The organism is Streptomyces poriferorum (genome assembly GCF_019399235.1).
In the GTDB taxonomy this organism is placed as follows: Bacteria; Actinomycetota; Actinomycetes; order Streptomycetales; family Streptomycetaceae; genus Streptomyces; species Streptomyces poriferorum.
The window spans coordinates 1-55,682 of the sequence record NZ_JAELVH010000003.1 but is presented as its reverse complement, the minus strand read 5'-3'; the positions used below and the strand labels follow the sequence as shown (position 1 = coordinate 55,682).

The 55,682-nt window shown below is 71.3% G+C and carries 56 protein-coding genes (1 of these 56 running past the window's edge); 22 read left to right on the top strand and 34 right to left on the bottom strand.

Annotation, left to right across the window (positions count from 1 at the left end; all coding sequences use genetic code 11):
* Positions 1-417: the 3' portion of a 3'-5' exonuclease gene (locus tag JGS39_RS01105; protein WP_219566643.1), read on the top strand. 318 nt of this gene lie to the left of the window's left edge; the window shows 417 of its 735 coding nt (coding positions 319-735); its start codon lies beyond the left edge, outside the window; the stop codon is at positions 415-417.
* Here the strand turns inward: JGS39_RS01105 and JGS39_RS01100 are convergent.
* Positions 414-1,280 carry a phosphotransferase enzyme family protein gene (locus JGS39_RS01100; RefSeq protein WP_219566642.1) on the bottom strand — a complete coding sequence of 289 codons (867 nt, stop codon included), beginning with the start codon at positions 1,278-1,280 and terminating at the stop codon, positions 414-416. The two genes, JGS39_RS01105 and JGS39_RS01100, sit on opposite strands and share 4 nt — an antisense overlap.
* Positions 1,281-1,404: 124 nt before the next feature.
* On the opposite strand from JGS39_RS01100, the gene JGS39_RS01095 reads away from it, so the two are divergent.
* The 7 genes from JGS39_RS01095 to JGS39_RS01065 all read left to right on the top strand — a co-directional run bounded on the left by JGS39_RS01095 (position 1,405) and on the right by JGS39_RS01065 (position 8,316).
* Positions 1,405-2,355 (top strand): carbohydrate ABC transporter permease, encoded by a 951-nt coding sequence (locus JGS39_RS01095; RefSeq protein WP_219566641.1) that lies wholly within the window; start codon positions 1,405-1,407, stop codon positions 2,353-2,355.
* Complete coding sequence (locus JGS39_RS01090) at positions 2,352-3,191, top strand: carbohydrate ABC transporter permease (protein ID WP_219566640.1); 840 nt, start codon at positions 2,352-2,354, stop codon at positions 3,189-3,191. Before JGS39_RS01095 ends, JGS39_RS01090 begins: the two co-directional genes overlap by 4 nt.
* The gene (locus JGS39_RS01085; RefSeq protein WP_219566639.1) at positions 3,191-4,483 is read left to right on the top strand and encodes an ABC transporter substrate-binding protein; all 1,293 of its coding nucleotides are present in this window, start codon (positions 3,191-3,193) and stop codon (positions 4,481-4,483) included. Before JGS39_RS01090 ends, JGS39_RS01085 begins: the two co-directional genes overlap by 1 nt.
* Positions 4,484-4,861: 378 nt before the next feature.
* Entirely contained in the window at positions 4,862-4,999 is a 138-nt protein-coding gene (locus JGS39_RS41800) for a tryptorubin family RiPP precursor (protein WP_372456123.1), read from the top strand.
* Between the two features lie 114 nt (positions 5,000-5,113).
* On the top strand, positions 5,114-6,160 hold the full coding sequence (locus JGS39_RS01075; protein WP_219566637.1) for a cytochrome P450: 1,047 nt from the start codon (positions 5,114-5,116) through the stop codon (positions 6,158-6,160).
* A 284-nt stretch (positions 6,161-6,444) separates the two neighbouring features.
* Positions 6,445-7,647 carry a S8 family peptidase gene (locus JGS39_RS01070; RefSeq protein WP_219566636.1) on the top strand — a complete coding sequence of 401 codons (1,203 nt, stop codon included), beginning with the start codon at positions 6,445-6,447 and terminating at the stop codon, positions 7,645-7,647.
* A 285-nt stretch (positions 7,648-7,932) separates the two neighbouring features.
* Complete coding sequence (locus JGS39_RS01065; protein WP_219566635.1) at positions 7,933-8,316, top strand: nuclear transport factor 2 family protein; 384 nt, start codon at positions 7,933-7,935, stop codon at positions 8,314-8,316.
* 30 nt (positions 8,317-8,346) lie between these two features.
* Here the strand turns inward: JGS39_RS01065 and JGS39_RS01060 are convergent, their stop codons facing one another.
* Both JGS39_RS01060 and JGS39_RS01055 read right to left on the bottom strand, forming a co-directional pair.
* Positions 8,347-9,177 carry an ABC transporter ATP-binding protein gene (locus tag JGS39_RS01060; RefSeq protein WP_219566663.1) on the bottom strand — a complete coding sequence of 277 codons (831 nt, stop codon included), beginning with the start codon at positions 9,175-9,177 and terminating at the stop codon, positions 8,347-8,349.
* 20 nt (positions 9,178-9,197) lie between these two features.
* Complete coding sequence (locus JGS39_RS01055) at positions 9,198-10,067, bottom strand: aldo/keto reductase (RefSeq protein WP_219566634.1); 870 nt, start codon at positions 10,065-10,067, stop codon at positions 9,198-9,200.
* Positions 10,068-10,163: 96 nt separating this feature from the next.
* Here JGS39_RS01055 and JGS39_RS01050 point away from each other — a divergent pair, with 96 nt between their 5' ends.
* The gene (locus tag JGS39_RS01050; protein ID WP_219566633.1) at positions 10,164-10,754 is read left to right on the top strand and encodes a TIGR03086 family metal-binding protein; all 591 of its coding nucleotides are present in this window, start codon (positions 10,164-10,166) and stop codon (positions 10,752-10,754) included.
* A 79-nt stretch (positions 10,755-10,833) separates the two neighbouring features.
* The gene (locus JGS39_RS01045) at positions 10,834-11,466 is read left to right on the top strand and encodes a mycothiol-dependent nitroreductase Rv2466c family protein (protein ID WP_219566632.1); all 633 of its coding nucleotides are present in this window, start codon (positions 10,834-10,836) and stop codon (positions 11,464-11,466) included.
* Positions 11,467-11,490: 24 nt separating this feature from the next.
* Here the strand turns inward: JGS39_RS01045 and JGS39_RS01040 are convergent, their stop codons facing one another.
* The 14 genes from JGS39_RS01040 to JGS39_RS00980 all read right to left on the bottom strand — a co-directional run bounded on the left by JGS39_RS01040 (position 11,491) and on the right by JGS39_RS00980 (position 25,055).
* Positions 11,491-12,249, bottom strand: coding sequence for a sirohydrochlorin chelatase (locus tag JGS39_RS01040; RefSeq protein ID WP_219566631.1), 759 nt, complete (start codon positions 12,247-12,249; stop codon positions 11,491-11,493).
* Positions 12,250-12,256: 7 nt separating this feature from the next.
* The gene (locus JGS39_RS01035) at positions 12,257-13,180 is read right to left on the bottom strand and encodes an ABC transporter permease (protein WP_219566630.1); all 924 of its coding nucleotides are present in this window, start codon (positions 13,178-13,180) and stop codon (positions 12,257-12,259) included.
* Positions 13,167-13,955 (bottom strand): ABC transporter ATP-binding protein, encoded by a 789-nt coding sequence (locus tag JGS39_RS01030; RefSeq protein WP_219566629.1) that lies wholly within the window; start codon positions 13,953-13,955, stop codon positions 13,167-13,169. The genes JGS39_RS01035 and JGS39_RS01030 overlap by 14 nt, the downstream gene beginning before the upstream one ends.
* Before the next feature lie 33 nt (positions 13,956-13,988).
* Complete coding sequence (locus tag JGS39_RS01025) at positions 13,989-15,104, bottom strand: aliphatic sulfonate ABC transporter substrate-binding protein (RefSeq protein ID WP_219566628.1); 1,116 nt, start codon at positions 15,102-15,104, stop codon at positions 13,989-13,991.
* A 243-nt stretch (positions 15,105-15,347) separates the two neighbouring features.
* On the bottom strand, positions 15,348-16,691 hold the full coding sequence (locus JGS39_RS01020; protein WP_219566627.1) for a sulfate adenylyltransferase subunit 1: 1,344 nt from the start codon (positions 16,689-16,691) through the stop codon (positions 15,348-15,350).
* A 1-nt stretch (position 16,692) separates the two neighbouring features.
* Positions 16,693-17,628 carry a sulfate adenylyltransferase subunit CysD gene (gene cysD / locus JGS39_RS01015; protein ID WP_219566626.1) on the bottom strand — a complete coding sequence of 312 codons (936 nt, stop codon included), beginning with the start codon at positions 17,626-17,628 and terminating at the stop codon, positions 16,693-16,695.
* Entirely contained in the window at positions 17,625-18,194 is a 570-nt protein-coding gene (gene cysC / locus JGS39_RS01010; RefSeq protein WP_219566625.1) for an adenylyl-sulfate kinase, read from the bottom strand. Before cysC ends, cysD begins: the two co-directional genes overlap by 4 nt.
* Positions 18,194-18,910: a phosphoadenylyl-sulfate reductase gene (locus JGS39_RS01005; RefSeq protein ID WP_219566624.1), complete on the bottom strand. Its 717-nt coding sequence runs from the start codon at positions 18,908-18,910 to the stop codon at positions 18,194-18,196. Before JGS39_RS01005 ends, cysC begins: the two co-directional genes overlap by 1 nt.
* A complete protein-coding gene (locus JGS39_RS01000) occupies positions 18,907-19,086 on the bottom strand; it encodes a hypothetical protein (RefSeq protein WP_219566623.1) in 180 nt (59 codons plus the stop codon). Before JGS39_RS01000 ends, JGS39_RS01005 begins: the two co-directional genes overlap by 4 nt.
* Positions 19,083-20,780, bottom strand: a complete 1,698-nt coding sequence (locus JGS39_RS00995; protein ID WP_219566622.1) for a nitrite/sulfite reductase — start codon at positions 20,778-20,780, stop codon at positions 19,083-19,085. Before JGS39_RS00995 ends, JGS39_RS01000 begins: the two co-directional genes overlap by 4 nt.
* A gap of 114 nt (positions 20,781-20,894) precedes the next feature.
* The gene (locus JGS39_RS41795; RefSeq protein WP_310739661.1) at positions 20,895-20,978 is read right to left on the bottom strand and encodes a putative leader peptide; all 84 of its coding nucleotides are present in this window, start codon (positions 20,976-20,978) and stop codon (positions 20,895-20,897) included.
* 197 nt (positions 20,979-21,175) lie between these two features.
* A complete protein-coding gene (locus tag JGS39_RS00990) occupies positions 21,176-21,784 on the bottom strand; it encodes a GNAT family N-acetyltransferase (RefSeq protein ID WP_219566621.1) in 609 nt (202 codons plus the stop codon).
* An 82-nt stretch (positions 21,785-21,866) separates the two neighbouring features.
* On the bottom strand, positions 21,867-23,147 hold the full coding sequence (locus tag JGS39_RS00985; RefSeq protein WP_219566620.1) for a GAF domain-containing protein: 1,281 nt from the start codon (positions 23,145-23,147) through the stop codon (positions 21,867-21,869).
* Positions 23,148-23,417: 270 nt separating this feature from the next.
* Entirely contained in the window at positions 23,418-25,055 is a 1,638-nt protein-coding gene (locus JGS39_RS00980; RefSeq protein ID WP_219566619.1) for an acyl-CoA dehydrogenase family protein, read from the bottom strand.
* Between the two features lie 74 nt (positions 25,056-25,129).
* Here JGS39_RS00980 and JGS39_RS00975 point away from each other — a divergent pair, with 74 nt between their 5' ends.
* Positions 25,130-26,272, top strand: coding sequence for a YihY/virulence factor BrkB family protein (locus JGS39_RS00975; protein WP_219566662.1), 1,143 nt, complete (start codon positions 25,130-25,132; stop codon positions 26,270-26,272).
* A gap of 18 nt (positions 26,273-26,290) precedes the next feature.
* Here JGS39_RS00975 and JGS39_RS00970 read toward each other — a convergent pair whose 3' ends face one another.
* Positions 26,291-26,656, bottom strand: coding sequence for a CU044_2847 family protein (locus tag JGS39_RS00970; protein ID WP_219566618.1), 366 nt, complete (start codon positions 26,654-26,656; stop codon positions 26,291-26,293).
* 57 nt (positions 26,657-26,713) lie between these two features.
* Here JGS39_RS00970 and JGS39_RS00965 point away from each other — a divergent pair, with 57 nt between their 5' ends.
* Positions 26,714-27,412 carry a helix-turn-helix domain-containing protein gene (locus JGS39_RS00965; RefSeq protein WP_219566617.1) on the top strand — a complete coding sequence of 233 codons (699 nt, stop codon included), beginning with the start codon at positions 26,714-26,716 and terminating at the stop codon, positions 27,410-27,412.
* A gap of 95 nt (positions 27,413-27,507) precedes the next feature.
* On the opposite strand, the gene JGS39_RS00960 is transcribed toward JGS39_RS00965, so the two are convergent.
* The 4 genes from JGS39_RS00960 to JGS39_RS00945 are packed head-to-tail and all read right to left on the bottom strand — an operon-like array spanning position 27,508 to position 31,343.
* On the bottom strand, positions 27,508-27,954 hold the full coding sequence (locus JGS39_RS00960; RefSeq protein WP_219566616.1) for a VOC family protein: 447 nt from the start codon (positions 27,952-27,954) through the stop codon (positions 27,508-27,510).
* A 19-nt stretch (positions 27,955-27,973) separates the two neighbouring features.
* Positions 27,974-29,551: a 3-hydroxyacyl-CoA dehydrogenase gene (locus JGS39_RS00955; RefSeq protein ID WP_219566661.1), complete on the bottom strand. Its 1,578-nt coding sequence runs from the start codon at positions 29,549-29,551 to the stop codon at positions 27,974-27,976.
* Between the two features lie 50 nt (positions 29,552-29,601).
* Positions 29,602-30,378 carry a CoA-transferase subunit beta gene (locus JGS39_RS00950; RefSeq protein ID WP_219566615.1) on the bottom strand — a complete coding sequence of 259 codons (777 nt, stop codon included), beginning with the start codon at positions 30,376-30,378 and terminating at the stop codon, positions 29,602-29,604.
* A 47-nt stretch (positions 30,379-30,425) separates the two neighbouring features.
* Positions 30,426-31,343: a CoA transferase subunit A gene (locus tag JGS39_RS00945; protein ID WP_219566660.1), complete on the bottom strand. Its 918-nt coding sequence runs from the start codon at positions 31,341-31,343 to the stop codon at positions 30,426-30,428.
* Between the two features lie 160 nt (positions 31,344-31,503).
* Here JGS39_RS00945 and JGS39_RS00940 point away from each other — a divergent pair, with 160 nt between their 5' ends.
* A complete protein-coding gene (locus JGS39_RS00940) occupies positions 31,504-32,406 on the top strand; it encodes a LysR family transcriptional regulator (RefSeq protein ID WP_219566614.1) in 903 nt (300 codons plus the stop codon).
* A 113-nt stretch (positions 32,407-32,519) separates the two neighbouring features.
* Positions 32,520-33,746, top strand: a complete 1,227-nt coding sequence (locus JGS39_RS00935) for an acetyl-CoA C-acetyltransferase (RefSeq protein ID WP_219566613.1) — start codon at positions 32,520-32,522, stop codon at positions 33,744-33,746.
* Between the two features lie 31 nt (positions 33,747-33,777).
* On the opposite strand, the gene JGS39_RS00930 is transcribed toward JGS39_RS00935, so the two are convergent.
* Entirely contained in the window at positions 33,778-34,299 is a 522-nt protein-coding gene (locus JGS39_RS00930; RefSeq protein WP_219566612.1) for a cupin domain-containing protein, read from the bottom strand.
* A gap of 421 nt (positions 34,300-34,720) precedes the next feature.
* On the opposite strand from JGS39_RS00930, the gene JGS39_RS00925 reads away from it, so the two are divergent.
* Complete coding sequence (locus JGS39_RS00925) at positions 34,721-35,674, top strand: nitroreductase/quinone reductase family protein (RefSeq protein ID WP_219566611.1); 954 nt, start codon at positions 34,721-34,723, stop codon at positions 35,672-35,674.
* 64 nt (positions 35,675-35,738) lie between these two features.
* On the opposite strand, the gene JGS39_RS00920 is transcribed toward JGS39_RS00925, so the two are convergent.
* From JGS39_RS00920 to JGS39_RS00900, 5 genes are all read right to left on the bottom strand, one after another.
* Positions 35,739-36,485 (bottom strand): SAM-dependent methyltransferase, encoded by a 747-nt coding sequence (locus tag JGS39_RS00920; protein ID WP_219566610.1) that lies wholly within the window; start codon positions 36,483-36,485, stop codon positions 35,739-35,741.
* Positions 36,486-36,684: 199 nt separating this feature from the next.
* Positions 36,685-38,151 carry a sialate:H+ symport family MFS transporter gene (locus JGS39_RS00915; RefSeq protein ID WP_219566609.1) on the bottom strand — a complete coding sequence of 489 codons (1,467 nt, stop codon included), beginning with the start codon at positions 38,149-38,151 and terminating at the stop codon, positions 36,685-36,687.
* Between the two features lie 64 nt (positions 38,152-38,215).
* On the bottom strand, positions 38,216-38,896 hold the full coding sequence (locus JGS39_RS00910) for an N-acetylmannosamine-6-phosphate 2-epimerase (RefSeq protein WP_219566608.1): 681 nt from the start codon (positions 38,894-38,896) through the stop codon (positions 38,216-38,218).
* The gene (locus tag JGS39_RS00905; RefSeq protein ID WP_219566607.1) at positions 38,893-39,858 is read right to left on the bottom strand and encodes an ROK family protein; all 966 of its coding nucleotides are present in this window, start codon (positions 39,856-39,858) and stop codon (positions 38,893-38,895) included. The genes JGS39_RS00910 and JGS39_RS00905 overlap by 4 nt, the downstream gene beginning before the upstream one ends.
* Positions 39,855-40,814, bottom strand: coding sequence for a dihydrodipicolinate synthase family protein (locus tag JGS39_RS00900; RefSeq protein WP_219566606.1), 960 nt, complete (start codon positions 40,812-40,814; stop codon positions 39,855-39,857). Before JGS39_RS00900 ends, JGS39_RS00905 begins: the two co-directional genes overlap by 4 nt.
* Positions 40,815-40,963: 149 nt before the next feature.
* Between JGS39_RS00900 and JGS39_RS00895 the strand changes: the two genes are divergently transcribed.
* Entirely contained in the window at positions 40,964-41,659 is a 696-nt protein-coding gene (locus JGS39_RS00895; protein ID WP_219566605.1) for a FadR/GntR family transcriptional regulator, read from the top strand.
* Between the two features lie 32 nt (positions 41,660-41,691).
* Here JGS39_RS00895 and JGS39_RS00890 read toward each other — a convergent pair whose 3' ends face one another.
* A complete protein-coding gene (locus JGS39_RS00890) occupies positions 41,692-42,282 on the bottom strand; it encodes a TetR/AcrR family transcriptional regulator (protein ID WP_219566604.1) in 591 nt (196 codons plus the stop codon).
* Positions 42,283-42,401: 119 nt separating this feature from the next.
* Here JGS39_RS00890 and JGS39_RS00885 point away from each other — a divergent pair, with 119 nt between their 5' ends.
* Both JGS39_RS00885 and JGS39_RS00880 read left to right on the top strand, forming a co-directional pair.
* Positions 42,402-43,526, top strand: coding sequence for an ABC transporter permease (locus JGS39_RS00885; RefSeq protein ID WP_219566603.1), 1,125 nt, complete (start codon positions 42,402-42,404; stop codon positions 43,524-43,526).
* Positions 43,523-44,215 (top strand): ABC transporter ATP-binding protein, encoded by a 693-nt coding sequence (locus JGS39_RS00880; RefSeq protein ID WP_219566602.1) that lies wholly within the window; start codon positions 43,523-43,525, stop codon positions 44,213-44,215. Before JGS39_RS00885 ends, JGS39_RS00880 begins: the two co-directional genes overlap by 4 nt.
* Positions 44,216-44,229: 14 nt before the next feature.
* Here JGS39_RS00880 and JGS39_RS00875 read toward each other — a convergent pair whose 3' ends face one another.
* The 5 genes from JGS39_RS00875 to JGS39_RS00855 form a co-directional block, all read right to left on the bottom strand.
* Positions 44,230-45,411, bottom strand: a complete 1,182-nt coding sequence (locus JGS39_RS00875; protein WP_308120097.1) for an FAD-dependent monooxygenase — start codon at positions 45,409-45,411, stop codon at positions 44,230-44,232.
* Between the two features lie 107 nt (positions 45,412-45,518).
* Entirely contained in the window at positions 45,519-46,955 is a 1,437-nt protein-coding gene (locus JGS39_RS00870) for a sialidase family protein (protein ID WP_219566601.1), read from the bottom strand.
* A 66-nt stretch (positions 46,956-47,021) separates the two neighbouring features.
* Positions 47,022-48,320: a GDSL-type esterase/lipase family protein gene (locus JGS39_RS00865; protein WP_308120095.1), complete on the bottom strand. Its 1,299-nt coding sequence runs from the start codon at positions 48,318-48,320 to the stop codon at positions 47,022-47,024.
* 15 nt (positions 48,321-48,335) lie between these two features.
* Positions 48,336-49,337, bottom strand: coding sequence for an acetylxylan esterase (locus JGS39_RS00860; RefSeq protein ID WP_219566600.1), 1,002 nt, complete (start codon positions 49,335-49,337; stop codon positions 48,336-48,338).
* Positions 49,338-49,511: 174 nt separating this feature from the next.
* Positions 49,512-50,231 (bottom strand): FadR/GntR family transcriptional regulator, encoded by a 720-nt coding sequence (locus JGS39_RS00855; protein ID WP_219566599.1) that lies wholly within the window; start codon positions 50,229-50,231, stop codon positions 49,512-49,514.
* Positions 50,232-50,401: 170 nt separating this feature from the next.
* On the opposite strand from JGS39_RS00855, the gene JGS39_RS00850 reads away from it, so the two are divergent.
* From JGS39_RS00850 to JGS39_RS00835, 4 genes are all read left to right on the top strand, one after another.
* On the top strand, positions 50,402-51,997 hold the full coding sequence (locus tag JGS39_RS00850) for an ABC transporter substrate-binding protein (protein ID WP_219566598.1): 1,596 nt from the start codon (positions 50,402-50,404) through the stop codon (positions 51,995-51,997).
* A gap of 217 nt (positions 51,998-52,214) precedes the next feature.
* Positions 52,215-53,165 carry an ABC transporter permease gene (locus JGS39_RS00845; protein WP_219566597.1) on the top strand — a complete coding sequence of 317 codons (951 nt, stop codon included), beginning with the start codon at positions 52,215-52,217 and terminating at the stop codon, positions 53,163-53,165.
* Between the two features lies 1 nt (position 53,166).
* On the top strand, positions 53,167-55,137 hold the full coding sequence (locus JGS39_RS00840; RefSeq protein ID WP_219566596.1) for a dipeptide/oligopeptide/nickel ABC transporter permease/ATP-binding protein: 1,971 nt from the start codon (positions 53,167-53,169) through the stop codon (positions 55,135-55,137).
* A partial coding sequence (locus JGS39_RS00835; protein WP_219566595.1) for an ATP-binding cassette domain-containing protein occupies positions 55,134-55,682 on the top strand: 549 nt, incomplete at its 3' end. The genes JGS39_RS00840 and JGS39_RS00835, both read left to right, overlap by 4 nt.

The window sequence follows — 55,682 nt, the reverse complement described above, 5'->3', positions numbered from 1 at the left end:
ACGTTGCTGACGGCCGAACTGCACCGCCACGGGCTGCCCTCGCTCAGCGACCGGCTCGACGGCGCGGGGATCGGACCGGTGATCGACCCGTACACGATCGACCGGTCCGTCGACCGTTACCGCAAGGGCAAGCGCAACCTCGAAGCGGTCTGCGTCGAATACGGCGTGGTCCACGAGGGAGCGCACGACGCGGCGGCGGACGCGCTGGCGGCGGTGCGCGTGGCGTACGCGATAGCCGCACGGCACGGCTCGGTGGCCGCGCTGTCGGCGCAGGAGCTGCACGAACGCCAGATCGTCTGGTACGAGGAGTGGGCCGCCGACTTCCAGCAGTTCCTGCGCCGCAAGGGGACGGCGGACGCGGTCATCGACGGCCGCTGGCCGGTCCGGGAGGTGAAGACGAGCCCGTCCGGCGTTTAGAACGGGTACCACCGCACCGCCGTGTCCCCGTCCCGCAGGGACGCCACCCGGCGGCGGAACTCGGCGAGTGCCTTCGGGTTGGCCGGGGCGTGCTGTGCCACCCATGCGCAGCTGGCCGTCTCCCGCGCCCCGCGCAGCACCGCGCAGCCGTCCCACTCCCGTACGTCCCACCCGTACGCCGAGGTGAACGCGTCGTAGGCCTCGGCCGCCAGGCCGTACCGGTCGCGGGACAGGGCGAGCACCACCAGGTCGTGCTCGCGCAGGTCCGCGGAGAAGGTCTCCAGGTCCACCAGGACCGGCCCGTCCGGACCGACATGGACGTTGCGTGCGAGCGCGTCGCCGTGGATCGGGCCCGGGGGCAGTCGCGGGACCAGGCCGGCGGCCGCCGCCGCGAAGCCGTCGCGGCGCTCGCGCAGATACGCGGCGTCGGCCGGATCGATCGCCTCGCCCGCCAGGCTCAGCCACCGCTCGACACCGCCCAGCAGTTCCCGGCGGGGCAGGGCCAGGTCCGCAGGTTCCGGCAGGGCGTGCACCGCGCGCAGCAACGGTGCCAGATCCCGCGGCTCGGCGGGCCGCACCGCGTCCGGCAGCCGGTGCCACAGGGTCACCGGGTGACCCTCGACCAGCCGCACCTCCGGCTCGGCCGCCCGGACGGCGGGGACGCCGGAAGCGGCGAGCCATCGCGCCACGGCCACCTCGCGCTCGGCCCGGTCCCGCAGTTCCGGGCTCCGCACGGCGTCCCGGCCGATCTTGACGACCAGGTCACCCACGGCGAACACCGCGTTCTCGCCCAGCGCGATCAGCTCCGCGTCACCGGGCAGTCCGGCGGCGTTCAGTACCTCGCGCGCTCGCATCTCGTTCATGGATCCGATTTTCGCATCTGTGCAGGTTGCCTTGACGAACCGACGGCCCGTCAGCACGATGGCGGAGGCCACCTGAGCGGCCAGAACGGTATAAGCCGGTCGAATGACGCAAGGGGGTCGTTTCATGACATTGGCTAATGCAACCGTGCAGTCCGGACGGCACGGACCGCCGGGCGGTCCGCGCGACAGACCGCCCGGGCCGGTCAACCGGAACGCCGGAACCTGGTTCCTGGTACTGCCCGCCCTGATCCCCATCCTGATCCTCAGCGTCGGACCACTCCTCTACGGCATCGCGCTGGCCTTCACGGACGCCCAGTCCGGCCGCACCCGGTCCACCCAGTGGGTCGGCGTACTGAACTTCCAGGACCTGCTCCACGACGGACTGTTCTGGGAGTCGTTCCGGATCGGTCTGGTCTGGGCGGTCGGCGTCACCGTCCCGCAGTTCGTGCTGGGCCTGGGCCTCGCCCTGCTGCTCAACGAGAACCTGCGGATGCGCTGGCTGGCCCGCGCCCTGGCCATCATCCCGTGGGCGATGCCCGAAGTCGTCGTCGGCATCATGTGGCGCCTCGTCTACAACCCGGACGCCGGCATCCTCAACGAGACGATCCGCGACCTGGGGCTCGGCGACGGCCGGGACTGGCTGACCGGGCTCGCCACCGCGCTGCCCGCGGTGATCCTCGTCGGCGTCTGGGCCGGCATGCCGCAGACCACGGTCGCCCTGCTGGCCGGACTGCAGAACACCCCGCACGAACTCCACGAGGCCGCCGCCCTGGACGGCGCGGGTGCCTGGCGCCGGTTCCGCACCGTCACCTGGCCTGCGCTCAGGCCCGTCGCGCTCTCCATCACCGCGCTCAACTTCATCTGGAACTTCAACGCCTTCGCCCTGGTCTACGTGCTGACCAACGGCGGCCCCGGCGGCCGGACCCGGCTGCCGATGCTCTTCGCGTACGAAGAGGCCTTCCGGTACGGACAGTTCGGCTACGCCGCCGCGATGGGCTGTGTGATGGTCGCGGTGATCTCCGTGATCCTTGCCGTGTACCTCGCCGGTCGGCTCAGGGGAGGCGAGGACCGATGAGTCTGCGTACCAGCCGGCCGGTGCGCGCCGGACAGTACCTCGCACTGCTCTGCTACCTGGTCTTCCTGGCCTTCCCGTTCCTGTGGCTGATCTCCACCGCCTTCAAACCCGCACCCGAACTCGGCTCCCTGCACCCCACCTGGATCCCCGAGAACCCGACCCTGGACAACTTCCGGCAGGCCTTCGACGAGCAGCCGCTGCTGCGGGCCGCCGCGAACTCGCTCATCGCCGCGCTCTCCGCCGGCGTCATCGCCGTCCTGATCGCGACCCCGATGGCGTATGTGATGGCCCGCCACCGCTCACGGCTCTCCACGGCCGCCACCGGCTGGGTCGTGGTCAGTCAGGCGTTCCCCTTCGTCCTGCTGATCATTCCGCTCTTCCTGGTCCTCAAGAACCTGCATCTGATCAACACCCTGTGGGGGCTGATCATGGTGTACGTCGTCTGGGCCCTGCCCTTCGCGCTGTGGATGCTGGTCGGCTACGTACGGGCCGTGCCGCCCGAACTGGAGGAGGCGGCGGCGGTCGACGGGGCCGGCCGGCTGCGGACCCTGGTCTCGGTCACCGCCCCGCTGCTGGCCCCCGGGATCGTCGCCACCGCGCTCTTCGCCTTCATCACCGCATGGAACGAGTTCTTCTTCGCACTCGTCCTGCTCAAGACACCGGAGAAGCAGACCCTGCCGGTCGTACTGACCCACTTCCTCGGCGCGGAGGGCGCCAGCGACCTCGGACCGCTCGCCGCCGCGGCCTTCCTCGCCACCCTTCCCTCACTCGTCCTCTTCGCCGTCATCCAGCGGCGGATCACGGGCGGCATGCTCGCAGGGGCGGTGAAGAGCTGATGCGCGCACTGGCACGTACGGCAGCGGCGGCGGCCACCGCGCTCGCCCTGCTGCTCACCGGATGCGCCGGGGACGGCGAAGACGGCGCGGACGGGAAGATCCGGATCCGCTTCCAGTCGCTCGCCTGGCAGAAGGAGTCCGTGGACATCAACAAGCAGTTGGTGAAGGAGTGGAACGCGAGCCACCCCGGCGTCGAGGTCCAGTACGTCCAGGGCAGCTGGGACAGCGTCCACGACCAGCTCCTCACCTCCTTCGAGGGGGGCGAGGCCCCGGACGTCATCCATGACGCGTCCGACGACCTCGCGGACTTCGCGTACGGCGGCTACCTCGCCGATCTCCGTACGCTCCTCCCGGACCGGCTCACCGGAGACATCCCCGCACAGAGCTGGCAGACCGCCACCTTCGACGGCGGCGTCTACGGGGTCCCGTTCCTCCAGGAGCCGCGGGTCCTCATCGCCAACACCAAGATCCTCAAGGAGTCGGGGGTCCGCATTCCGACCCCCGGGAAGCCCTGGAGCTGGCCGGAGTTCCGCCAGGTCACCAAGGAGCTGACGGGCAAGGGCCGTTACGGGATCGCCTGGCCGCTCAAGGAGCCGGTCTCCGTCACCCTCAACCTCGGCCTCTCGGCGGGCGGCCAACTGTTCCACCGCGGCGCCGACGGAAAGGTGACGGTCGAGATGGGCGAGGGCGACCACGTGGTCCCGGGCACCATCCACGACCAGGTCAACACCGACCACAGCGCCGCCCGCACCGCGCTCGGCATGGGCGGGGGCGACACGCTGCCCGGCCTCTTCGGCGGGAAGTACGCCATGGTGCCACTCGGGTTCTCCTACCGGCAGCAGGTCGTCGAACAGGCCCCGAAGGGCTTCGAGTGGACGGTGCTGCCCGCCCCGGCCGGCAGTGAGGGCCTGGCCCAGGGAGTGAGCCCGCAGACCCTGTCCGTCGCCGAGGACAGCCCGCACAAGAAGGAGGCCGTGGCGTTCATCGACTTCCTGCTGCGGCCGGCGAACATGGTGCGCCTGGCCAAGGGGGACTGGATGCTGCCGACCGGTACGGCCGCGCTGGCCGACCCTTCGCTGCACACCGCCGACCTGGGCTGGGCGACCGGCGCCGCGCTCGCGACCGCGCTGCGCCCGGCGCCGGCGCAGTCCGTGCGCGGCTATCCCGAGTGGAAGGACAAGGTCGCCACGCCCGCGCTTCAGGAGTACTACAGCGGTGCCATCGACGCGGACGAGCTGAGGAAGCGTCTGGTGGAGGACGGGAACCGGGTCCTGGCGCGCTATCAGCGATGAATTCAGTCGAAGCGGCAGGGCATTACCGACCGGTCCGTCTCCTTCTCGCGTCGAGGCGCGGCCGGTTCGGGCCCGGGGGGCGCCCGGAAGCTCCGGCAGACATTCCTGAACGGTATTGATTCAGACAATCGTCGACCTGAATTCGCCTCTTCAGTCACTTGCCGGGACGTGGGCGTTCGAGTATGCCGGGGGAAACGTTCCGTTTCTTTTCGGTGCATCAGGTTTCGATGGCGTCGGGATGGATTCGATCGGAACGGAACGCACAGGCGCTTTTGGCGAAGGGGTGATCATTGACAACCTCAATTGCTCTGGGCTGTACTCCTGTCGGCGGTCGGAGTGGTGCGGAATTCCTTGGAAAAGGAAGCCCGGATCACGAACATGACCAAGCCGTGTTTTCGTACAGGTAAATTCACAGTAAAAGATGGAGGTGACGTTATGAAGTTCCTTTTTCAGCTGAAGAACAAGATGACGCCGGAGAAGAGCCTGAAGTCGTACGCCTGGTACCTCTGGTACTGAACCGGCAGACGAGTCCAGCCGGCCGAGGGGTACCGACCCTCGGCCGGAGCCCGTGCCCGGTGTGGCCCCACAGGCCCGCCGGGCACGGGCGCTTCCCGCCTCTTGGAGACCACGATGCAGATTTCCGGTACCGGCAGCCGCGCCCGGGACGTCGTCTTCGCGCCGAGACTCCAGGCGCTCCTGCGGGAGCACCGGGGTGAGGAGATCTTCCGGCTCGACCCCGACACCGTCGGTGTGGCCGGAGCCGGCCTGATGGACCGTATCCTCGCGGCCCGGCCCGCCACCGAGGGTGAGCGGCCCACCTTCAAGCCCCTCCACGGGCGGTCCGTCTCACGAGCCGAGGCCGCCACCGTCATGCAGGCCATCGGCCGCGATGTGCGTACGGCCCTGAAGAAGCCCGTCCCCGAAAACGTCGACCTCGCCGGTGAGTGGCCGCACCGGGGCCACGTGTACCTGCGTGACCTGATCCTCGGCGCCGACCCCTACCGGCTGCGCGTCCTCATGGACCGTGCCCTGGAGCTGACGCCCAGACTGACCTGGTCGGTCATCGCCGCCGGGGCGGCCCTGCCGGGACGGCTCCGGCCGGGTGCCCCCGCCTCCGCCATCGCCCAACTGACCGCCGAGGCCAAGAACTACGGGGACCGCCGCTATGCCATGGGCCTCTACCGCCGGGGGGCGGCCCCCGTCTGCTTCACCGTCTCGACACTCGTCGCCAACGCGCTCTGGCTCGGATCGCCGTTCGACGACGCGACGCCGAACCGGGGCATCATCTACGAGTCCCTGCGGCTGTTGCCGCCCTCCTGGAACATCCTGCGAAGGGCCTCGCCGGAGTACCCTGCGCTCGATCCCCGGATCGGCCCAGGCGACGACATCCTGCTCCTGCCTCTGCTGAGCCACCGGGACCCCGCGCTCTGGGAGGACCCCGACGTGTTCCGGCCCGAGCGCTGGGACGGTCTCGACCCGGATGATCTGCCCGGCTACCTGCCCTTCGGTCATGTGTCCGAACGCTGCTGGGGGCGGCACATGGTGATGCCGCTGGCCGAGACGCTGCTCGACCTGGTGCGCGGCGGCGGTCTGACCGTCGACCCCGCGCAGACGGCATCGGACGTCCCCCTGGCCGGGCTGATGGGGGTGACCGGGGTGCGGATCGTCCGCCGCTGAAACCGCCGTCCGCCGCCCCGTTCGTGACGCGTCGTCATGAACGGGGCGGAGCTCTGCGCGAGGGGTTCCCGGCTGCCGGTACGGCCGCCGTGGCCGTGGGTGCTTGTGGCGGACTTGGGTGCGGACGGTCGATTTTCTGTGACGAACCGTTGCTGAGCAAGTCACAGGCGCCGGAGGGGTCTTGATCTGCGCGCGTCAATCGGTAAGGGTTTCGAACCAACCCCCGGAGATCTTCCGGCCGAGGGCCAATCCCCCCACAAAGAATGACGAGGAGATCCCTCTTCATGGCAATTCACAAGCGTGCACGCCGGTTCAAGCTGACCGCCTCCATCACCGCGGTGGCCGCCGCCGCCGGAGTCACCCTGATGGCCAGCCCGTTCGCCGGAGCGGCACCCGCTCCCGCGACGGGCAAGATCTACGGTGCCGACGCGGCGACCGCCGTCTCCGGCAGCTACATCGTGATGCTGGACCAGAAGGCCGACAAGGCGAAGCTCGCCAAGGAGTACGGCGGGAAGCTGAAGCGCAACTACAGCTCCGCCATCAACGGCTTCTCCGCCAGCGGCCTTTCGGAGACCGAGGCCAAGCGCCTCGCCGCCGACCCGGCCGTCTCCAAGGTCGTCCAGAACAAGAAGTTCCACGTCAACGCCACCCAGGACAGCCCGCCGTCCTGGGGCCTGGACCGCATCGACCAGGCGGAGACCGCCGGGGACAACGCGTACACCTACCCGGACAGCGCGGGCGACGGCGTCACCGCGTACGTCATCGACACCGGGGTCCGCACCACGCACCAGGAGTTCGAGGGCCGGGCGAGCTCGGGCTTCGACGCCGTGGACAACGACGACAGCGCCGACGACGGCAACGGCCACGGCACCCACGTGGCCGGCACCATAGCCGGGGCGACGTACGGCGTCGCCAAGAAGGCCAAGATCGTCGCCGTCCGTGTCCTCGACGACTCCGGCTCGGGCACCACCGAGCAGGTCGTCGCCGGCATCGACTGGGTGACCGAGAACCACCAGGGCCCGTCCGTCGCCAACATGAGCCTCGGCGGCGGCGCGGACGAGGCGCTCGACGCGGCCGTCCAGAAGGCCATCGCCTCCGGAGTCACCTTCGCGGTGGCCGCCGGGAACGACTCGAGCGACGCGGGCGAGGGCTCCCCGTCCCGCGTCCCGGAGGCGATCACGGTCGCCTCCTCCACGGTCGACGACGAGCAGTCGTCGTTCTCCAACTACGGCTCGGTCGTGGACATCTACGCCCCGGGCTCGGACATCACCTCGTCGTGGAACGACAGCGACGACGGTTCCAACACCATCTCCGGTACGTCCATGGCGACCCCGCACGTCGTCGGCGCAGCCGCCGTCTACCTGGCAGGGCACCCGGACGCCACCCCGGCGGAGGTCGCCACGGCGCTCACCGAAGGAGCCACTCCGGACGCCATCAGCAACGCCACCGCGGGCACGGCGAACAAGCTGCTGAAGATCGTCGAGTAACACCCGCGTCGGGGCCTCTCGTCCGGATCACGCGGCGGACGCGCCTGCCGGGGCCCGTGAGCCCGGCATGATCCGAGCGAGAGGCACCGGCCGACCCGGCGGCCGCCGCGCTCTCCCCCACGGGGCGCGGCGGCCGTACGGCTCGGGCAGATCGTCCTATGGTGTGCCCATGATGATGTACGCGGTGCTGTCACCCGGGACGAGCGGGAGCGGTTACCGCAGGCCCGTCGCGGCCGGGCCCCACGCGTTGCCCGCCGGACCGGCAGCCACCCCCGGACGCGGCGCATGAGCGAGCCGACCCCAGGAGTGGCCGCGGCGGTCGAGGGCGAACTCCGCCTCATGGACCCGATGGTCCGGGCCTCCACCGAACTCCTCGTCCAGGTCCTGCACCCCGACTTCCACGAGGTCGACACGACCGGCCGCCACTGGGACCGCGCGATGGTCATCACCTCGCTGATCTCGGACGAGGCCCCGCGGCCCGGACAGCTCACCGCCTCACGGATGCGCGGCGTCCAGCTCGCCGACGAGCTCGTCCACGTCACCTTCGACACCGAGGCCAAGGGGAAACGGGCCCACCGCAGTTCGTTGTGGAGGCTCACCGAGGCCGGCTGGCTCCTCTACTACCACCAGGCCACCCCCTTCGTCACCGCGGCGGACGCCGACGAGTGAGAGGCGCGGCGGATGACCTCGCGGGCGGGGTCAGCCCCGGGCCGCCCGCTGGGCCCGCGCCGTCCACCGCCCGTCCGTGCGGGCGATCCGCACCGGATGACCGAAGCAGTCACTGACCAGGTCCGTGGTCAGCACCTCGTCGGCGGACCCCGAGGCCGTACAACGCCCGCCGCGCAGCAGCATCGCGTGCGTCGTGGAGGCGGGCAACTCCTCCAGATGGTGCGTGACCAGCACCGTCGCCAGCTCCGGATGCTCCTCGCGCAACGCGTCCAGGCTGTCCAGCAACTGCTCCCGGGCGGCCAGGTCCAGCCCGGTGGCCGGCTCGTCGAGCAGCAACAGCCGGGGCTGCGGCATCAGCGCACGGGCGATGAGCGTACGGCCGCGCTCACCCTGTGACAGGGCCGGCCAGCGCGATTGCGTCTTCCCGCCCATTCCCAGCATCTTCAGCAGCCGCTCGGCCCGCTCCCGCTGCTCCGCCCCCGGGGCCCAGCGCGGCAGCGGCTCGACGGAGTTGGTCAGGCCGGTCAGCACCACCTGGCTCACGGTCAGCGGAGAACGCAGCGGATGACGCGGATCGACGTGGCCCAACAGGGTCCGCAGCTCCCGCAGATCCACCCGGCCGAGCGTGCGCCCCAGCACCTCCACCGTGCCCCGGGTCGGGTGGGCGACCGCGCCGAGCAGTTTGAGCAGGGTGCTCTTGCCCGCACCGTTGGCACCGAGCAGGGCCCAGTGCTCCCCGCCGCGCACGGTCAGCGAGACCGAGTCCAGCAGGACGTTCCCGTCGCGTACGAGCGAGACGCGATCGGCCCGGATCACCGGTACTCCGGCAGTCGGGGCGGGCCGGTCGTGGACGGCGGTCATGGTCACGTGCGAGTACTCCTTCATACGGGTGCGAGCGCCTCCAGGCGGCTCATGTCCTCGGTCGTCAGCCGGATCTCCCGCGCCCCCAGGTTCTCCGACAGATGAACGGGCGAACCGGTGCCCGGGGTCGGGCACAGCACGGCGGAGCGGTGCAGCAGCCAGGCGAGGGCGATCTGCCCGCGGGTGGCACGGTGACTCTGCGCGACCTCGCCGAGAGCGGCGGCGGCCTCGCCCGTCAGTGCGCCGTTGGCCAGCGGAAACCAGGGAAGAAACGCCAGGCCATGGGATTCGCACACCTTCAGCACCGCGTCCGAGCCGCGGTCGAGGAGGTTGAAGCGGTTCTGCACCGAGGCGATCCCGGTCAGGGAGAGCGCCTGCTCCAGCTGGTCGGCGGTGAGGGTGTCCAGGCCGATGTAACGGATCTTACCTTCCTGCCGCAACGCGTCCAGGGCGCCCAGCTGCTCCGCCATCGGCACCTGGGGGTCCAGCCGGTGCAGCTGGTAGAGGTCGATCCGGTCGGTCCGCAGCCGGAGCAGGCTGGCCTCGCACATCGCGCGCAGCTGCTCGGGCCGCCCCGCGATGTGCCAGGCGTCGTCGCCGGTCCGTACGACCCCGCCCTTCGTCGCGATCACGAGGTCGTCGCGGTACGGATGCAGCGCTTCGGCCACCAGCTCCTCGGCCACACCGGGACCGTAGTTGTCGGCGGTGTCGATCAGCGTGACCCCCTGCTCGACCGCCGACCGGAGTACCGCCAACGCGTCCCGGCGCTCGCCGCGCGGGCCCCAGTAACCGGGGCCGGTCAGCTGGGCGGTGCCGTATCCGAGACGGCGCACGGGCAGCTCGCCGCCGAGAAGGAACGGGCTGTCGGGGGAGGTGCGCGATGCAGACATGCGCCAAACAGTAATCCGGCGCTCCGACGCCCCTCCGGCCGGTTCCTGTCGCGTTTTTTCAAGACCGCGAGCCTGATCCTTCCTAGGGTGAGGCGCATGAAGACCGAGCACACCCACATGACCGAATGCGCCGCCGAAGCCGCCCGCGTGGCCCGCGGCGTCCGCCCCGAACAGCTCGACGCCCCCGTCACGCCCTGCGCCGGCTGGGATGTCCGCGGCCTCGTCAACCACTGGGTGCTCTACACCTCTCACGGCATGGAGCACCGCGCCCTGCGCACGGAGATCCCCGAGGAACTCACCACCCGGGACTTCACGGCGGACGCCGACTGGGCCGAGCGGTACGCGGCCCAGCTGGACCGGGCCGTCGCCGCCTGGTCGGACCCCGCCGCCTGGGAGGGAGAGATCGGCAGCGGTGAGTCGGCCACCCCGGCCGCGGACACCGCCGCAATGCTCATCGAGGAGACGGCCCTGCACGGCTGGGACGTGGCCCGGGCCACCGGCCAGGAGTTCCGCCTCTCCGACGAGGCGGCCGCCCACGTCCTGGGGATCGTCGAGAGCACCGCCGCGCTCTACCGCCAGTACGAAGGCTTCGCCGGCGAGGTCACGGTCGACCCGGGGGCCGACGACTTCACCCGCGCCCTGGCCCTGAGCGGCCGTGATCCGCGGTGGACCGCCGCGCAGGCGTAGTGACCGGTAGGAAATGGCCCATTCCCGCGGGTGCCGAATGGCCCGCGGGGATGAGCCACCGGCTGGCTAGGCTCCCCGCATGACCTCTCACCACACCCCGGGCACGGGCAGGGCAGTCGTCGACTTCTACTTCGACCCGGCCTGCCCGTTCGCCTGGATCACCTCCCGCTGGATGCTGGAGGTGGAGCAGCAGCGCGACATCGAGCTCCGCTTCCACGTGATGAGCCTCTACCTGCACAACACGGGCAACGAACTCCCCGACTGGTACCGCACCCTCGTCGACAAGTCGATCGGTCCCGTACGCGTTGCCGCCGCCGCGGCGGAACTGCGCGGCGAGGGTGTGCTGCGTGACCTCTACACGGCCTACGGAACGCGGATCCACCAGCAGAAGAACGAGGACTTCGACGAGGTGATCGACCGGTCGCTCGCCGAACTCGGCCTCCCCGCCGAACTGGCCGAGGCCGCGCACGACCCGGCGTACGACGAGGCGGTGCGGCGCAGCCACGACGCCGGCAAGGACCCGGAGGCGGACGGATACGTGGGCACGCCCACCCTCCACGTCGACGGGACGGTGTGGTTCGGCCCCGTGCTGCGGGCGGTGCCGCGCGGCGAGGAGGCGGCGCGGCTGTTCGACAGCTTCCGGGTGCTCGCCGGCCACGAGGACTTCTTCGAGCTCAAGCGGACCCGTACGGGCAGCCTGGACATGGGCTGAGCGAAGGCCCGGCGGGCGGACCGCCTACGCGCTGGCCCGCGCGGTCCGGGCCGCCCGGGCACGGGCCTCGTCGTACCGGTCGAGCAGCAGCCGCGCCAGCTCCGGCGACGCGCCCAGCACACCGGCCAGCACATCGGCCCCGGCCTCGGCCGCCCCCGCCGCGATGCGGTCCGGGAGGCGGCCGGGCGCGATCACGTACGGGGCGACCGCCACCCGGCGCACACCGTCGGCCCGCAGGGCCCGTACCGCGTCCTCGGTACGGGGTTGAGATGCGGAGGCGAACGCAGGCCGCACGGAACACCAACCGGTGTGCCGCAGCTCCCGCGCGATTTCAGCGATCACTGCGATCGCCTCCGGGTCTGTGGAGCCCGCCGAGGCCAGGACGAGCCCGGTCGAGCTCTTGTCGCCGGGGCGGACCCCGGCTTCGTGCAACCGCCGCTCCAGGGCGGAGTTCAGCAGCGGCGAAGGACCGAGCACCTCGGCCTGCCGCACCCGCAGCCGCGGCAGCCGGGCGCGCGCCTCGCGCAGGACCGCCGGGATGTCGGACTTGGCGTGGAAGGCCCGGGTGAGCAGCAGCGGAAGCGCCACCACCTCACCCGCCCCTTCCGCGTCCAGCCGTTCCAGGACCCGCGGCACCGACGGTGCGTTGAAGTCCAGGAACCCGGTCTCCACCCGCAGCCCGGGCCGCAGCGCCCGTACCCGCGCGGTGAGCGCGTGCACGGTCGCCGCGTGCCGCGGATCGCGGCTGCCGTGGGCGATGACGAGAAGGACCGGAGATGTCATCGGGGACTCAGTTCTTGACGAGGAGACCGCGGCTGCGCAGCACCCACCGCTCCAGCGGACTGAAGATGAGCAGATCGATCGCGATGCCGACGAACAGGATCAGGAGGATGGCGAGGAAGATCCCCGGCATGTCCGCGTTGTTGCGGCCGTTCTCCAGCAACTGGCCGAGTCCCAGACCGAGGTCGGGCGACGAGGCGATGATCTCGGCGGCCATCAGTGACCGCCAGGAGAAGGCCCAGCCCTGCTTCAGGCCGGCCAGGTAGCCCGGCAGGGCCGCCGGCATGACGATGAACCACGTGCCCCGCAGGCCGGTCGCGCCCAGGGTCCTGCCCGCCCGGAGGAAGAGCGGCGGCACCTGGTCGACACCGGACACCAGACCGTTGGCGATCGACGGCACCGCGCCCAGCAGGATGACCGCGTACATCATCGAGTCGTTGAGACCGAGCCAGATCACGGCCGGCGCCACCCACGCCACGGACGGCAGGGACTGCAGCCCGGACAGGATCGGGCCGATCGCGGCACGGATGAACTTCACCCGGGCCACCAGCAGGCCCAGCGGCGTACCGATGGCGACCGAGAGCAGGAAGCCGAGCAGACCGCGCGAGACGCTGGTCCACACCACCTCCAGCAGGGTCCCCTGCCGCCACATGTCGCCGGCGCTCTCCCAGACCGCGGAGGGCGAGGGCAGCTTGTAGTCCTCGGTCACCTGCGCCCAGACGAGCAACTGCCAGACGACGACGACCAGGGCGACCGCCAGCAGCGGCGGGAGGACCTTGCGCAGCAGGACCTCGCGCACCGGGGTGCGGTGCACCTGCACGGCGTCCAGCGCGTCCAGGCCCGCCTCCAGACCGGCCAGGTCGTCCGGCTTCACCGCATCCGGCCCGGCCCCGCCGGGCCCCGGTGCGCCCGACTTGATATCAGTGCTGGCCATGACGGCGGATCTCCCCACGCAGTTGTTCGGTGATCTCGACGGACAGTTCCGCCACCGCGGTGTCCTCGATACGGCGCGGCTGCTCGATGTCGACCGTCCACTCGTGAGCGATCCGGCCGGGGCGGGAGGAGAGCAGCACCACGCGCTCGGCCAGACGCACCGCCTCGCGCACGTTGTGCGTGACGAACAGGACCGAGACGTTCGTCTCGCGCCAGATCCGGGTCAGCTCGTCGTGCAGCACATCCCGGGTGATGGCGTCGAGCGCGGCGAACGGCTCGTCCATCAGAAGCAGTTGGCTGTCCTGGGCGAGCGCGCGGGCCATCGCCACCCGCTGCCGCATGCCCCCCGACAGCTCGTGCACCCGCTTGCCGTACGCCCCGCCCAGGCGCACCAGCTCCAGCAGCCGCTCCGCCTCCGTACGGCGTTCCGACTTCGGCACACCACGCAGACGCAGCGCCAGTTCGATGTTCTTGCCCGCGGTCAGCCACGGGAACAGGGCGTGCTCCTGGAACATCAGGGCCGGCCGCCCGCCGGGGGTCTCGATGGAGCCCCCGGTCGGGCGGTCGAGTCCGGCCACCAGGTTGAGCAGCGTCGACTTACCGCACCCGGAGGCTCCCAGGAGGGTGACGAACTCGCCCGGGGCGACATCGAGCGTGATGTCGTCCAGGACCAGCTGCGCTCCCGTGGGTCCGGCGAAGGACTTCGAGACATGTGCGATGCGGGCGGCGTGCCCGACCTCGACACGGTCCTCGGCCTTGGTGAGGGTGTTCGCCATGGTCGTCACCTCCTGGGGTCTTCGAGCGGCTGGTTACTTGACGCCGAGACCGGCGTCGGCGACCTCGGGCTTGCCCGCGGCCTTGAGGATCTTGTTCAGCGGCTTCAGGTCGTAGATGCCCTTGAGGTCGGGCTCCTCCAGCAGACCGGCCTTCACCGCGTGCTCGGCCTGCGCGTCGAGCGTGGCGGCCAGCGGGTCGTCGGTGATCTGGATCGACTTCCAGGCCGGGTCGATGATCTCGGCCGGCAGCGCCTTGCCGGTGAGCTTCTTCAGCGCGGCGTTCGCGGAGGCCTTCGCCTTGTCCGGGTTGGCGTTGATCCACGCGTTCGTGTTCACCGAGCCGCGCAGCACCGCCTCGACGACGTCCGGGTGCTCCTTGAGGAACTTCTGCGACACGATGATGTTCGTGATCACGAACTTGTCGTCGGGCCACAGCGTCGACTCGTTCAGCAGCTCCTTGGCGCCCTCGGCGACCAGCTTGGAGGCGGTCGGCTCGGGGACCCATGCGCCGTCGATGGAACCGGACTTGTAGGCGTCCGGGGTCACCTTGTTGTCCGTACGGACGACGGAGACGTCACCCTTGCCGCTCTGGGCGTCGACCTTCCAGCCCTTCTCGGAGATCCAGTTGAGGAAGGCCACGTCCTGGGTGTTGCCGAGCTGCGGGGTGGCGATCTTCTTGCCCTTGAGGTCGTCCAGGGTCTTGATCTTCTTCGGGTTGACGACGAGCTTCACACCGCCGGAGGCGGAACCGCCGACGATCCGCAGGTTCTTGCCCTGGGACTTGGTGTAGCCGTTGATGGACGGCGAGGGGCCGATGAAGCCGATGTCGATCGAGTCGGCGTTCAACGCCTCGATCTCGGAGGGACCCGCGTTGAACGTCGAGGTCTTGAGCTGGGTGCCGCCGAGCTCCTTCTGGAACAGCCCCTCCTGGTCGCCCACGAGCGCGGTGGCGTGCGTGAGGTTCGGGAAGTACCCGATCCGCACGGTGTCGGCGGAGAGCTTCTTTCCGTCGGCGGCGACGTTCGCCTTCTTGGCGTCGTCGTCCTTCGCGTCGGAGCCGTAGCCGCAGGCAGTCAGCGCCACGGCGAGCAGCGGCAGGGCGGCGGCAGCGGCGATGCTGCGGCGGAGCGTGGTACGGGGGGCAGACACGGGAGGTCTTCCTCTCGGAGGCCCGGTGCTCACGTCCCTCGGAAGTCCGGGGACACGGCCGGGAGGTCGGCAGGTCTTCGTCTGAACTGGCGGTACAGGCGGTGCGGTTGGTGCTGCCGGGCGCGCAGGCAGTGCGCGTACGTCAACGCGCACATCGCGCAACCCCGCCCTGGCCGCTGCCGAGGGCGCCGCTGCCGACACGGCCGCCCTCCTTCGCGAAGGTCGAGAAGACGTCACGGCTCATCAGAAGTCCCACTCGGCGTCGTCGTCCGCAGGGGTTTCGGCCTGAGCCACGGCGGCGAACGAGGCGCCCGCCATGCCGGCCGAGAGCGTGGTGCCGTCCGCCGGGTCGATCAGCAGGAAGGAACCGGTGCGGCGCGAGTCGGCGTACGCGTCGAGCGCGAGGGGCTCGGCGGTACGGACGACGACCCGGCCGATGTCGTTGGCGACGAGCTGCCCGGGGGCCGGGTGCTGGGAGAGGTCGTCCAGGGTCAGCCGCGAGGGGATGTCCTTGACGATCGCCTTGACCGTGCGGGTGGTGTGCTTGATCAGGACCCGCTGGCCCACGGTGAGCGGCTGGTCGGCGACGTGGCAGACGGTCGCCTCGACGTCCTGGGTGACGGCGGGCGAGTCGTTCGCCGGGGCGATCAGGTCGCCGCGCGACACGTCGATGTCGTCGGTCAGGCGCAGGGTGACCGACTGGGGGGCCCAGGCGATGTCCACGCTGTCGCCGAGCAGGTCGATTCCGGCGATCGTCGACGTACGGCCGGAGGGCAGCACGGTGACGGGTTCGCCGACCCGGAACACACCGGCGGCGATCTGGCCCGCGTAGCCCCGGTAGTCGGGGAGCTCGGCGGTCTGCGGCCGGATCACGTACTGGACGGGGAAGCGGGCGTGGCAGGCGGTGAGGTCGTGGCTGACCGGGACCGTCTCCAGGTGCTCCAGGACGGTCGGGCCGCCGTACCAGTCCATGTTCGCGGAGGGTTCCACGACGTTGTCGCCGGCCAGCGCGGAGATCGGGATCGCGGTGATCTCCGGGACGCCCAGGGACGCCGCGTAGGCGGTGAACTCCTCGGCTATGGCTGCGAAGACCGGCTCCGCGTACTCGACCAGGTCCATCTTGTTCACGGCCAGCACCACGTGCGGGACGCGGAGCAGGGCCGCGACGGCGGCGTGCCGGCGGGTCTGCTCGACGACGCCGTTGCGGGCGTCGACCAGGACCACGGCCAGCTCGGCCGTGGAGGCGCCCGTGACCATGTTGCGGGTGTACTGCACATGGCCCGGGGTGTCGGCGAGGATGAACCGGCGCCGGGTGGTGGCGAAGTAGCGGTAGGCGACATCGATGGTGATGCCCTGCTCGCGCTCGGCCCGCAGCCCGTCGGTCAGCAGCGCCAGGTCCGGCGCCTCTTGGCCGCGCTTGCGGGACGCGTCCTCGACGGCCTCCAGCTGGTCGGTGAGGACCGACTTGGAGTCGTGCAGCAGCCGTCCGACGAGGGTGGACTTGCCGTCGTCGACGGACCCCGCGGTGGCGAACCGCAGCAGGGTGGTGGTCGACAACTGCTCGGCCAACTGGGTGGGTGTGGTCATTTTAGAAGTACCCCTCGCGCTTACGGTCTTCCATCGCGGCCTCGGACATCTTGTCGTCGGCGCGCGTCGCGCCCCGCTCGGTGAGCCGGGAGGCGGCGATCTCGGTGATCACGGCGTCCAGCGTGGTGGCGTCGGAGTCGACGGCACCGGTGCAGGACATGTCGCCGACCGTGCGGTAGCGCACCTGACGGGTCTCGACCGTTTCGTGTTCCTTGGGGCCGCCCCAGTCGCCCGCGGTCAGCCACATGCCGGAGCGGTTGAAGACCTCGCGCTCATGGGCGAAGTAGATCTGGGGGAGCTCGATGCCCTCGCGCTCGATGTACTGCCACACGTCGAGCTCGGTCCAGTTGGAGATCGGGAAGACCCGGACGTGCTCACCGGCGGCGTGCCGGCCGTTGTAGAGCTGCCACAGTTCCGGGCGCTGACGGCGCGGGTCCCACTGGGAGAACTCGTCGCGCAGCGAGAAGACCCGCTCCTTGGCGCGCGCCTTCTCCTCGTCGCGGCGTCCGCCGCCGAACACGGCGTCGAAGCGGTGCTGCTGGATCGCCTCGGTCAGCGGCACGGTCTGCAGCGGGTTGCGGGTCCCGTCGGGGCGCTCGCGGAGCTTCCCGGCGTCGATGTACTCCTGGACGGAGGCGACGTGCAGGCGCAGTCCGTGCTCGGCGACCGTGCGGTCGCGGTACTCCAGGACCTCGGGGAAGTTGTGCCCGGTGTCCACGTGCAGCAGCGTGAAGGGCACCGGCGCCGGCGCGAACGCCTTGAGCGCCAGATGCAGCATCAGGATGGAGTCCTTGCCGCCGGAGAAGAGGATCACCGGCCGCTCGAACTCTCCCGCCACCTCACGGAAGATGTGCACCGCCTCGGACTCCAGGGAGTCCAGGTGGCTGAGTGCGTACGGATTGGCGGTGCCTTCCGACACAGTCGCGACGGTCGTCACGCTGCACCCCTCTCGCTCAGCAGCGCGTACAGCTCCGCCGCGGACTCCTGCACGGTCTGCTGGTGCGACTCGATCCGCAGATCGGGCGACTCGGGCGCCTCGTAGGGGTCGTCCACCCCGGTCAGCCCGCTGATCTCGCCCGCCGCCTGCTTGGCGTACAGCCCCTTCACATCGCGCACCGAGCACACCTCGACCGGAGTGGCGACATGCACCTCCAGGTACGTGGTGCCCTCCGCCTGGTGCCGCTTGCGGACCGCGTCACGGCTGTCCGCGTACGGGGCGATGACCGGGACCAGCACCTTCACGCCGTTGGCCGCCAGCAGTTCGGCGACGAAGCCGATCCGCTGGACGTTGGTGTGGCGGTCCTCGCGGGTGAAGCCGAGGCCCGCGGAGAGGAACTCGCGGATCTCGTCACCGTCGAGCACCTCCACCCGGTGGCCCTCGCCGCGCAGCCGCCCGGCGAGTTCGTACGCGATGGTGGTCTTGCCCGCGCTCGGCAGACCGGTCAGCCAGACGGTGGCTCCCGTCTCCGTCACGCTCATCGAATTCTCCTGATCAGTCGTCATCAGTCGTGCAGCCCGCATTCGGTCTTGCCGCGCCCGGCCCAGCGTCCGGCCCGTGCGTCCTCGCCCTCCAGTACCCGGCGGGTGCAGGGGGCGCAGCCCACGGAGGCGTAACCGTCCATCAGCAGCGGGTTGGTGAGCACCCCGTGCTCGGCGACGTACGCGTCGACGTCGTCCTGGGTCCAGCGGGCGATCGGCGAGACCTTGACCTTCTGCCGCTTCTCGTCCCAGCCGACGACCGGGGTGTTCGCCCGGGTGGCGGACTCGTCGCGGCGCAGCCCCGTCGCCCAGGCCGCGTACGCGGTCAGGCCCTCTTCCAGGGGCTTGACCTTGCGCAGCTTGCAGCAGAGGTCCGGATCGCGGTCGTGCAGCTTCGGCCCGTACTCGGCGTCCTGCTCGGCCACGGTCTGCCGCGGGGTCAGTGTGATGACGTTGACGTCCATCACGGCCTCCACCGCGTCACGGGTGCCGATCGTCTCGGGGAAGTGGTAGCCCGTGTCGAGGAAGACCACGTCCACCCCGGGCAGCGCCCGGGAGGCGAGGTGCGCGACGACCGCGTCCTCCATCGACGACGTCACACAGAACCGCTTGCCGAAGGTGCGGGTGGCCCACTTCAGGATCTCCAGGGCGGAGGCGTCCTCCAGCTCCCGGCCCGCACGCTCGGCCAGCTCCCTGAGTTCGTCCGCCGAGAGCTTGTCGGCCTGCAGAGTGTCCGTCATATCCGGTCCCCTTCACCGTCGTTACGCTCCAGTCCCCGGGCCAGCAGGCCCAGGAACTTCAGCTGGAACGCCCGGTTGCAGGAGGCGCATTCCCAGGCCCCGTGCCCGGCCTCGTGAGGGCGCAGGTCCTCGTCGCCGCAGTACGGGCAGTGGAACGGCGCGGCGCGCTCGCTCATGACAGCGACTCCGCACTGGCCCGGGCCGCCCAGGTCGCGAAGCGCTCGTCGTCCTCGCGCTCCTTCTGGAAGTTCCCGAGCACCCGCTCGACGTAGTCGGGCAGTTCGGCCGAAGTGACCTTCAGGCCGCGGACCTTGCGGCCGAAGCCGGCCTCCAGGCCGAGCGCGCCGCCCAGGTGGACCTGGTAGCCCTCCACCTGGTTGCCCTCGTCGTCCAGCATGAGCTGGCCCTTGAGGCCGATGTCCGCGGTCTGGATGCGGGCGCAGGCGTTGGGGCAGCCGTTGATGTTGATGGTGAGCGGCTCGTCGAACTCCGGGAGACGGCTCTCCAGTTCGTCGATGAGTGAGGCGCCGCGCGCCTTCGTCTCGACGATCGCCAGCTTGCAGTACTCGATGCCGGTGCAGGCCATCGTGCCGCGGCGGAAGGGAGACGGCTTCACCTGGAAGCCGAGCTCTTCCAGGCCGGCCACCAGGGAGTCGACCTGATCCGGTTCCACGTCGAGGATCAGCATCTTCTGCTCGACGGTGGTGCGCAGGCGGTCCGACCCGTGCGCGGCCGCCAGGTCGGCGATCTTGGTGAGGGTGGGACCGTCGACCCGGCCGACGCGGGGCGCGAAGCCGACGTAGCGGCGGCCGTCCTGCTGCTCGTGGACGCCCACGTGGTCGCGCCAGCGACTGCTGGGCTGCTCGGGCGCGGGGCCGTCGAGCAGGGGACGCTTCAGGTACTCGTCCTCCAGCACCTGACGGAACTTGGCGGGGCCCCAGTCGGCCATCAGGAACTTCAGCCGGGCACGGGTGCGCAGCCGCCGGTAGCCGTAGTCCCGGAAGATCCCGACCACGCCGGCCCAGACGTCGGAGACCTCGTGCAACGGCACCCAGGCGCCGAGGCGTTCGGCGAGCCGCGGGTTGGTCGAGAGGCCGCCGCCGACCCAGAGGTCGAAGCCGGGGCCGTGCTCGGGGTGGACGACGCCGACGAAGGCGATGTCGTTGATCTCGTGGACCACGTCCTGCACGGGCGAGCCGGAGATCGCGGTCTTGAACTTGCGCGGCAGGTTGGAGAACTCCTTGCTGCCGATGTAGCGGTCGTGGATCTCGTCGACCGCCGGGGTCCCGTCGATGATCTCGTCGGCCGCGATCCCCGCCACCGGGGAGCCGATGATCACTCGGGGGCAGTCGCCGCAGGCCTCCGTCGTGGACAGGCCGACGGCCTCCAGCTTCTCCCAGATGGCCGGGACGTCCTCGATGCGGATCCAGTGCAGCTGGATGTTCTGCCGGTCGGTGACATCGGCGGTGCCCCGCGCGTAGTCCCGGGAGACCTCGCCGATCGCCCGCAGCTGCGCCACGGTCAGCCGGCCGCCGTCGATCCGGACCCGCAGCATGAAGTAGCGGTCGTCCAGCTCCTCCGGCTCCAGCACGGCGGTCTTGCCGCCGTCGATGCCGGGCTTGCGCTGGGTGTACAGCCCCCACCAGCGCATGCGTCCGCGAAGGTCGTTGGGGTCGATCGAGTCGAACCCGCGCTTGGAGTAGATCGTCTCAATGCGTGTCCGCACGTTGAGACTGTCGTCGTCCTTCTTGAACTGCTCATTGCCGTTCAGCGGGGTGTAGTGCCCCAGGGCCCACTGACCTTCGCCACGGTGGCGTCCCGCTTTGCGGCGGGGCGCGGCGGGCGCGGGCTGTTCCGGGGTAGCGGCCATGACAGTACGTCCTTCGGGACTGCAGGAGGGCGGCTCTGAACTGCACACTCGCGTCTGGGCGCGGCGGTGCGCAGGGTTTGCAGAGAAAGGGTGATCGCGGCGGTGCTGGGACTCTCAGCTCGCCGGACAGATGGCGCTGGACATGCGGCCGAGGTCGACGTGGCGTCGACTCACCAAGGCAATTCCAGTTCCAGGCATGACGGAAGCGTGTCACGCGGGTCTCCGGGCAGTCCACCACTATCCATGATGTGGACGAGACTGTCCCGACAGGTGAGACGATGTGGCGCCCGTCACGTGGATGACGGGCGCCTGGCGGCCGGAATACCGGACAATCGTGTGCATTTCTTACAAGCGTTTCCTTCGAGCGCCCCGATGAGGGTTTCCTGCGGGAGTCCCTACGGAAGCGGCGTCCGGCCGGACTCGGGCCACGGCCCCGGGGTGGCGACCTCCGGCTCCAGCTCCGTCCTGGTGTCGAACAGCCTGAAGCCGCGGCGCAGGTAGTTGCCCATGGCGTGCGGCCCGTCCTTGGAACAGGTGTGGACCCACACGCGCTTCGTCGCGGGCCGCTCCGGCCACCGCTCCGCCAGGTCCCAGGCACGGGCGACCCCGTACGAGAGCAGATGCCCGCCGATCCTGCGGCCCCGGAAGGCCGGGAGAAGCCCGAAGTACATGATCTCGACCGCGCCGTCGTCCTGCGGGTCCAGCTCCACGTACCCGGCCGGCGTCCCGTCCACGTACGCCACCCAGGTCTCCGCGCCCGGCCGGTCCAGCACCTCCTGCCACTGGGCGTACGTCATCGACAGCCGGTCTGTCCACTGGATGTCGCCGCCGACGGCCGTATAGAGGAAGCGGCTGAACTCGGGCAGCGGCACCTCGGACCGGACGATCCGCACGTCCGGGCCGGGTACGGCCGAGGGCTGCAGATCATCGGGGGAGGTCTGCTCCAGGGACCAGACGGTCACCTCGGCGAGGGCGGGGCCGGACGGACGCTCGGGGTTGCTCATGACTGCCAGAAAACCATGCCCCGCCTCCCCGGCCCAAGCCGGTACCCCCGACGAGGCAGCCCGGACCTGCGGGAACAGGGATTCAGGAGGCGTCGCGGGCCGCCACCACCACCGGCGCCTTCGACCGGGGCAGCAGATCGCCCGGGTTCTCCGGACCGATCACCTCCACCTCGACGCCCTCCCCGAAGCGGTACGGGCGGTGGGCCAGCACCTCCGCGAGATGGCGCCGCAGCCGGGAGATCTCGGCCCGGACCGTCACCGTCCTGGTCGGATCGCCGAAGATGTCCTCGGCCAGTTCGGACGCCGTACGCCCCTCGGGGCACCGGGCCAGGGCGTACAGCAGCTCCGCGTGGCGCGGGGACAGCCGCTGCGTCCACGTGCCCACCGGGCTCACCACGTTCACCGTCAGGCTGCCCGGCATGCTCAGATCCAGCACGACCCGGCGCGGCGGGGTGTCCATCGCACCGTCGGCCACCTGCACCAGCCATCCGCCCGGCAGCGGCTCCACCCGGCACATCCCGAGGGAGGGCAGCCACACCCGGCCCGGCTGCACGGACTTCGGCAGCGGCAGCCGGTCCACCGGCGGCATCCCGGTGACCGCGGCCAGCCAGCCGTTCGCATCCACCGCCAGCGCCCGGCCCCCCAGTCGGCACAGCATCGGCGCCGCCACCGAACGCAGCCGGTCGATGGCCTGGAGGTGCCGGGTCCTGACCTCGCTCTCGGCCAGCCGGGCCACCGACCCGACCAGGGCGAGCGTCGTGGGATGGAAGGTGTTCGCCGGACCGCTGATGTCGACGATCCCCATCAGCCGGCCGTCGCGCGGATCGCGCACCGGGGCGGCCGCGCACGTCCACCCGTGCAGGCTGCGGACGAAGTGCTCCGCGGAGTGGACCTGCACCGGGGCGCGCGAGGCAAGCGCGGTGCCGATCGCGTTGGTGCCGGTGATCTCCTCCGACCAGGCGGCGCCCTCGGCCAGACAGATGTCGTCGGCCCGGCGCAGGATCCCCGTGTTGCCCTGGCGCCACAGCACCCGGCCCTCCACATCGGTGACCACCATGATCTGCTGCGAGGCGTCGGCGATGCTCACCAGGCCGTCACTGAGCAGCGGCATGATCTCGCCCAGCGCGGAACTCCGGCGCCGGTGCTCGATCTCCTCCAGCTCCAGCAGCACGCTCTGCGTGGTCTGCTCCGGATCGATGCCGCTGCGCAGCACCCGGTCCCAGGAGGCCCCGATCTCGGCCCGCGGCTGGACCGGCATCCTCTGGCCCGCCATCCGCGCCTCCCGGGCGCGGTGGAGCAGGCGCGTGGCCCGGTCCGAGTCCCGCGCAGCAGGGCGCATCACGTCGACTGGACTTGTCTCCATGTCGGATCCCCCTAGGTGCCAGTGCCAGCGTCAGTACCAGGACCGTGCCAAGGGCCATGGGCCATGAGGTCATCCTGCCGCCTCGCGGTTCCCGGTGTCGCAACTCCGCACAATGGTTGCAACCCTCTGCAACTCTGGCGACGGCCCTCCGGCCGTACGAGAGTGGCGGTACACCGCACGGTGGGGTTTCGGCCCCGAAGTCCGGTGTGTACAGCATGGGGGGTGGTGCCGTGTCGGCGCAGCACCACCCCCTGTTGCTGCCCCGCCCGGTCAACGCTCCACGGGCCGGGCCCGCTCCACGACCGACGCCAGGTCCAGGGTGTGCGGCAGCGTTCCGAACGCCGAACCCCACTCCCCGCCCAGGCGTGACGCGCAGAACGCGTCGGCGACCCCGGGCGGGGCCCACCGCACCAGCAGGGAACCCTGCAGCACCAGCGCCATCCGCTCCACGAGCCGGCGGGCCCGCGCCTCGATCCCCTGCAGATCGGCGAGCTCGGTGAGCAGGTCCCTGATCGCCCGGTCGAGCCGGTGGTCGGCGCCCCGCGCCCGCCCGACCTCCTGGAGGAACGCGTTCAGCGCCAGCGGCTCACGCTGCAGCGCACGCAGCACATCCAGCGCCTGTACGTTCCCCGAGCCCTCCCAGATCGAGTTCAGCGGCGCCTCGCGCAGCAGCCGGGGCATCCCCGACTCCTCCACGTAGCCGTTGCCGCCCAGGCACTCCAGCGCCTCGGCCACCAGCGGGGCGCACCGCTTCGTCACCCAGTACTTCGCCGCCGGCACCGCGATGCGCAGGAACGCCGACTCGCTCTCGGTCCCGGCGTCGTACGCCGCCGCGAGACGCATCGCCAGCACCGTCGCGGCCTCCGACTCCAGCGCCAGATCGGCCAGCACGTTGCGCATCAGCGGCTTGTCGACCAGCAGCCCGCCGAACGCGCTGCGGTACGTGGTGTGGTGGACCGCCTGCGCCACCGCCTGGCGCATCAGCGCCGCCGAACCGGTCACACAGTCCAGCCGGGTCGCCGCCACCATGTCGATGATGGTGCGCACCCCGCGCCCCTCCTCACCGATCCGGCGCACCCACGTACCGTCGAACTCGACCTCGGCCGAGGCGTTGGACCGGTTGCCCAGCTTGTCCTTGAGCCGCTGGATCGCGAACACGTTGCGCGTGCCGTCGGGCAGCACCCGGGGCAGCAGGAAACACGTCAGCCCGCCCGGGGCCTGCGCCAGCACCAGGAACCCGTCGGACATCGGAGCCGAACAGAACCACTTGTGCCCGGTGAGCAGATACTCGCCCGCACCGGACAGGGGCTCGGCGCGCGTCGTGTTGGACCGCACGTCCGTGCCGCCCTGCTTCTCCGTCATGCCCATCCCGAGGAGCGCCCCGGCCTTCTGGCCGGCCGGCCTCAGCTCCTCCTCGTACACCCGCGAGGTCAGCAGCGGCTCCCACTCCGCCGCCACCGCCGGATCGGTCCGCAGCGCGGGCACGGCCGCGTGCGTCATGGAGAGCGGGCAGCCGTGACCCGCCTCGGCCTGCGTCCACACCAGGAAGCCGGCGGTCCGGCGCACATGTCCGCCCGGCCGGTCCCAGGCGTCGGTCAGACCGGCGGTGACGGCGTGGCCGAGCAGCCGGTGCCAGGCCGGATGGAACTCCACCTCGTCGACGCGGTTCCCGTAGCGGTCATGGGTGCGCAGCCTCGGCGGATTCTCGTTGGCCTGTGCTCCCCACTCCGCCGTCCGGGCGGATCCGGCGGACCGGCCGAGCTCGGCGAGAGGGCCGCGCGCTTCGTCGAGCAGGTCTGCCGGGAGGTGCCGTTCCACGGCTTCGGTCAGTACCCGGTCCGCGCCGAAGACGTCGTAGCCGAGGAGGGGAGGGGCCTGGTTGGACACTGTGTGGGTGGTGGCTGCCATGCCGATACGGTAAGGACGTGCAGGCAGCAAATGAAACACCCGAGCGGCCGCCGGGCCGGCTCCACCGGGCCAGAGTGCTCTACCGCAACGTGTCCAAGCGGCAACTGGTCTGGCAGTTGCTGAAGGACACCGTCAACTCGTGCATGGAGTACCGCATTCTGGGACTCGCCGCCGAGGCGGCGTTCTTCACCCTGCTGTCCCTGCCCCCGCTGCTCCTCGGACTGATCGGCCTGCTCGGGTACGTCGACGAGTGGACCAGCACCGCGACGGTCGCCTCCATCGAGCGCAACATCCTGAGCGCCGCCCATACGGTGCTCTCCGAGCGCGGCGTGAACGACTTCGCCAAACCGCTGCTGGCGGACGTCACCACCGGGGCCCGGCCCGACGTCATCTCGATCGGCTTCGCGATCGCGCTCTGGTCCGGTTCCCGCGCGGTCAACGTTTTCATCGACACGATCACCGTCATGTACGGGCTCGACGGCCAGCGCGGCATCGTCAAGACCCGGATGCTCGCCTTCCTGCTGTACGTGGTGGCGCTGCTGCTGGGCGCGGTCGTGCTGCCGCTGCTGGTGGTCGGTCCCGACCGGGTCGTGGAGTTCATCCCCTGGGGTACCGAGGTCATAAGCGTCCTGTACTGGCCGCTGGTGATATTGCTGTCCATCGCCTTCCTGACGACGCTCTACCACGTGTCCGTCCCCGTCCGCTCGCCGTGGATCGAGGACATGCCGGGCGCCCTGATGGCGCTGGCGATGTGGGTGCTGGGCAGCTTCCTGCTGCGGATCTACCTCACCAGCACGGTCGAGGGGCCCACGATCTACGGCTCCCTGGCCGCCCCGATCGCGGTCCTGCTGTGGATCGGCATCTCCGCGTTCGCGGTGCTGGTCGGCGCCGCGGTCAACGCGGCCATCGACCGGGTGTGGCCCTCGGTGGCGACGGCGGCGGCCCGTGCGGCCAACGACCGGGTGCGCGCGGCCCAGGCGGCCGAGTTCGTGGCCCGTACCCAGGCGGAGAGCCGGTACGCGGACTGGGACGACGAAGGGGACGGGGACGACGGCGACAGCCCGTACATGCCGTCCGAGTTCCCCGAGCGCTGGTCGCGGTTCCTGCCGCCGGACGACGTGAAGTCCCGGCTGCAGCCGAGCCGCGAGAAGGAAGCGGACAAGACGCAGCCGAGCCGTGAGAAGGACGGGGACAAGCCGCAGCCGCACGGCGAGTGAACCGCGGTACGGCAGCCGTCAGCCGGCGGCCGGCGCGGGCGGGGACGCTGGGGGAGCCTCGGCGGACGACCCCGGCGACCACGACAGCTTGACCGTCAGATGGCCCTCCAGGGCGCTCTTCGCGATCACCGCCCCGGCCTCGGCGGTGATCTTCACCCCGAACTCGAGCTCCACCCCGTCCGGCTTCAGGATGCCGTCCCTGAACACCGAGAGCGCGGACTCGGCCGCCGACCGGATGCCCTGGAGCGCCTCGTCGAAGGTGCGCTCCGCCCGGGCCAGCGCATGGCCGTCGCGCGCGACCAGCTGCGCACCCGGAACGTGCCGGTCGACCTCGACCGTCACCGTCTCGCCGCTGTCGGTGGTGAACTCCATCAGTGCCGCCATGGCTGCCCCCGGGATGCCCGTTCCGCCCGTTCTCCGTCGGTCGACGACACTAGTGCCATGGGCGACCGTTACGAAGAGCGCGTGTCACGGGTGGACGGTGCGAAGGTCTGGACCCTGACCGTGCCGCGGGGATCGTTCCACGCGGTGCTCCCCGACGGCTGCATGGACCTGCTCTGGATCGGCGGCAGACTCCTCGTCGCGGGCCCGGACACCCGTGCGGAAGCCCCGTCCGGCTCGGACGGCGGCAGCTACGCGGGCATCCGCTTCGCCCCCGGCACGGCGCCCGCCCTGCTGGGCGTGGAGGCGTGCGAACTGCGGGACCGCCGCATCGACCTGGCCGACCTGTGGCCGGCGGCCCTGGTCCGGGAACTCACCGAGCGGGTCGCCTGCGCCGCCGATCCGGCCGCCGCGCTGGAGGACATCGCCGCGCGCCGGGCAGCGGACACCCGGCCGCCGGACCCGGCGATGCGGTCCGTCGCCGCGCAGCTGGACAGCGGCCGCACCGTCGCGCAGACGGCGCGGACGGTCGGCCTCGGCGCCCGTCAGCTCCACCGCCGCTCGCTGGCCGCCTTCGGCTACGGCCCCAAGACGCTCGCCCGGGTCCTGCGGCTGCAGCGGGCACTGGCTCTCGTCCGGTCGGGGACGCCGTACGCCGAGGCCGCGATCCTGGCGGGCTGCGCCGACCAGGCACACCTCGCCCGGGAGATGCGCGAACTGGGCGGCACCACCCTGACCGAGTACTTCGCGCGGGCCTGAGGGCCTCTCGCCCGGATCCCCCAGGCCTGCTCGCCCCCGAGCTCGCCGGACGTCCGTGCCCAGGCATCCCCGAACATCTCGTGCAGGGGCGCGTCTCAGGAGGCGGCCGCGGCGAACAGCGACACCGCGCAGCCGTCCGGGTCCAGGACCACCGCGTACCGCTGTCCCCATTCCGCGTCCCACGGCTTCAGATGGCCGCGGTATCCGGCACCGGTCAGCTCGGCGTAGACGGCGTCGACCTCCGCCGGGTCGTCGCAGAGGAACGCGAGCCCGAGCCGTTCGCCGCCGTTCGGCCGCGACCACTCCGGGTCGAAGGAGCGCACGACGTCCTCGGTGTCCCACAGGAGCCTTTGCCCGCCCGGGAGCGTCACTTCGACATGGGGCGCGGATTCCGCGCCGGCGGGGATGCCGAGGCCGAGCCGGCGGTAGAAGGCGAGCGAGGCGGCCAGATCCGCGGTGGTGATGGAGAGAGCGTCGAGTCGTGGAGTCATGAACCGACCGTAGGCCGGGGAGCGGCCTTCGGTCTTGAACGAATCGGTCATGTCACCCGGCACGACCCCCTCACACGGCGCTCTCCTGGCCGCTGTCCAGGCAGTCCGCCGGTGACGTCCCCGGGTCCGTCAGCGCCAGGCCCAGCGCCGCGCGTTCGGTGACCCAGCGGGTCGGGCGGTGGCGCGGGTCGCCCGTCGTGGCGTGCAGCGCCCGGTGCAGCTCCAGCATCCTGGCCGCGCCGATCCGGTCGCCCCAGGCCAGCGGGCCCACCGGATAGCCGAGACCGGTCGTCACCGCCAGATCGATGTCGCCCGGCGTCGCCAGCGCGCGTTCCGCGATGGACGCCGAGACCGACACGATCGACGCGAGCAGCCGCTGCGCGACCGAGCCCGCGGTGTCCCGGACCACCGACACCGCGAACGGCTCGCCGCCGTCCGCGGTCCGCGCCAGCACCGCGCGGGCGTCCCGCGCCGCCACGGCATCCGCGGCCGGAGTCACGGCCAGCACCCGGCGGCGGCCGGCCGGCGGCAGCGGGTCCACACCGAAGGTGCGGCCCGCGGGCAGCCCGTGAGCGGCCACGGCCGAGGCGACCGCGGTGCCCCAGACCGGAACCAGTACCAGCGCCCCGGCAGGCACTTCGGCGCCGGTCACCACCGTGGCGCCCGCCGCCGACAGAGCCTCCCGGAGTGCCACCGCGTTCGCGGCGTCCGCATCCCCGGCGCCGGACGCGGCGACGACGCACACCGGCCGGTCCGGGTCGCCGGTGACCGGAGCCTCCGGCGCGGGCCCGGCGGCCTCGGGGCCGTACGGGAACCAGCCGCGTCCCGTCTTGCGCCCGTGCAGCCCGGCCGCCACCCGGTTCGGGGTCAGGTACGAGGGCCGGAGCCGGTCCTCGTGGCGGAAGCCGTCCCAGATCGAGTCGATCACGGCGGCGGTCACATCGAGTCCGGTCAGGTCCATCAGCTCGAACGGGCCCATGCGCAGGCCCAGCACGTCCCGCGCGATGCGGTCGATGCCCGCCGGGTCGGCGACCGTCTCCTCCAGCAGCGCGAGCGCCTCCGTCACCAGCCCGCGCCCGGCGTGGTTGACGAGGAAGCCGGGGGTGTCGGCGACCGTGACGGCGCGGTGCCCGCAGCTCTCGACGAGCGCGGTCAGCAGCGGCGGGATCCCGGGGCGGGTCGCGGCGCCGGGCACGACCTCGACGATCCGCATCAGCGGGACCGGGTTGAAGAAGTGCAGTCCGGCCAGACGCGTCGGGTCCTTCAGCCCGGCGGCGATCCGGGTCACGGACAGCGAGGACGTGTTGGTGGCGAAGACGGCCGACGAGGGCAGCGCCTGCTCCAGCCTGCCGAAGACCTCCGCCTTGGTGGCCAGGTCCTCCCTCACGGCCTCGACGACCAGCTCGACGTCCGGGCCACCGGCCCACGGGTCGTCCAGCGGGACCAGCCGGCCCAGGGCGCCGGCCGCGTCCTCGGCGGACATCCGGCCCTTCTGTACGGCCCGCTCCAGCATGGACCGTACGAAGCCGGCCGCCTCCGCCACCGCCTCCGTCCGCACGTCGCACAGCTCCACGGTGTGTCCGGCGACGGCCGCCCACTGGGCGATGCCGCGGCCCATGGCTCCGGCGCCGACGATCCTGATACGCATGGTGGTCATGGTCCTCTCGATGGGGCGGGTGACGGACGGGCGGCTGCGGATCAGCGCAGGTACACGCGGTCCGGGTCGACATCCTCGCGCAGCAGCCGCAACTCCGCCCCGGTCGGGGGCGGCACCTCGTCGACCGTGTCGGCGACCCGCAGCTCCCAGCCGGTCGCGGCCCGCACCTGCTCCACGGTGACCCCGGGCTGGACGGCGACGAGCCGCAGCTCCTCGCCCACGCCCTCGCGCGCCATGATGCCCAGTTCGGTGATGACCCGGGTGACGCCGGAGCCCAGGGGACGGATGCCCTCGGCGAGCGCGCGGTCGGGCCCCGGAGTCGTGCAGAAGTCGAGCTCCGCCGGGAAGGAGCGCGGATGGTGGCGGCGCATCACCACGAAGACCTCGCGGGAGTTGGCCATCACCTCGACACCGCCGCCCGAGCCGGGCAGCCGGACCGACGGGCTGTCCCAGTCGCCGATCACCGAGGTGTTGAGGTTGCCCCAGCGGTCGATCTGCGCCGCGCCGAGGAACCCCACGTCGATATGGCCGCCCTGCAGTACGCAGCCGAAGAGCATCGGCATCGAGATCACCGCCTCCGCCCCCGTGATCAGGACCGCGTCGGCGATGGTCTCCGGCAGCCGCGCGGGGTGGGCGCCGCAGACCCCGGACTCGTACACCACCTCGATGTCCGGGGCGACCGTCAGATGGGCCAGCTCGGTGGCCAGGGTCGGCAGTCCGATTCCGGCGAACACGGTGCGGCGCGCTGCCAGTTCGCGGGAGGCGACGACGGAGAGCAGTTCGGACGAGGTGACGGCGTCCGGCGCGGCGTGGGTCATGGGCCGTTCCTTCCCGTGCTCCGTGGCTGCGGTCCCTCCGGAGGCGCTCACAGCCGGCGCCCGTAGTCGACCGGCTCGCTGAGCGCCTCGCCCACCGCGAGCCGCGCCCAGAACTCCTCGCCGAGCCTGTCGACGTACTCCGCATGGTCCGCGGTGCCGCGCACCCACTCGTCCAGCCAGTCCTGGAGCCGCTGCGGGTCCTTGCTGATGTGCGACCAGGCCCGGTAGAAGGCGTTGTCCCGGTCGTAGTAGCCCTGTGCGAACGAGGGGTGCGCCCCGCGCGGGCAGCGGACCACCGCGTCGACGGCGTGGGCGGGGACGAGCGTGCGGTTGGGGTCCGAGCGGATCACCTCGTCGTCGACGATCTCCTCCACGACGACGATCGCCTTGTCCGCCGCGTACACCGCCTCGGCCTGGACGCCCGTGAGCCCCCATATCTGGGTGTTGCCCCGGCGGTCGGCGCGCTGGGCGTGGATGATCGTCACGTCCGGGTTGACGGGCGGTACGACGTAGATCTGCTCGGGCCCGCCGTCCGGGCCAGGATACGGCGAAGTGACCTTGCGCAGGTCGCTGTTGACGGACGGGAGGTCGCTGCCGCCGTAGGAGCGCAGCGGGTAGAACGGCAGGCGCTGCGCGCCGGCGAGATAGCGGCAGATCATTCCGTAGTGGCTGTACTCCTCGAAGGCGAGGGGCGCCGGGTCCGCGCTCTCCACCCGTCGGCGCAGCTCACCGAGCGATCCCGCCGAGGAGTTGCCCACGAACGAGGAGACCAGCCGCGTCACACAGCCCGCTGCGATCATCTGGTCCACGACGATGTCCGCGGTCATCCGTACGACGGTGAGGTCGCGGCGGCCCTGACGGATGATCTCGTGACCCGCGGCGGTCGGGATGAGATGGGTGAAGCCTTCGAGGCAGACGGTGGCGCCGTCACGGACGAAGGCGGCGATCGCCGCCTTCATCGACATCGACTTGTCTGTCCGGTCCGTCGGGGCCACCGTGCTCCTCTGCGTGTGCGGGCGCGCGCGTCGCCCCACGGTGTCAGCGGTCATTGATCGGTGTCCAATACCGAATTAAGCTCGGATCAAGACGACTGGGTAATCAATGGCTGCCGGGGGAGGGACGGGCATGGAACTGCGCCATCTGTTCGCGTTCATCGCCGTGGCCGAGGAACTGCATTTCGGCCGGGCCGCGAAGCGGCTGCAGATGGCCCAGCCGCCGCTGAGCCAGCAGATCCGCCGGCTGGAGAAGGAACTGGGCGTCCAGCTCTTCGAGCGCAACACCCGCTCGGTGCGGCTGACCAGCGCGGGGGAGTCCTTCCTCCAGCCGGTGCGGACCGTGATCGAGGACCTCGACACCGCCGTACAGGCCGCGAAAGCGGCCGGCCGCGGGGAGTACGGGCGGGTCAGCATCGGCTTCGCGGGAGCCTCCAGCCACGAGACGCTGCCCCGGCTGACCCGGGCGGTACGCGCGGCCCACCCCGCGATCGAGCTCGTGATGACCGGCCAGACCTACGCCAACGTCGCGCTCGCCCGGGTCGCCGACGGCTCGCTCGACCTGGGGTTCGTACGGCTGCCGGTGACGCAGCCGGGCGTGACCTTCCGGGTGATCGACGAGGAGGAACTGGTGTGCGCGCTGCCCTCCGACCACCCGCTCGCCGCCCGGGAGAGTGTTCCGCTGGAGGTGCTGGCCGGGGAGCCGTTCGTCTCGTTCCCCGCCAACACCGGCTCCACCGTGCGCGATGCCATGGTCGGGGCCTGTGAGGCCGCCGGGTTCAACCCGCGGGTGGTGCAGGAGGCCCCCGACTCGTACACGATCCTGGCTCTGGTCGCCGCGGGCGTCGGGGCGACCCTCACCGTCACCTCCGTCCAGCACATCCAGCAGAGCGGCCTCGTCTACCGGCCCCTCGCCGGACCACCGATCAGACGGCAGGCGGCACTGGCCTGGCGGGCCGACAACCCCTCGGCCGCCCTGCGCGCGGTGCTCGCCGTGGCGGAGGAAGCACTGCCCACCCCTCGCCCCGCCGATTGAGACGCACGGCGTCTTGAATCAGGGGGAACTGGATATTGGACCGGCTCAGTCGCGGGTGCGAAGGTCGGGTCAGACCTCTGTCTTCTTCCGTCCCGCTCCCGAAAGGCCCCGCTGTGCCCGACCCGAACGATGTCGTGATCTGCGAACCGCTGCGTACCCCCATCGGCCGCTTCGGCGGGGCGTTCGCCGGGCAGACGCCCGCCGCCCTCGCCGCCCGCGTCATCGCCGAGGTCGTCGCCCGCACGGGGATCGATCCCGACCGGGTCGACGAGGTGATCCTCGGACACGCCTACCCCTCCTCCGACGCCCCTGCCATCGGCCGGGTCGCCGCTCTGGACGCCGGGCTCCCGCAGTCGGTCACCGGCCTCCAGACCGACCGCCGCTGCGGCTCCGGTCTCCAGGCCGTACTCGACGCGGCGATGCAGATCAGGGCCGGATTCAGTGACGTGGTGATCGCCGGGGGCGTCGACGTGATGAGCGCCGCGCCGTACTACACGCACGACGGCCGCTGGGGCATCAAGGGCCCCGGCCTCCAGCTCCACGACTCGCTGGCGCGCGGCCGGGTCACCGCGGGCGGCGTCAACCACCCCGTGCCCGGCGGCATGATCGAGACGGCGGAGAACCTCCGCCGCGCGTACGGCATCAGCCGCGCCGACCAGGACGCGCTGGCCCTGCGCTCGCAGCAGCGCGCCGGCCGGGCCATGGCCGAGGGACGGTACGAGGCGGAGACCGTCCCCGTCAGCGTGAAGACGCGCAAGGGCGAGACGGTCGTCACCGCCGACGAACACCCCCGCCCCGACACCACCGCCGAACAGCTCGCCGGGCTCCGCCCGATCCTGGGCAAGTCCGACCCGGAGGCCACGGTCACCGCCGGCAACGCCAGCGGCCAGAACGACGCGGCGGCGGCCTGCCTGGTGACGAGCGCGGCCACCGCGGAGCGCCTGGGCCTCACCCCGCTGGTCCGGCTGGTCTCGTTCGCGCGCGCGGGCGTGCCCGCCGCCACCATGGGCATCGGCCCCGTCCCGGCCACCCGCACCGCGCTCGCCCGCGCCGGACTCACGCTGGCCGACCTCGACCTGATCGAGCTCAACGAGGCCTTCGCCGCCCAGGTGCTGGCCTGCACCCGTGAACTGGGCCTCGGCGAGAAGGACCACGAGGAACGGATCAACGTCAACGGTTCGGGCGTCTCGCTCGGCCATCCCGTCGGCGCCACCGGCGCCCGCATCCTCGCCACCCTCACCAGGGAACTGCACCGCCGCGAGGCCCGCTACGGCCTGGAGACCATGTGCATCGGCGGCGGCCAGGGCCTCGCCGCCGTCTTCGAGCGCCTCGCGGTCTGAGAGGTCCGGGACCTGCCGGCGGCACGACGGCCTACTCCGCCCCGGGCTCGAAGTCCTCGGTGAAGTAGCTGTCGTGCCGGACGCGGAACCGCTTGAGCTCCTCGCCCCCGCGCTGCGACACCTCCGCGACCTGCTCGAAGTACTCCTCGCGCGGGGCGCCCGGGGAGAACAGCAGGAGCATGGACATCGGCTCGTCGGTCACGTTCTTGAAGGCGTGCAGCCCGCCGACCGGTACGTACAGGAAGTCGCCCGCACGGCCGGTGACCCACGCCTCGCCGTTGTAGAGCTCCAGTTCGCCGGACAGGACGTAGAACGACTCCGACATCGCCTTGTGGAAGTGGGTCCTGGCGCCGGCGGCCCGTGCGGCCAGATCCACCTTGTACAGGCCGAACTCGCCGCCGGTCGACTCGTTGGTCGCCAGGTAGTGGGTGGAGCCGCCGCCGGGCGAGGAGATGTCCGGCGGAGTGCCGGCCGGTCGGAAGACCGCGTTCACTTCGCCCCTGTCGCCGAGATAGCGGGGCTCCGGGTACTCGAGGTGGTCCGGGTACGACATGATGCGCTCCTTCGGAAGGGGTCCACCCCATGGTGGCTCCCGCTCCCGGAAGGCGACATCGGGCTTGCGGACGATCACGGGCCGACGAGGAATGAGGACCTGGGCCCTATGGGCCTCCGCGTTCCGGGATCGGCCCGGTCCCGGTACACGGCACCCCGGTTGCCGTTGCCCGCGCCCGGGTGACGTTGCTCGGTACGCGGAGACGGTGTTACGTTCCTGCTGAGCCCCGTATGGGCCTACGCATGGAGGTAGCGGCTACTCAGCCATTACAGAGATCGGCACGTTCCGTCTCTCGCAGCTCGTCAATCCCGTCCTGGGATTACTGCGCCCATCTTCACTGCGTAAGCATGCGGGGTATTTCTGTGTCGATTTCCGGTGGCGTGGCCCTCCTTCGCAATCGAACGCCACGGAAAGGCAGTGCATGAGCGAGGACAAGGCAGAGACCCCGGAAGCCCGGCCCGAGACCTGGGCCGGCTTCGACGTCAATGAGTTCCAGCGTCAGGTCATCGCCGAGTTCCGGGCGAACAACGGGAAGATGAGCGGAATGTTCGAGGGCTGGACATTGACCGTGCTGACCACTGTCGGAGCCAGGAGCGGCCTGCGCCGGGAGAGCATCCTGGGTTATCTCGAGTTCGACGGAAAAGGGATCGTCGTCGCGTCTGCGAACGGCGCCGACAAGCACCCCGCGTGGTACCACAACATCCGCAGGAACCCGATCGTGACGGTCGAGACGGGCACCGACACCTATCGGGCGATCGCCGCCATCCCGCCGGCCCAGGAGCGTGACAAGCTCTTCGACCGCGTGATCACCGAGGCACCGGGCTATGCCGGCCACCAAGCCCGGACGACCCGGGAGATCCCGGTCGTCGTACTGAACCGGATCGGCCCCGAGCCCGGCGGGGAGCGGGTCAAGGGCATGGGGGACTGGATCGTCGAGGTGCACGACTGGCTGCGCGAGGAGCTCGGGACGCTCCGCACCCAGGTGGACCGGGTCATCGAGGGTGGCGCGGACACGGTCGAGCGGACGCGGCCGGACCTCGCCCAGCAGATGCGCGCCCACTGCCTCAGCTTCTGCGGGGCGCTGAAGAGGCATCACGGCGGCGAGGACACGGCCATGTTCCCGATGCTGGCCAGGCAGTTTCCCGCACTCGCCCCGGCGCTGGCGCAGCTCGGCGAGGAGCACAAGGAAGTGGCGCGGCTGCAGGACGACATCCAGCAGCTCGTCGACGGCTTCGTACCGGGTGAATCCGACCCCGTGCGGCTGCGCACCGACCTGGAGCAGCTGGCGAACCAGCTGGAGTCCCACTTCGCATACGAGGAGGAGACGATCGTGACGGCGCTCAACGCCACGGCTCCGGCTCCCGAGTTCGGCTGATCATCCACCGGCGCCCCGGGCCGATTCCTTCCCCGGCCCGGGGCAGCCGTCCGTCGCGCCGGGGTCAGCGCTTCATCAGGGCGAACACGCCCCATCCCAGGTACTCGCGCTGGTACCGGACGTAGCTCACCGGCCCCGTGGTCAGCTCCGCGCGCATCTCCCCGGCATGCTCGTCGTCGGGGTTCTCGTCGAGCCAGCGGCGGATGCTGAGCCACTGTGCCGCGACGTACCGGTCCCAGCCCTGCTGGTCGGCGAGCACCATCTCCACCACGTCCCAGCCCAGCTCACCGAAGTGTCCGAGCAGTTCCGGCAGGGCGAGGAAGTCGTCCCGGGCCGTCGCGCCACACGCCTCGACGGTCTTCAGGTCCGGCGGTTCCCGGCGCCAGTACGGCTCGCCGATCAGCAGCAGGCCGCCCGGCCGCACCGAGCGCTCCAGCAGGCCGACCGTGCCGGCCACGCCGCCGCCGATCCAGGTGGCGCCGACGCACGCGGCCAGGTCCACGGGTTCCGGCGCGACATGGCCGGACGCGTCGCCGTGCACGAAGCCGACCCGGTCCGCCACGCCCAGCTCGGCCGCCCGCGCCCCGGCGGCGGCCAGGAAGACGGTGCTGATGTCGACCCCGGTCCCGGTCACGCCGTGATCGCGTGCCCAGGTGCAGAGCAGCTCGCCGCTGCCGCAGGCGAGGTCGAGGATCCGGGTCCCCGGAGCCAGGCGCAGGGCCCGGCCCAGGGTGGCCAGATCCTCCTCGGTGAACGGGTTGTGAACGCGATGGCCGCTCTCGCGGATGGTGAAGGCACGGGGAAGGTCCACGCCGGGGAAGCTAGGCCGTCCCGGCGCCGCCGTCCAACGAATTACCCACCGGTCCACGGGAGCACGGTCGTCGGTGTCATCGCCTACCGGTCCACCGGCCCGCGGCCTAACGGTCCACGGGGGACACGGTCGTCGGCGTCGTTGCCTACCGGTTCACCGGTTCACCGGCCTGCGGCCTACCGGTTCACCGGCACGCGGCCTACCGGTTCACCGGCACGCGCGCGTCGGCGGTCGCCGTCGGCGCCACTTCCGCCAGGTGGTCCCGTTCTGCGTCCGGGTCCGTCAGCCGGTTCAGCCGTGCCGGTACGTCGAAGCCGACCAGCAGCACCACGATCACGGTGCCCGCGAACGTCAGCACCGCCAGTGCCCGGCCCAGGTCCATCCCGGAGGCGAGATGGGCCCCGAGGACCGGGGCGACCGCCCCGCCGAGGGCGCCGACGTTGTACGTGAAGCCGAGCGCCGCGCCCCGGCTCGCGGTCGGGAAGTGACCCCCGATGTACCGGGGGAGCAGCCCGGAGATGCCGAAGCTCGTCGCCTGGAGCAGGAAGAGCAGGATGCCGAGCAGCATCAGGTTGTTCTGCACCGCGAAGACCGGATAGACGAAGGCGAGCGAGGCCAGCAGCGTCAGCGCGTACGCCTTCTTCGTACCGAGCCGGTCGCCGAGGAAGCCCGCGACCCAGCAGCCCACCATGGTGCCGAAGCCCGCGAAGTACAGCACGTCGGTGACCTGGTCCGTGGTGTAGCCCAGTTCCGTCTTCAGGTACGTGGGCAGCAGGGCCTGGATCGGCCAGGAGTACAGGAACGCGAAGAACAGCGTCACGATCATCGACAGGTACAGCACCCAGCCGCGCTTCCCACCGAGCTGCACGGCGAACGCGGCGAGCGAGAGACCGGCGATCACGGAGAGCACGGGGACCAGGCCGGCCCCGCCCGGGGTGAAGACGAGGAACAGCGAGACCGTGGCGACGACGACGAGGACCGTGTTGGCGGTGGCCCGGGCCCGGGTCAGGAACAGCGGCCGGAACGGATTGGGCTTCGCGCCCTTGTCCGCCACGGACTCCGTCCACTCCTCCGCCTCGGGCAGCGCGCGCCGCATCCACAGCGCGATGGCGATCGGGATGAGGCCCAGATAGAACATCCAGCGCCAGCCGAGCGAGGGGACCACCCAGTTGTAGACCTGGGCGGCGAGCACCGAGCCGACCGAGAAGCCGGAGATCAGGAAGCCGCTGGCCCGGTTGCGCAGGCCGGCGGGCCAGCTCTCCATGACGTACGTGGAGCTGGCGCTGTACTCACCGGCCATGCCCATGCCGATGGCCAGCCGGGCGGCGAACAGACTGGTGTAGTTCCATGCGAACCCGCAGGCGAAGGTGCCCACCGAGTACAGCAGGATGCTGAGCACCATGGAGAGCTTGCGGCCGTAGCGGTCGCCGATGGCGCCGAGCACGGCGCCGCCCAGCCAGCGGGTGATGAACGCACCGGAGATCAGGCTGGCCGCCTGCACCGTGCTCAGGCCGAACTCGTCACTGATCTCGGTCAGGACGAGGGTGATCAGCACGAAGTCGAAGCCGTCGAGGACGTAGCCGATCCAGGCGGCGAAGAACGACTTCCACTGGGTGCGGCTGACCTGGCGGTACCAGGGGAGCGTGGGGGGTGTCGAGGTCTGCACGGTGACTCCAGGGTGCGGGACGGTGCCCGGTCATTTGAACAGCCGTCCCGCGTGTGGGGACAGGTCAGGGCCGGGTGATGCCCGCCACGAAGCGGGCGGTCAGAGCCGTGGGAGCGGTGATGGCGGTGCCGACGACGACGCTGTGGGCGCCGCGTGCCAGGGCCTCGGCCGCTTCCTCCGGGGTGTTGATACGGCCTTCGGCGACCACCGGCAGGTCGATGGCGGCGGAGAGGGCCGCGACCAGATCGAGGTCGGGGCCGGTCTGCTTCGGCGTGCCGGGGACGTAGCCGGACAGGGTCGTGGAGACGAAGTCCGCCCCCAGCTCCGCTGCCGTGACGCCCTCGGCGAGGGTGGAGACGTCCGCCATCACGAGCGCGCCGGCCGCGTGGACCGCCTCGACGAGTTCGGCGAACGTCGAGCCGTCGGGGCGCGGCCGGTCGGTGGCGTCAGCGGCCACGACGGCCGCGCCCGCCCCGGCGACGGCCAGGGCGTGCCGGACGGTCGGGGTGATGAAGACCCCGACGTCGCCGTCCTTCCACAGGCCGATGACCGGCAGGTCGACCACGGCGGTGATCGCGGCGACGACCTCCGGGTCGTTGGCCCGGATCGCGGCGCCGCCACCGGCGACGGCCGACAGCGCGAGCCGCACCAGGGTGGACGTCTCCCGCATCGGGTCGCCGGGAGGTGCCTGGCAGGACACGATCAGCTTGCCCTGGAGGGTGGTGGCCAGTTCCTGCGCGGTCATCGGAGAGCTCCCGGGTGGTGGAGGGGAAGGGTGGTGGTGAGGGAGGCCGCGCCGAGCACGGCCGCGTCGTGGCCGAGCAGCGGGGCCTGCGGGACGAGCCCCCGCAGGGGCCCCATCAGCTCCGCGGCGAACGCGGCGCGCAGGGCGTCCGCGTACAGCGCGCCGATCCGCGGGACCCCGCCGCCGATCACGACCCGGTCGGGGCCGAACGCGTTGGCGAGCCCGCCGAGGACATGGCCGGCGGCGGCCGCACCGGTGGTGATGGCGGTGACGGCGTGGGCGTCGCCCTCGGCGGCGCGCGCCGCGACAGTCTCCAGCCGGTCCACGGGGGCGCCGGTCAGCCGCGCGTAGTGGGCGGCGATCCCGGGCCCGGAGGCGATGACCTCCAGGTGGCCGGTGGCGCCACAGGTGCAGGGCAGGCCGGCCGCCTCGGGGCTGGGCACATGACCCAGGTGCCCGGCGATGCCGGCCGATCCGTGCAGCATCCGTCCGTCGGCGGCGACGGCGCCGCCGACCCCGGTGCCGATGGCGGCGAAGAGCAGCGAGCCGTGGCCCGCCGTCCGCGCGTTCAGCGCGGCGAGCTCCGGCCCGGCGGTCGCGCGCACGTCGTTGTCGCAGGCCACCGCGTATCCCGTGCGGTTGGCGAGCCCGACGCCCAGCGGGGTGCCGGCCCAGCCGCGGATGGAGTCGGTGGCGCTGGTGACCATGCCGGTACGCGGGTCGATGACCCCGGCCGCCGCGATGCCGAGCACCGAGGCGCCGTGGGTGGGGTCGACCTCGGCGGCGGCCGCGGCGAGCGCGTCGAGCACCGCCGCGGCGCCTTCCTGGGCCGGGGTGGGCCTGCTGTGCCGGGCCAGGACCGTGCCGTCCGCGGCGAGGAGCGCGGCGGCGATCTTCGTACCGCCGAGGTCGAGGCCGACGACGGGGCCCGCGGCCGGTGCCGGCTGTGCCGAGGAGGTCATCGGACCGGCGGCAGACCGGCGTCGCGCAGCCGTGCGGAGACGAGCGCGACGGATTCGGCGGACAGCTGGATCTGCGGGAACGCGGTGTCGCCGCACTCGATGACGCCGAGCAGCTGGAGCGCCGACTTGAACGAGCCGAGCGCCGAGGAGCTGCGGCCCATGTCCGCCTCGGGGCCGACGTCGACCATGGCGAACAGTTCGATCAGCCGCTCCTGTTCCTTGGCGGCCAGCGTCCAGTCGCCCGCCCGCGCGGCCTCGTAGAGCCGTACGTAACCGGCCGGGTCCACGTTGCCGATGCCGGGGACGACACCGTCGGCGCCGGCGAGCAGGGCCGCGTCGACGGTCAGCTCGGAGCCGGTGAGGATGCTGAAGTCCGGGATCGGGCCGTTTCCGCGGCCCTCGCGGCCACCGAGCTCGACGACGAGCCGGCGCAGCCCGCCCTCGTCGCCGCTGCTGTCCTTGAGCCCGGCCAGGGTGCCGTCCTCGGCGAGCTCGCGGACCAGCGCGGCGGACAGCTTGCTGTGCACGGCGACCGGGATGTCGTACGCGAACAGCGGCAGGTCCACTTCGGCGCGCAGCCGGCGGAAGTGCCCGGCGATCTCCTTGGCGTGGGTGCGGGTGTAGAACGGCGCGGTCGCGACCAGCGCGTCGGCGCCCAGGGCGGCGGCGGACTTGGCATGCTCGACGACCCGGGCCGTGGTGGTGTCGATGACGCCGGCGAGGACCGGGACGCGTCCGTCGGTCGCGTTGACGACGGTCTCCAGGACGGTGGCACGCTGTTCGTCGGTGAGGTAGGCGACCTCGCTGGTGGACCCGAGCGCGAAGAGTCCGTGCACGCCTCCGCCGATGAGGTGCTCGACGAGACGGACGAGCGACGTGGTGTCGATCTCCCCGCGGGAGTCGAGCGGGGTGCAGACCGGCGGGACGACGCCGCGCAACGGTGCGGTCAGAGACATGGTGAGGCTCCAGCTGATCGGGACACCGATCCGGGGCCTGAGCGGCTACCCGGATCGAGACGTGAGACGTAAGATGTCCTATGTCTGACTCACCTTAAACAGATGCTCCTGGGAATGGTCAAGGGGCAACGGCACCTCAGGAGGACGTTGTGGCGCGGCCCACCATGGCTCAGGACATCGAGCGCCGGATCAAGGAACTGATCCTGGACAGACGGCTCGCGCCGGGCGACGCGCTGCCCACGGAGTCGGAACTGATGGACCTCTTCGAGGCCGGCCGGGTGTCGGTGCGCGAGGCCCTCAAGTCGCTCCAGGCGGTCAACGTGGTGGAGATCCGCCGGGGTTACGGCACCTTCGTCGGCTCGCTCTCCCTGTCACCGTTCGCCGAGGGGCTCGCCTTCCGCGCGGCCGTCCGTCACCGCCAGGGCGAGCCCGGGCTCGCCGAGCTGATGAAGGTGCGCGAGGCGCTGGAGGCGGGGCTCGTCGGGACGGTGGCGGCCGGCGTGCCGGCCGAGGACCTCGACGTCCTGCGCGCCCTGGTCGCGAAGATGGAGGAGGAGGCGGGTGCGGGCCGGGTGGCGCGCTCCACCGACCGGGCGTTCCACCTCGCGCTCTACGCCTCGCTGGACAACCACCTGCTCAGTGAGGTGCTCGACGCGTTCTGGGCGGCCATGGACCGGGTCCGCGAGGACTTCGACGACGGCCATCAGGACCCGTCGGTCACCTGCGCCCAGCACCGCGAGATCGTCGAGGCCGTGGCGGCGGCCGACGGCCTGCGTGCGGTGAGGGCGATGCGTACGCACTTCGACGGCATCCGCACCCGGCTGGAAACCTCCCCGGTCCGGTAAACGCGGCGTCGTGCCCGGCACCGGCCGGGCTCTCACCGTTCCCGCGTCGCCCCGGTGATCGCGGTGACGGCCATGCGTACCGCCCGGTCCGTCACCGCGGCCGGGTCGTCGCCGTTCTCGATCGCCGTCGTGGCCGCGTTGACGATTCCCTGAAGGAGCAGCGCGGTGCGCCGCGGATCCTCCTCGCCCAGCTCAGTCAGCGCGCCGATCAGCGGTGTCAGCAGCTCCCGGTGGGCCCGCACGGCGCTCTCCCGCACCACCGCCGCGTCCCGCACCCCGGCCAGCGCCTGGGCGATCCGGTGCTCGCCGCCGCGCACCAGGTCCAGCTGCGAGGACACGTAGGCCGCGATCTTCTCCCGCGGCGTACCGGCCGCCGACATCCCGGCCCGGATGGCGTCCGTCCAGCGGGGCATCGCGTCCTCGACGACCGCGGCGAGCAGTTCGGGGCGGCCCGGGAAGTACTTGTACACGCTGTTGCGGGCGAGGCCCGTGGCTCTGGCGATCGCGGTGAAGGTCACGGCGTCGGCGTCGCCGCTCTCCAGCAGCTCGCGTGCCGCCCGCACCAGGGCCAGTCGCTGCTGGGCGTGGTGCTCGGCGACCGTGGCGGCTCTGATCCTGGGCACCGGCCCAGTCTAGAAGCCCGGCGGCACGGGACGGCCCCCCCCACTTGGGGACGCCGCGTCCCCATCATCTATGTTGGCGACACACCGTCCCTAACATCGATCCACCGAAGGGAACCGCCGTGTTCCTCGCTCTGCTGGAGCTGCGTGCCGCCCGGGGCCGCTTCCTGCTCATGGGATCCGTCGTGGTGCTCGTCGCCGCACTCGTCGGCATCGTCTCCGGCTTCACCACCGGCCTGGGCGACGACACCGTCTCCGCCCTGCGCCGCCTGCCCGCTTCGCAGCTCGTCTTCTCCTCGGACGCCAAATCCGACCAGTTCGCCCGCAGCCTCCTCGACGAGAAGACCGCCGCCGCCTGGAGCGCGGAGGCGGGCACGGAGACGACTCCGCTGGGCGTCTCCATCACCCGCGGCACGACGAATCGTGGCGCCGAGGTCGATCTCGCCGCCTTCGGCGTCGAACCCGGCTCCTTCCTGGCCCCCTCGGTCACCGAGGGCGACGGCCTCAGCGGTGCGGCGGCCGACAGCATGGTGATGTCCGCCAAGCTCGCCGACGAGGGCGTGCGCGTCGGGGACACCCTCGTCATCGACCGGCTCGGCATCGAACTGCGCGTCGTGGGGCGGACCGAGCGCTCCAGCTACGGACATGTGCCCGTCGCCTGCGTCCCGTTGAAGACCTGGCAGCGCATCCGCTTCAGCACCCCGGGCGCCCCGGCCTCCCGGACCACCGCGATCCCCGGCCAGTTCAGCGCCCTCGCCCTGCGCACTGCCCCCGACGGGGCCTCTGCCGCCGACCTCGACGCGCGGTACTCCACCACCACGCTCAGCAAGGAGAAGGCGTACGAGGCGGCCCCCGGCTACACCGGAGAGCGCCTCACCATGAACTCGATCCAGGTCTTCCTCTACCTGATCGCCCCGCTCGTGGTCGGCGCCTTCTTCTCCGTGTGGACCGTGCAACGCCGGCCCGAACTCGCCCTGCTGCGCGCCATGGGCGCCTCCCGCAGAAGGCTCCTCGCCCACACCGTCCTCCAGGCGGCCCTGGTCGTCGTCCTTGGAACCGCGGCGGGCGCCGTGCTCGCCGGAGCGGTCGGGCTGCTGGTCGGCGAACAGGTGCCGTTCAGCCTGCCCGCGTCCACCCTCACCGCCACCATGTGCACCGTCGCGGCCGTCGGTCTCGCGGGCACCGCCCTGACCCTGCGCCGGGTCACCCGAGCCGACCCGCTGACCATGCTGGGAGCCAACCGATGAGCCTCGAACTGACCGGCGTCACCGTCACGTTCGGCCGCACCGACGCCCGTACCACCGTCTTCGACGGGCTCGACGTCACCTTCGAGCCCGGGCGGATGACGGCTCTCGCCGGCCCGTCCGGCTCCGGCAAGTCCACGTTGCTCGCCGTCGCGGGCGCGCTGTTGCGGCCCGCCTCGGGGCAGGTCCTGCTGGACGGCGAGGACCTCGCAGCGCTCACCGACGCCCGGCGTGCCAGGGCGCGCCGGGAACGGATCGGCTACATGTTCCAGAGCGGCAACCTGCTCTCCGGCCTCACCGCCACCGACCAGCTGCTCGCCGCCGTGTACATCAGCGGCGCACGCCCGCGCGCCCACCGCTCCCGCGCCGAGGAGGCCCTCACCCGGGTAGGGCTCGGCCACCGGCTGCGCCACCGCCCCGAACAGCTCTCCGGCGGCGAGCGCCAGCGGGTGGCCCTGGCCCGCGCGCTCTTCCTCGAACCGAAGCTGCTGCTGATCGACGAGCCGACGGCGGCCGTCGACCGTTCCCAGGCCGGTGACCTGGCCACGCTCCTCGCCGAACGGGCCCACCAGGACAACTGCGTCATGGTCGTGGCGACGCACGACCCGGCCGTGGCGGAGGCCGCCGACCGGGTCGTGGACATGACCGCACTGACCGCCGGCGCGGCATCCGCCGCCCCGGCCGGCCGCTGAGACGCTCCGCGACGTCACTGCCGCTGGACGCTGCCGTACAGATAACTGCCGGCTCCGTCCAGCGTGGCCCGGCTCCACTCCGCGATCTCCGCGGGGCCCATCGCCGCCCAGTCCGGAGTCCGTTCGACCATCGCGTGCCCCAGTCTCCGGCCCAGGGCGACCAGGCGGGCGCCCTCGTCCGACCGCTCGTCGGCGTACCGCGAAAGCGCCTCGGCGGCCGAGGACGAGGCGCGCAGGGCCCGTTCCAGGCAGAGCGCGTCCTGCAGCGCCTTGGTCGCGCCGCTCGCGGTGTGCGGCCGGGTGATGCTCGCCGCGTCGCCCGCCAGCAGGAACGGCGGCTCCGCGACCCGGGGCACATGGAAGTCGGCGACGTCGTGGCACGTCAGGGAGGTGTGGGCACCCCGGCCCACGATCTCGGCCCAGCCCGCCGGGAAGTGCTCCTCGGCGATGCGCCGCACGTACTCCTCGCGCCCGGCGCTCCACGACGGCGGGGGAGGAGGGCCGTAGATGGCGTAGGCCAGCAGTCCCGACTCCTCGACCGCCCCCGGAATCCGGTAGAACACGCCGTGCCCACCCCGGAATCCCAGCGTGATCCAGGCAGTCCGCACCAGTTCCAGCTCGCGCCGGTGTGCGGTGAGCCGGTCGAGCGGCAGGGTGCCGCGCCACACCACGTACCCCGCCGGAACCGGTCGCACCTGCGGGGCGAGGGCCGCCCGGGTGACGGACCGCGGCCCGTCCGCCCCGACGACGATGTCGTACCGCTGCGCCGACTCCGCCGTACGGATCACCGCGCCGCCCGCCGGATGGCGCAGCACCTCCGTGACGGGGCGGCCCCGGTGATACGTCGCCCCCTGGGCGTTCGCACGCAGCGTGCGCCACAGCAGACCCCAGTGGCAGGGCGTCACCGCCGCCTTCTGGCGCGCCAGTTCACGCGCGGAACGCTTCCCCGGCTCCCGGGTGAGCCAGACACGCGAAGGCACCGGGGCCGTCGGCATCGCGGAGTCCACATAGCCGGCCGTGACCAGCTCCGCGTGGAGCGGCGGCGGGACGACGATGCCGAAACCCCGGTCCTCCAGCGCCCCGTGGCTGCGCTCGTACACCGTGACCTCGGCCCCGGCCCTGATCCCGGCGATCGCCATCGCGCAGCCGGCGACGCTCCCGCCGACCACTCCGATGCGTAATCCGGCTCCTGCCACGTCCGCCACCGTCCTCTCCCGTCACTGTGCGTGGCGCCCATTGAACGGGGTGGCGGCAACCTGCGTCCAGCCGCCCCGTGGCAGCTGGACGCAGGGCCGTCATCGGGCTACGGCGTGACCGTCACCGTCGCGCTGCCCGAGGCCTGCTTGCCGTCCGCCCGGTACGTGGCGGTCAGCGTGGCGTTCCCCGAGGTGCCCGCGGGCACCGTCACCGGGACCTTGATGTTGGCGCCCTCGCCGGGCCGCATCGCCGGGATCGCGGTCCGCGTGGCCGTCCAGCCGCTCGGCACGGCCAGATCGACGGTGCCCGCGCTGCGGCGCACGTCCATCCTGTTGACGACCCGGACCGTCACCTCGGCGCTCGTGCCCGCCTTGAGCGTCGCCGGCGGGGTGATCGTGATGTCGGCGCAGGTGCCGCCGAGCCACTTCAGGTCGAAGGAGGAGTACGTGATGTGCTCGTAGTTGCCCCGTTCGTACAGCAGCCCGAGCCGGCCGTCGGGCAGCCGGGTCAGCGTCGAGTAGGCCGCGGCGCCCGCGTCGACCACCTTCTTGATCGGCCAGGTCTTCCCGTTGTCGCAGGACATCTTGACCGTGAGGTTCTTGCGCGACGTGGCCTCGGTGTTGCTGAACAGCAGCCAGGACGACTGCGGGTTCGAGGCCGGGGCGTCGGGGGCGTAGCGCATGATGGAGCCGTTGTTCGCCGGGTCCGGGAGCTCGGTGTCCTGGACGAACGGGGTGTAGGTGACTCCGCCGTCCGTGGAGTACGCGATCGTCCGGTACGGCGCCGAGCGGTTGTTGAGCATGATGGTGCCGTCGTTCAGCTCGACGGTCTTGTTCTCGTCACCGCCGGGTCCGACGGGGGTGCCCGTCTTCCAGGTCGCGCCGTGGTCGTCGCTGTAGGCGCTGACCGCGTAGTTGGCCCCGTTGTTGCGGATGGCGTACTGCTGGATCAGCCGGCCCTTGTGGACCCCGTTGCGCAGCTGGATGCCCTCGCCGGACGACGCGAACATCCCGCCCCAGGCCGGGTTCTTGATCTGCTTGGTGATCCGGCGGTGGGTCCAGGTCAGACCGTCGTCGTCCGAGTAGCTGTAGTCGGCCTGCAGGACGTTCGGGTCGGACTCGTCGTTGCCGGTGGCCGATCCGAAGAATCCCTGGTTCACCCCGGCCGCGTAGAACAGGAAGATACGGCCGTTCGTCCGGTCGACGAGCAGGCTCGGGTCCCCGTAGCCCTGGGGCGCGGCGTCCTTGCGGACCACCTGCTGCGCCTGCCAGGTCGTACCGCCGTCGGTGCTGCGCCGCAGCATGACGCCGATGTTGGAGGGCAGGTCGCCGAGCGTGGGCCGGGCGTCGTACGCCGCCAGCACGGTGCCCTCGACCGAGGTGGTCAGGGCCGGGATCCGGTAGTAGGGGGAGCCCACGCCGTTGACGGTCAGGTCCTGGGACGTGAGCGTGCCGGGGGCGGGTGACGCGGCCTGTGCGGTGCCCGTCGTGGTGGCCACCAGCAGGGCGGCACCGAGCAGGGCGACAGGGACGGTTCTCTTCATGGACGATCTCTCTTCTCGGAAGGGGTGGGGCTTCTCGAAGGGTGGGAGACGGAGGAAGGCGCCGGACTACGGGATGCTCAGTGAGCAGACCGCGCTGCTCGCCTCGAAGATCCGTAGGTCCTTGATCATTTTCAGGACGATGCGGTGGTGGCCCCGCTCATTGGGGTGGAGCCCGTCGCTGAGCAGGGACAAGGGGACCTGGCCGCCGTTTCCGCGCAGCCAGTCGTTGTAGTGGTCGATGAAGACCGCGTTCTCCTGTGCCGCGGCCTCGCCCATGACCCGGGCGTACTGCGAGAGGTTCACCCGCCCCGGCCACCTCGCCGGATCCACCGGGTTGGGCGACTGGAGCACCGGCACCGGGGAGCCCGGCAGGGCGCGTACGGAGCGCACGAGCGAGACGAGGTTGGCCCGGTAGGCGTCGAGGCCCAGTCCGGACGTCGCGATGTCGTTCGTACCGATCATGATCGAGACGACGTGCGGCGAGAAGGCGGTGACCCGCTCGTCGAACCGCGCCACGAGTTCGGCGCTGGTCGCGCCGCTCACCCCGGAATCGACCATGAAGTCGCGGTTCTTCGGCTTGCCCAGCTCCCAGCGCACCCGCTCCATCCAGTGCTCCGGGTAGCTGCGCCAGCCATGGGTGTGCAGCGCGCCATGGGTGATGCTGTCACCGGTGACGACCCAGGTGGCCGGGGTGTTGCTGTTGAGGATCGTGGAGATCCGGCCCAGGTCGGCGAGATCGGGGCGGGGGCTCTGCGCGACCAGTTCGGACTCGCTCAGCACCCGGTCCCAGACGGCGGCCCGCTCGATGGTGCCGGTGCAGAACCACTCGCCGCCGGGGTGGTCGCTGTCGGTGTTGCGCCCCAGGGCGAGGGCGCTCAACCGGGAGACGTTCCCGAAGAAGGAGTGCCGCGCCGTCTCGAACACGGTGCGCCCGCCGGCGGACAGCCTGGTGCCCGAACCGTCGACGGTGACGGCGACGGTGTGGCGCAGCCCGTCGTCGTACCGTGTCCTGGTCATGACATTGATAAGGACCGTGCCCTTCTCGCGTACGGAGAACTGAAGGGCGCCGCCGCTCAGGTTCAGCGTGATGTTGGAGGAGGGGGCGGTGGGATCCGAGGCGCTGAGCAGCGTCATCGCCTCGTTGTGACTGGTGGTGCGGAAGGTGACGACGATGGTTCCCGTGGTGAGCGGGGCGAGTGCGCCGGCCTGGTTCGACAGGTCGACGTACTCGCTGCCGTCCAGGTCCACCGGGGTGTCGTGGTCCAGGATCGGACCGCTGCCCGGAGCGGCGGCGAAGGCGCGGCCGCCGAGTTGGGTGCTCACGGCTGCCGCACCGGCGGCAAGGAGCATGGATCGTCTGCGCACGGAAGGTGCCTCCGGTCAGGAGTGGCCGGCCTGCCCCGACGGCAGGCCGGCGAACAGGGAGGCCACCCAGGCCAGTTGCTCCCGCTGCTGGTACTCCGCGCCGCCCTCGTGCCCGTTGAACGCGTAGACCCGTACGTCCTTGGGCCCGGCGTAGCCGTTGTAGGCGCTGAAGCAGGTGGAGGGCGGGCAGATGTCGTCCATCATCGCGATGGAGAACAGTGCGGGGGCCGTGGCCCGGGTGGCGAGCAGTGCGGCGTCGAAGTACGACAGGGTGGCGAAGACCGGCTCGGTGCGGTCGCGGTGGAGTCTGAGGTACTCGGCGATCTCGGTGAACGGCGGCCGCCCCGAAATCTCGGCCCCGCGGCGGAAGTTGCAGAGGAACGGCACGTCCGGCATGACCCCCGCCAGCCCGGGCACGAGCCCCGAGACGGCCAGCGCGATCCCGCCGCCCTGGCTGACGCCGGTCACCACGATCCGCTCCGGATCGATCTCGGGCCGGTCGCGCACCGCGTCGACGCAGCGCACCGCATCGGTGAACAGCCGCCGGTAGTAGTACGTTTCGGGGCTCTCGATGCCCCGGGTGAGGAATCCGGGTACGACTCCGGCCGCGCCGCCGTCCGGATCGGCGGTGTCACCGCCCGCGGCCGACCAGCCCTGGCCGCGGGTGTCCATCAGCAGATGCGCGTAACCGGCCGACGCCCAGAGCAGGTTCTCGTGCGCCAGGCCCCGTCCGCGGCCGTAGCCCAGGAACTCCACGACGCAGCCGAGCGGTTCGCTCGCCCCGGCCGGCATCCGCAGCCAGCCGCGCACCGGCTGCCCGGCGAAGCCGGGGACCGTGACGTCGTACGTACGGACCTGGGTGAGCCCGGTCTCCACCGCCGTGAACGAGGGCTTGTCCGCCGCACAGGACCGGGCCTCGTCCAGGGTCCGCGACCAGAAGGCGTCGAGGTCCGCCGGAACGGGAAGTGTCGGCCGGTAGTCGCGGCAGTCCGCGAGCGAGAGGTCCGTGAACGGCATGGAGGTGCCCTCCTGGGGGCGCGGCGGGAAGTGCCGGGTGCGAGGTGTGCACCGGTCATCAGACGGATGACGTCAGATGTCCTGTCGGCACACGGACCCTAGGCACCCACCGAGGGGGGCGTCAAGGGTCCGTCGCGCCCGTCGCGCCGGCTCCGGATGATCCGGGCGGCCGGCTCAGCCCCGGGCGCGGGCCTCGGAGATCCGGCGCCTGACCGGGGCGTAGTGCTCGCCGAGCGCCTTGATGAACCCCTCGATGTCACCGGCCCGTGCGGCGTCCACGATGGCCTGGTGGGCGGCGATCGTCTCCGTCTCGTCGCTGTGTGTGAAGCCGTCCAGGTGCGGCGCGACGATCGCGTACACGTCCCAGAACGCCATCGAGAGCTGGCCGATCAGATCGTTGTCGAGCGGGGCGACGAGCAGGGCGTGGAAGGCGCGGTCGGCGGCGACGAAGCCGTGCCCGTCCTGGGCCCCGGTCGCCCGCATCGTGGCCACCAGGCCGTCCAGGGCGTCCAGCTGCTCCGCGGTGAGCAGCGAGACGATCCGGTCGGCCCGCCCGCGCTCGAAGAGCTCGCGCACATCGACGAGGTCGGACATCACCTGGAAGTCGTCGTCGGGCGAGAGCAGGCCGCGGAAGGTGAGGCTCTCCACCAGGGCGGACAGGCTCAGCCGGCCGACGTAGGTGCCGTGCCCGTGCCGGACCTCCACGATGTCCAGCGCGTTGAGGATCTTGACGGCCTCACGGACGCTGGAGCGGCTGGCGCCCAGCGCCTCGCAGAGGGCGGGCTCCGTGGGCAGCGGGTCTCCGGGACGAAGCCTTTTTTCGAGGATGTACCGCTTGATGCCGTCGACGACTTCCTGCCGGAGCAGCTGTCGCCCGGGCCTCGTTCCGGACATATGTGAACTCCCCACCTCTTGACCCCCATCGATTGTCAAGCTACGTTCCCACGCTATCAAGGCATCAGACATCTGACGTCTGATGCGTGAGGTTCCACGGTCCCCCGTGAACCTGTGACGGACCCACCGTTCTTACCCCTGACGCCCCACCTCAAGTCCCTGGAGGACCCGTGCCCGAGCTGAGATCAGCCGGTGTCGAGCGCCGCACCTTCCTGCGTTACACCAGTGCCGTCGGTGCCGCGGCCGCCCTCACGGCGGGCCTTTCCGCCTGCGGCGGACCGTCCTCGACCTCCAATGGCTCGACAGGAGAGGGCGGCGACACCGGTCTCATCGAGGCCGGAATGTCCTACCCGCTGTCGACGGGCTTCGACCCGATGATCACGTCGGGCGCGACGCCGTACGCCGCCAATATGCACATTTTCGAGGGGCTGGTGGATCTCGATCCGGCAACGCTCGTGGCACGGCCCGCGCTCGCCACCGAGATGCCGAAGAAGATCAACGCGACCACCTACCGCGCCACGCTGCGCAAGGGCGCGACCTTCCACGACGGCTCGGCCGTCACCGCCGACGACGTCGTGTTCAGCTTCGAACGCATCCTGGACCCGAAGAACGCCTCGCTGATGGCGCAGTTCGTGCCCTTCATCGACACCGTCAAGGCCGTCGACGCCGGCACGGTCGAGTTCAAGCTCAAGTACCCCTTCGCGCTCTTCCCGTCCCGCATCGCCGTGGCCCGGATCGTGCCGAAGAAGATCGTCGAGCCCGACCCCAAGGCCTTCGACGCCAAGCCCGTCGGCTCCGGTCCGTACAAGTTCGTCTCGGCGACCCGCGAAGACAAGATCGTCTTCGAGAAGTACGAGAAGTACAACGGCGCGCACCCCGCCAGGGCCAAGAAGATGATCTGGCGCCTGATATCGGACCAGTCGGCCCGCGTCAGCGCCATGCAGTCCGGCCGGGTCCAGGCCATCGAGGACGTCCCCTACATCGACGTGAAGGGGCTCTCCGCCACGGCGAAGACCGAGTCCGTCCAGTCCTTCGGTCTGCTCTTCCTGATGTTCAACACCGCCGACAAGCGGTTCGCCGACAAGCGGGTCCGCCAGGCCCTGCACTACGCGCTGGACACCGAGAAGATCATCAAGACCGCCATGGTCGGCAACGCCACGGCCGCCACGGGCTACGTCCCCTCGACGCACCCCGACTACCACAAGGCCTCCACCGTCTACACGCACGACGTGGCCAAGGCGAAGAAGCTGCTCGCCGAAGCAGGGGTGAAGGACCTCAAGTTCACCGTCCTGACCACCGACACCGGCTGGGTCAAGGACATCGCCCCGCTGATCAAGGAGAGCTGGGCCGCGGCCGGCATCGAGGCCACCCTCGGCATCGCCCAGTCCGCCGCCCAGTACGCCAAGGTCGACAGCGGTGACTTCGAGGTGCTCGTCGCCCCCGGCGACCCCTCCGTCTTCGGCAACGACGTGGACCTGCTGATGCGCTGGTTCTACTACGGCTTCTGGCCGGAGAACCGCTACGGCTGGTCGAAGACCGCCGAGTACAAGAAAGTCAAGCAGCTCCTCGACAAGGCCGCCCAGGCCGGCGACGAGGCGACCCGCAAGCAGCTGTGGGGCCAGATCACCGACGTCGTCGCCGACGAGGTCCCGCTCTACCCGGTCCTGCACCGCAAGCTGCCCACCGCCTGGAACGAGAAGGGCCTGACCGGCTTCAAGCCGCTGCCGACCACCGGCCTCTCCTTCCTGGACGTCGCCCGCGCCTGACCGGCCCGTGCTCCGAGGGCCGTACGGCAGCCCCCGCGCAGGCCACCGTACGGCCCGGCCTCCACACCCCCCCCGCCCGGATCACGACGGACCCGGTCCACCGGACGGGAGCCGCAGAACGGCGCCGCCCGCCACCGCGCCCGCAAGCCCGGTCCTGAACACCGGACACACCCGGTGACCTGGACCGGATGACCGCCCAACCGCAAGGAACCCGACGATGGTTGCTTTTCTCCGGCTCGCGCTGCGCCGCGTCGCGATGATGCCGGTGATGATCCTCGGTATCGCGTTGCTCGTCTTCGTGGTGCTGCAGTTCTCGCCGGTCGACCCGGCCTACAACGCGCTCGGGGAGAGCGCCACCCCCGAGGCCCGGGAGGCCTTCGCCGAGGCCAACGGGCTCAACGACCCGCTGCCCGTCCGCTACTTCCACTTCCTCGGCCAACTGATCCACTTCGATCTCGGGTCTACCGTCCCGCCGAGCCAGCCCGTGATCGACCGGATCACCGCCGCCTTCCCGCTCACCCTCCAGCTCACCGTCCTCGGGCTCGTCATCGCCATCGTCCTCGCCGTCCTCGGCGGCGTCCTGGGCGCTATGTACCGCGACCGCTGGCCCGACCAGCTCTTCCGGGTCCTGTCGATGGCCGGGGTCGCCATCCCGTCCTTCTGGCTCGGCGTCCTGCTCATCCAGCAGTTCGCCCTGAACACCCGGATCTTCCCGACCGGCGGATACACCAACATCGCCGACTCGTTCGGCGGGTGGCTCGAAACGATGATCCTGCCCGCCGTCTCGCTCGCCGTGCCCGTCGCAGCCTCGCTCGCCCGCCTGATCCGCACCTCGATGGTCACCGAACTGGACCGGGACTACGTCCGCACCGCCCAGGGCAACGGACTGCCGGTCTTCCTGGTCATCCGCTCCGTGCTGCGCAACGCGCTCGTCACCCCGCTCACCGTGCTCGGCGTCAAGGTCGGCTACCTGCTGAGCGGCGCCGTCGTCATCGAGGCGATCTTCGACCTGCCCGGCATGGGCAAACTCATCCTCGAAGGTGTCACCGGAGGCGACATCGCCCTGGTCCAGGGCACCGTGCTGACCATCGCCATCGCGTTCCTGGTGGTCAACGTCATCGTCGACCTGCTCTACCTGCTGGTCAATCCGCGCATCAGGACGGTGTGACATGTTCGCCACGGGCCGTCTGGCCAAGAAGCTCTCCCGACCGGGCGTCGCCTTCCGCGCCCTCCCGGTAACCTCCCGCGTCGCCCTCGGCGTGCTGATCGTCGTCGTCCTCGGCGCCGTACTCGCCCCCCTGCTCACCCAGAACCCCCTGACCACGGGCACCCCCGTCCAGGCCCCTAGCGGCGAGCACTGGTTCGGCACCGACCGGGCAGGACGCGACGTGTTCGCCCGCGTCCTGCACGGCTCGCGCTACTCACTGGTCATCGGCCTCGGCGCGACGGCCTGCGCCCTGGTGGCCGGGGCCCTGCTCGGCTCGTTCGCCGCCACCTCGCGCAAGCTCGGCGACGAGTCCGTCATGCGCACCCTCGACGTCGTCATGTCGTTCCCGCCGATCGCGCTCGCGGCCGTCCTCGTCGCCGTGTTCGGCACCAGCATCCCGGTGATCATCTTCACGATCGCCTTCGTGTACACCCCGTCGCTGGCCCGTGTGGTCCGCGCCAACGTCCTCTCCCAGTACGGCGAGGACTACGTCGCCGCGGAGAAGGTCATCGGTGCCCGGCGCGGCTACATCGTGCTCAAGCACGTCGCCGTCAACTGCATGGCCCCGGTCATGGTCTTCGCGACCGTCATGGTCGCCGAGGCCATCATCTTCGAGGCCAGCCTCTCCTTCATCGGCGCCGGTGTGCAGGACCCCGACCCCAGCTGGGGCAGCGTCCTCGCCTACGGCCGGCAGATCCTCCTGGCCGGCGGCTGGTGGGCCACCTTCTTCCCCGGCCTCGCCCTGCTGATCACCGTCCTCGCGCTGAACATCCTCTCCGAGGGCCTCACCGACGCCTCCGCCGCGCCCAGGAGCGCCCGCGCCGCCGTCGACCCCACCGCCACCACCGCACCGGACCCGGTCGAGGCCGCCGCCACCGTCGACATCGACGCCGCGCTCACCGCACTCGCCCGGCACATCAACGCCACCGAGCCCACCATCACGCCGGTCCGCGCGGACGCCGACGAACTCCTCGTCGTCCGCGACCTGGCGATCCGCTTCCCGGACCGCTACGGCGAGATCCCCGTCGTGGACAAGCTGAACTTCACCGTCCACGAGGGCGAGACGCTCGGCCTGGTCGGCGAGTCCGGCTGCGGCAAGTCCATCACCAGCCTCGCAGTCATGGGCCTCCTCGCCCGCAACGCGGAGGTCAGCGGCGAGATCCTGTACCGCGGCCGGGACCTGCTGAAGCTGCCGCCCAGGGAACGCCGCGCCCTGATGGGCCCCGAGATCGCGATGGTCTACCAGGACGCGCTCTCCTCCCTCAACCCCTCCGTGCTCGTCGGCACCCAGCTCAAGCAGCTGACCTCGCGCGGCGGTACGAAGACACCCGCCGAGCTCCTGGAGCTCGTCGGCCTCTCGCCCGAGCGGACCCTGCGCAGCTACCCGCACGAGCTCTCCGGCGGCCAGCGCCAGCGCGTGCTCATCGCCATGGCCCTGTCCCGCAGCCCGCGCCTCCTGATCGCGGACGAGCCGACCACCGCGCTCGACGTCACCGTCCAGGCCCAGGTCGTCGAACTCCTCATCCGGCTCCGCGACGAGCTCGGCTTCGCCATGGTGCTGGTCTCGCACGACCTCGCCCTCGTCGGCGACCTCTCCCACCGGGTCGCCGTGATGTACGCGGGCCGGCTCGCCGAGGTCGGCGACACCCGGTCTGTCCTCACCGACCCCACCCACCACTACAGCCGCGGACTCCTCGGCTCCGTGGTCTCCCTGGAGGCCGGCGCCGAGCGGCTCCACCAGATCCGCGGTGTCGTCCCCGCGCCCCAGGGCTTCGGCGCGGGATGCCGCTTCGCCGGCCGCTGCGGTGCGGCGACCGACCTCTGCCTCACCACCACCCCCGTACTCACCGGGCGCGGCACCGCGAAGGACCACGGCTTCGCCTGCCACCACCCGGCCGACGCCGCGAAGAAGCTGGAAGGGAGCGCCCTGTGATCAGGCTCAACGGCGTTCACGTACGCCACAAGGCACGCAGCGGAGGTCTCTTCAGCCGCGACGCCGTCCACGCGCTGACGGACGCCACGCTGGAGGTCAAGCGCGGGGAGATCGTCGGCCTGGTCGGCGAGTCGGGCTGCGGCAAGTCGACGATGGCGCGGGTGCTGACCGGACTGCAGAAGCCCACCGAGGGCGAGGTCCTCTTCCACGGCCGCGACCTGTGGGAGATGTCGGGCGCCGAGCGCAGAGGCGACTTCGGCTCCGCCGTCGGCGTCGTCTTCCAGGACCCGTCCACCGCGCTCAACCCCCGGCTCACGGTCCAGCAGATCCTGCGCGATCCGCTCGACGTCCACCGCCGGGGCACCCGCGAGGAGCGCGAGGCCCGGGTCGAGGAACTGCTCGACCTGGTCGGCCTCCCCGGACACACCCTGGCCGCGCTGCCCGGACAGCTCTCCGGCGGCCAGCGCCAGCGCGTCGCCATCGCGCGCGCCCTGGCCCTGGAACCCGAGCTGATCGTCGCCGACGAACCCACCTCCGCGCTCGAC

Bases quoted from the DNA above. Each gene is read 5' to 3' on its own strand.
- JGS39_RS01085 (WP_219566639.1), top strand. From the start codon at position 3,191: ATGCGCGCACTGGCACGTACGGCAGCGGCGGCGGCCACCGCGCTCGCC.
- JGS39_RS01055 (WP_219566634.1), bottom strand. From the start codon at position 10,067: ATGTCTGCATCGCGCACCTCCCCCGACAGCCCGTTCCTTCTCGGCGGC.
- JGS39_RS01035 (WP_219566630.1), bottom strand. From the start codon at position 13,180: ATGGCCAGCACTGATATCAAGTCGGGCGCACCGGGGCCCGGCGGGGCC.
- JGS39_RS00880 (WP_219566602.1), top strand. From the start codon at position 43,523: ATGAGCCTCGAACTGACCGGCGTCACCGTCACGTTCGGCCGCACCGAC.
- JGS39_RS01070 (WP_219566636.1), top strand. From the start codon at position 6,445: ATGGCAATTCACAAGCGTGCACGCCGGTTCAAGCTGACCGCCTCCATC.
- JGS39_RS01090 (WP_219566640.1), top strand. From the start codon at position 2,352: ATGAGTCTGCGTACCAGCCGGCCGGTGCGCGCCGGACAGTACCTCGCA.
- JGS39_RS00930 (WP_219566612.1), bottom strand. From the start codon at position 34,299: ATGTCGTACCCGGACCACCTCGAGTACCCGGAGCCCCGCTATCTCGGC.
- JGS39_RS01075 (WP_219566637.1), top strand. From the start codon at position 5,114: ATGCAGATTTCCGGTACCGGCAGCCGCGCCCGGGACGTCGTCTTCGCG.
- JGS39_RS00900 (WP_219566606.1), bottom strand. From the start codon at position 40,814: ATGTCTCTGACCGCACCGTTGCGCGGCGTCGTCCCGCCGGTCTGCACC.
- JGS39_RS01030 (WP_219566629.1), bottom strand. From the start codon at position 13,955: ATGGCGAACACCCTCACCAAGGCCGAGGACCGTGTCGAGGTCGGGCAC.
- JGS39_RS01100 (WP_219566642.1), bottom strand. From the start codon at position 1,280: ATGAACGAGATGCGAGCGCGCGAGGTACTGAACGCCGCCGGACTGCCC.
- JGS39_RS00925 (WP_219566611.1), top strand. From the start codon at position 34,721: ATGAGCGAGGACAAGGCAGAGACCCCGGAAGCCCGGCCCGAGACCTGG.
- JGS39_RS01040 (WP_219566631.1), bottom strand. From the start codon at position 12,249: ATGACATCTCCGGTCCTTCTCGTCATCGCCCACGGCAGCCGCGATCCG.
- JGS39_RS01020 (WP_219566627.1), bottom strand. From the start codon at position 16,691: ATGACCACACCCACCCAGTTGGCCGAGCAGTTGTCGACCACCACCCTG.
- JGS39_RS01000 (WP_219566623.1), bottom strand. From the start codon at position 19,086: ATGAGCGAGCGCGCCGCGCCGTTCCACTGCCCGTACTGCGGCGACGAG.
- JGS39_RS00955 (WP_219566661.1), bottom strand. From the start codon at position 29,551: ATGCGTATCAGGATCGTCGGCGCCGGAGCCATGGGCCGCGGCATCGCC.
- JGS39_RS00965 (WP_219566617.1), top strand. From the start codon at position 26,714: ATGGGCGACCGTTACGAAGAGCGCGTGTCACGGGTGGACGGTGCGAAG.
- JGS39_RS00980 (WP_219566619.1), bottom strand. From the start codon at position 25,055: ATGGCAGCCACCACCCACACAGTGTCCAACCAGGCCCCTCCCCTCCTC.
- JGS39_RS00855 (WP_219566599.1), bottom strand. From the start codon at position 50,231: ATGTCCGGAACGAGGCCCGGGCGACAGCTGCTCCGGCAGGAAGTCGTC.
- JGS39_RS00910 (WP_219566608.1), bottom strand. From the start codon at position 38,896: ATGACCGCGCAGGAACTGGCCACCACCCTCCAGGGCAAGCTGATCGTG.
- JGS39_RS01050 (WP_219566633.1), top strand. From the start codon at position 10,164: ATGAAGACCGAGCACACCCACATGACCGAATGCGCCGCCGAAGCCGCC.
- JGS39_RS00985 (WP_219566620.1), bottom strand. From the start codon at position 23,147: ATGGAGACAAGTCCAGTCGACGTGATGCGCCCTGCTGCGCGGGACTCG.
- JGS39_RS00905 (WP_219566607.1), bottom strand. From the start codon at position 39,858: ATGACCTCCTCGGCACAGCCGGCACCGGCCGCGGGCCCCGTCGTCGGC.
- JGS39_RS00940 (WP_219566614.1), top strand. From the start codon at position 31,504: ATGGAACTGCGCCATCTGTTCGCGTTCATCGCCGTGGCCGAGGAACTG.
- JGS39_RS00860 (WP_219566600.1), bottom strand. From the start codon at position 49,337: ATGCCGTTCACGGACCTCTCGCTCGCGGACTGCCGCGACTACCGGCCG.
- JGS39_RS00960 (WP_219566616.1), bottom strand. From the start codon at position 27,954: ATGACCGATTCGTTCAAGACCGAAGGCCGCTCCCCGGCCTACGGTCGG.
- JGS39_RS01005 (WP_219566624.1), bottom strand. From the start codon at position 18,910: ATGACGGACACTCTGCAGGCCGACAAGCTCTCGGCGGACGAACTCAGG.
- JGS39_RS00990 (WP_219566621.1), bottom strand. From the start codon at position 21,784: ATGAGCAACCCCGAGCGTCCGTCCGGCCCCGCCCTCGCCGAGGTGACC.
- JGS39_RS41795 (WP_310739661.1), bottom strand. From the start codon at position 20,978: ATGCCTGGAACTGGAATTGCCTTGGTGAGTCGACGCCACGTCGACCTC.
- JGS39_RS00995 (WP_219566622.1), bottom strand. From the start codon at position 20,780: ATGGCCGCTACCCCGGAACAGCCCGCGCCCGCCGCGCCCCGCCGCAAA.
- JGS39_RS01060 (WP_219566663.1), bottom strand. From the start codon at position 9,177: ATGACCGCCGTCCACGACCGGCCCGCCCCGACTGCCGGAGTACCGGTG.
- JGS39_RS00945 (WP_219566660.1), bottom strand. From the start codon at position 31,343: ATGTCGATGAAGGCGGCGATCGCCGCCTTCGTCCGTGACGGCGCCACC.
- JGS39_RS01095 (WP_219566641.1), top strand. From the start codon at position 1,405: ATGACATTGGCTAATGCAACCGTGCAGTCCGGACGGCACGGACCGCCG.
- JGS39_RS00950 (WP_219566615.1), bottom strand. From the start codon at position 30,378: ATGACCCACGCCGCGCCGGACGCCGTCACCTCGTCCGAACTGCTCTCC.
- JGS39_RS01065 (WP_219566635.1), top strand. From the start codon at position 7,933: ATGAGCGAGCCGACCCCAGGAGTGGCCGCGGCGGTCGAGGGCGAACTC.
- cysC (WP_219566625.1), bottom strand. From the start codon at position 18,194: ATGACGACTGATCAGGAGAATTCGATGAGCGTGACGGAGACGGGAGCC.
- JGS39_RS00870 (WP_219566601.1), bottom strand. From the start codon at position 46,955: ATGAAGAGAACCGTCCCTGTCGCCCTGCTCGGTGCCGCCCTGCTGGTG.
- JGS39_RS01045 (WP_219566632.1), top strand. From the start codon at position 10,834: ATGACCTCTCACCACACCCCGGGCACGGGCAGGGCAGTCGTCGACTTC.
- JGS39_RS00845 (WP_219566597.1), top strand. From the start codon at position 52,215: ATGGTTGCTTTTCTCCGGCTCGCGCTGCGCCGCGTCGCGATGATGCCG.
- JGS39_RS41800 (WP_372456123.1), top strand. From the start codon at position 4,862: ATGACCAAGCCGTGTTTTCGTACAGGTAAATTCACAGTAAAAGATGGA.
- JGS39_RS00840 (WP_219566596.1), top strand. From the start codon at position 53,167: ATGTTCGCCACGGGCCGTCTGGCCAAGAAGCTCTCCCGACCGGGCGTC.
- JGS39_RS00970 (WP_219566618.1), bottom strand. From the start codon at position 26,656: ATGGCGGCACTGATGGAGTTCACCACCGACAGCGGCGAGACGGTGACG.